Annotated in this window: 59 protein-coding genes, 1 tRNA gene and 1 pseudogene (2 of these 61 running past the window's edge); 21 read left to right on the top strand and 40 right to left on the bottom strand. The window is 63.1% G+C overall.

The window, feature by feature from the left end:
• Positions 1 to 495 carry the 5' portion of an outer membrane beta-barrel protein gene (locus ABDW57_RS12820; protein ID WP_343730581.1) on the bottom strand. 81 nt of this gene lie to the left of the window's left edge, so only the first 495 of its 576 coding nucleotides appear in the window; its start codon is at positions 493 to 495; its stop codon lies beyond the left edge, outside the window.
• Positions 496 to 661: 166 nt separating this feature from the next.
• Between ABDW57_RS12820 and ABDW57_RS12815 the strand changes: the two genes are divergently transcribed.
• The 3 genes from ABDW57_RS12815 to ABDW57_RS12805 are packed head-to-tail and all read left to right on the top strand — an operon-like array spanning position 662 to position 2,438.
• A complete protein-coding gene (locus tag ABDW57_RS12815; protein WP_343730580.1) occupies positions 662 to 1,417 on the top strand; it encodes a helix-turn-helix transcriptional regulator in 756 nt (251 codons plus the stop codon).
• Positions 1,414 to 1,644 (top strand): hypothetical protein, encoded by a 231-nt coding sequence (locus tag ABDW57_RS12810; protein WP_343730579.1) that lies wholly within the window; start codon positions 1,414 to 1,416, stop codon positions 1,642 to 1,644. The genes ABDW57_RS12815 and ABDW57_RS12810 overlap by 4 nt, the downstream gene beginning before the upstream one ends.
• A 2-nt stretch (positions 1,645 to 1,646) precedes the next feature.
• Positions 1,647 to 2,438 (top strand): hypothetical protein, encoded by a 792-nt coding sequence (locus ABDW57_RS12805; protein ID WP_343730578.1) that lies wholly within the window; start codon positions 1,647 to 1,649, stop codon positions 2,436 to 2,438.
• Here ABDW57_RS12805 and ABDW57_RS12800 read toward each other — a convergent pair.
• From ABDW57_RS12800 to gpmA, 18 genes are all read right to left on the bottom strand, one after another.
• Entirely contained in the window at positions 2,428 to 4,662 is a 2,235-nt protein-coding gene (locus ABDW57_RS12800; RefSeq protein ID WP_343730577.1) for a patatin-like phospholipase family protein, read from the bottom strand. The two genes, ABDW57_RS12805 and ABDW57_RS12800, sit on opposite strands and share 11 nt — an antisense overlap.
• A 7-nt stretch (positions 4,663 to 4,669) precedes the next feature.
• Positions 4,670 to 5,266, bottom strand: a complete 597-nt coding sequence (locus ABDW57_RS12795; RefSeq protein ID WP_343730576.1) for a type II secretion system protein N — start codon at positions 5,264 to 5,266, stop codon at positions 4,670 to 4,672.
• An 11-nt stretch (positions 5,267 to 5,277) separates the two neighbouring features.
• Entirely contained in the window at positions 5,278 to 6,498 is a 1,221-nt protein-coding gene (gene gspF / locus ABDW57_RS12790; RefSeq protein ID WP_343730575.1) for a type II secretion system inner membrane protein GspF, read from the bottom strand.
• Positions 6,499 to 6,501: 3 nt separating this feature from the next.
• Positions 6,502 to 7,923 carry a type II secretion system ATPase GspE gene (gene gspE / locus ABDW57_RS12785; protein ID WP_343730574.1) on the bottom strand — a complete coding sequence of 474 codons (1,422 nt, stop codon included), beginning with the start codon at positions 7,921 to 7,923 and terminating at the stop codon, positions 6,502 to 6,504.
• 1 nt (position 7,924) lies between these two features.
• Complete coding sequence (gene gspD, locus ABDW57_RS12780) at positions 7,925 to 10,141, bottom strand: type II secretion system secretin GspD (protein WP_343730573.1); 2,217 nt, start codon at positions 10,139 to 10,141, stop codon at positions 7,925 to 7,927.
• A 24-nt stretch (positions 10,142 to 10,165) separates the two neighbouring features.
• Positions 10,166 to 10,939, bottom strand: coding sequence for a type II secretion system protein N (gene gspN / locus ABDW57_RS12775; RefSeq protein WP_343730572.1), 774 nt, complete (start codon positions 10,937 to 10,939; stop codon positions 10,166 to 10,168).
• Positions 10,936 to 11,445 (bottom strand): type II secretion system protein M, encoded by a 510-nt coding sequence (locus ABDW57_RS12770; RefSeq protein ID WP_343730571.1) that lies wholly within the window; start codon positions 11,443 to 11,445, stop codon positions 10,936 to 10,938. Before ABDW57_RS12770 ends, gspN begins: the two co-directional genes overlap by 4 nt.
• Positions 11,442 to 12,674, bottom strand: coding sequence for a type II secretion system protein GspL (gene gspL / locus ABDW57_RS12765; RefSeq protein WP_343730570.1), 1,233 nt, complete (start codon positions 12,672 to 12,674; stop codon positions 11,442 to 11,444). The genes ABDW57_RS12770 and gspL overlap by 4 nt, the downstream gene beginning before the upstream one ends.
• 27 nt (positions 12,675 to 12,701) lie before the next feature.
• The gene (gene gspK, locus ABDW57_RS12760) at positions 12,702 to 13,631 is read right to left on the bottom strand and encodes a type II secretion system minor pseudopilin GspK (RefSeq protein WP_343730569.1); all 930 of its coding nucleotides are present in this window, start codon (positions 13,629 to 13,631) and stop codon (positions 12,702 to 12,704) included.
• Positions 13,628 to 14,263 carry a prepilin-type N-terminal cleavage/methylation domain-containing protein gene (locus ABDW57_RS12755; RefSeq protein WP_343730568.1) on the bottom strand — a complete coding sequence of 212 codons (636 nt, stop codon included), beginning with the start codon at positions 14,261 to 14,263 and terminating at the stop codon, positions 13,628 to 13,630. Before ABDW57_RS12755 ends, gspK begins: the two co-directional genes overlap by 4 nt.
• Positions 14,260 to 14,631: a type II secretion system minor pseudopilin GspI gene (gene gspI, locus ABDW57_RS12750; RefSeq protein WP_343730567.1), complete on the bottom strand. Its 372-nt coding sequence runs from the start codon at positions 14,629 to 14,631 to the stop codon at positions 14,260 to 14,262. The genes ABDW57_RS12755 and gspI overlap by 4 nt, the downstream gene beginning before the upstream one ends.
• A 1-nt stretch (position 14,632) precedes the next feature.
• Complete coding sequence (locus tag ABDW57_RS12745) at positions 14,633 to 15,100, bottom strand: GspH/FimT family pseudopilin (protein ID WP_343730566.1); 468 nt, start codon at positions 15,098 to 15,100, stop codon at positions 14,633 to 14,635.
• 9 nt (positions 15,101 to 15,109) lie between these two features.
• Positions 15,110 to 15,547, bottom strand: coding sequence for a type II secretion system major pseudopilin GspG (gene gspG, locus ABDW57_RS12740; protein ID WP_343730565.1), 438 nt, complete (start codon positions 15,545 to 15,547; stop codon positions 15,110 to 15,112).
• A 132-nt stretch (positions 15,548 to 15,679) separates the two neighbouring features.
• Positions 15,680 to 17,818: an amidohydrolase family protein gene (locus ABDW57_RS12735; RefSeq protein ID WP_343730564.1), complete on the bottom strand. Its 2,139-nt coding sequence runs from the start codon at positions 17,816 to 17,818 to the stop codon at positions 15,680 to 15,682.
• 13 nt (positions 17,819 to 17,831) lie between these two features.
• Complete coding sequence (locus tag ABDW57_RS12730) at positions 17,832 to 18,584, bottom strand: HesA/MoeB/ThiF family protein (RefSeq protein ID WP_343730563.1); 753 nt, start codon at positions 18,582 to 18,584, stop codon at positions 17,832 to 17,834.
• A gap of 30 nt (positions 18,585 to 18,614) precedes the next feature.
• Positions 18,615 to 20,069 carry a S41 family peptidase gene (locus ABDW57_RS12725; RefSeq protein WP_343730562.1) on the bottom strand — a complete coding sequence of 485 codons (1,455 nt, stop codon included), beginning with the start codon at positions 20,067 to 20,069 and terminating at the stop codon, positions 18,615 to 18,617.
• 14 nt (positions 20,070 to 20,083) lie between these two features.
• Positions 20,084 to 21,571 (bottom strand): peptidoglycan DD-metalloendopeptidase family protein, encoded by a 1,488-nt coding sequence (locus ABDW57_RS12720; protein ID WP_343730624.1) that lies wholly within the window; start codon positions 21,569 to 21,571, stop codon positions 20,084 to 20,086.
• Between the two features lie 40 nt (positions 21,572 to 21,611).
• Positions 21,612 to 22,358, bottom strand: a complete 747-nt coding sequence (gene gpmA / locus ABDW57_RS12715; RefSeq protein ID WP_343730561.1) for a 2,3-diphosphoglycerate-dependent phosphoglycerate mutase — start codon at positions 22,356 to 22,358, stop codon at positions 21,612 to 21,614.
• Positions 22,359 to 22,458: 100 nt separating this feature from the next.
• Here gpmA and ABDW57_RS12710 point away from each other — a divergent pair, with 100 nt between their 5' ends.
• The 5 genes from ABDW57_RS12710 (at position 22,459) to ABDW57_RS12690 (ending at position 25,351) form a co-directional block, all read left to right on the top strand.
• Entirely contained in the window at positions 22,459 to 22,860 is a 402-nt protein-coding gene (locus tag ABDW57_RS12710) for a rhodanese-like domain-containing protein (RefSeq protein WP_343730560.1), read from the top strand.
• Between the two features lie 16 nt (positions 22,861 to 22,876).
• Entirely contained in the window at positions 22,877 to 23,137 is a 261-nt protein-coding gene (gene grxC, locus ABDW57_RS12705; RefSeq protein ID WP_343730559.1) for a glutaredoxin 3, read from the top strand.
• Positions 23,138 to 23,299: 162 nt separating this feature from the next.
• Complete coding sequence (secB, locus tag ABDW57_RS12700) at positions 23,300 to 23,773, top strand: protein-export chaperone SecB (RefSeq protein WP_176646044.1); 474 nt, start codon at positions 23,300 to 23,302, stop codon at positions 23,771 to 23,773.
• Positions 23,774 to 23,841: 68 nt separating this feature from the next.
• Entirely contained in the window at positions 23,842 to 24,285 is a 444-nt protein-coding gene (locus ABDW57_RS12695) for an SH3 domain-containing protein (RefSeq protein ID WP_343730558.1), read from the top strand.
• 40 nt (positions 24,286 to 24,325) lie between these two features.
• On the top strand, positions 24,326 to 25,351 hold the full coding sequence (locus ABDW57_RS12690) for an NAD(P)H-dependent glycerol-3-phosphate dehydrogenase (RefSeq protein WP_343730557.1): 1,026 nt from the start codon (positions 24,326 to 24,328) through the stop codon (positions 25,349 to 25,351).
• A gap of 87 nt (positions 25,352 to 25,438) precedes the next feature.
• On the opposite strand, the gene ABDW57_RS12685 is transcribed toward ABDW57_RS12690, so the two are convergent.
• Genes ABDW57_RS12685 through mscL form a run of 3 tightly spaced genes read right to left on the bottom strand, consistent with a single transcriptional unit; the run spans position 25,439 to position 27,771 of the window.
• A complete protein-coding gene (locus tag ABDW57_RS12685) occupies positions 25,439 to 26,128 on the bottom strand; it encodes a DUF2461 domain-containing protein (RefSeq protein WP_343730556.1) in 690 nt (229 codons plus the stop codon).
• An 8-nt stretch (positions 26,129 to 26,136) separates the two neighbouring features.
• Positions 26,137 to 27,297 carry a Do family serine endopeptidase gene (locus ABDW57_RS12680; protein WP_343730555.1) on the bottom strand — a complete coding sequence of 387 codons (1,161 nt, stop codon included), beginning with the start codon at positions 27,295 to 27,297 and terminating at the stop codon, positions 26,137 to 26,139.
• A 36-nt stretch (positions 27,298 to 27,333) separates the two neighbouring features.
• The gene (gene mscL / locus ABDW57_RS12675; protein WP_343730554.1) at positions 27,334 to 27,771 is read right to left on the bottom strand and encodes a large conductance mechanosensitive channel protein MscL; all 438 of its coding nucleotides are present in this window, start codon (positions 27,769 to 27,771) and stop codon (positions 27,334 to 27,336) included.
• Between the two features lie 347 nt (positions 27,772 to 28,118).
• On the opposite strand from mscL, the gene petA reads away from it, so the two are divergent.
• The 6 genes from petA (at position 28,119) to ABDW57_RS12645 (ending at position 32,313) form a co-directional block, all read left to right on the top strand.
• On the top strand, positions 28,119 to 28,727 hold the full coding sequence (gene petA / locus ABDW57_RS12670; RefSeq protein ID WP_343730553.1) for a ubiquinol-cytochrome c reductase iron-sulfur subunit: 609 nt from the start codon (positions 28,119 to 28,121) through the stop codon (positions 28,725 to 28,727).
• A gap of 2 nt (positions 28,728 to 28,729) precedes the next feature.
• Entirely contained in the window at positions 28,730 to 30,142 is a 1,413-nt protein-coding gene (locus tag ABDW57_RS12665; protein ID WP_343730552.1) for a cytochrome bc complex cytochrome b subunit, read from the top strand.
• Positions 30,143 to 30,165: 23 nt separating this feature from the next.
• Positions 30,166 to 30,930, top strand: a complete 765-nt coding sequence (locus tag ABDW57_RS12660; RefSeq protein WP_343730551.1) for a cytochrome c1 — start codon at positions 30,166 to 30,168, stop codon at positions 30,928 to 30,930.
• A 115-nt stretch (positions 30,931 to 31,045) separates the two neighbouring features.
• Positions 31,046 to 31,657: a glutathione S-transferase N-terminal domain-containing protein gene (locus ABDW57_RS12655; protein ID WP_072788101.1), complete on the top strand. Its 612-nt coding sequence runs from the start codon at positions 31,046 to 31,048 to the stop codon at positions 31,655 to 31,657.
• Between the two features lie 71 nt (positions 31,658 to 31,728).
• Positions 31,729 to 32,211: a ClpXP protease specificity-enhancing factor gene (locus tag ABDW57_RS12650; RefSeq protein ID WP_343730550.1), complete on the top strand. Its 483-nt coding sequence runs from the start codon at positions 31,729 to 31,731 to the stop codon at positions 32,209 to 32,211.
• A 26-nt stretch (positions 32,212 to 32,237) separates the two neighbouring features.
• A tRNA-Thr gene (locus ABDW57_RS12645) sits at positions 32,238 to 32,313 on the top strand.
• 328 nt (positions 32,314 to 32,641) lie between these two features.
• Here ABDW57_RS12645 and ABDW57_RS12640 read toward each other — a convergent pair.
• Both ABDW57_RS12640 and ABDW57_RS12635 read right to left on the bottom strand, forming a co-directional pair.
• Entirely contained in the window at positions 32,642 to 33,811 is a 1,170-nt protein-coding gene (locus ABDW57_RS12640; RefSeq protein WP_343730549.1) for a Fic family protein, read from the bottom strand.
• 346 nt (positions 33,812 to 34,157) lie between these two features.
• Positions 34,158 to 34,322: pseudogene (locus ABDW57_RS12635) on the bottom strand (HipA N-terminal domain-containing protein); the annotation flags it as partial.
• A 291-nt stretch (positions 34,323 to 34,613) separates the two neighbouring features.
• On the opposite strand from ABDW57_RS12635, the gene ABDW57_RS12630 reads away from it, so the two are divergent.
• Entirely contained in the window at positions 34,614 to 34,892 is a 279-nt protein-coding gene (locus ABDW57_RS12630; RefSeq protein WP_343730548.1) for a MarR family transcriptional regulator, read from the top strand.
• 101 nt (positions 34,893 to 34,993) lie between these two features.
• Entirely contained in the window at positions 34,994 to 35,878 is an 885-nt protein-coding gene (locus ABDW57_RS12625; protein ID WP_343730547.1) for a dienelactone hydrolase family protein, read from the top strand.
• Between the two features lie 9 nt (positions 35,879 to 35,887).
• Here the strand turns inward: ABDW57_RS12625 and ABDW57_RS12620 are convergent, their stop codons facing one another.
• From ABDW57_RS12620 to ABDW57_RS12605, 4 genes are all read right to left on the bottom strand, one after another.
• Positions 35,888 to 36,676 carry a hypothetical protein gene (locus tag ABDW57_RS12620; protein WP_343730546.1) on the bottom strand — a complete coding sequence of 263 codons (789 nt, stop codon included), beginning with the start codon at positions 36,674 to 36,676 and terminating at the stop codon, positions 35,888 to 35,890.
• Between the two features lie 34 nt (positions 36,677 to 36,710).
• Complete coding sequence (locus ABDW57_RS12615; RefSeq protein WP_343730545.1) at positions 36,711 to 37,391, bottom strand: transporter substrate-binding domain-containing protein; 681 nt, start codon at positions 37,389 to 37,391, stop codon at positions 36,711 to 36,713.
• Positions 37,392 to 37,508: 117 nt separating this feature from the next.
• Positions 37,509 to 38,507 carry an alpha/beta hydrolase gene (locus ABDW57_RS12610; protein ID WP_343730544.1) on the bottom strand — a complete coding sequence of 333 codons (999 nt, stop codon included), beginning with the start codon at positions 38,505 to 38,507 and terminating at the stop codon, positions 37,509 to 37,511.
• Positions 38,508 to 38,637: 130 nt separating this feature from the next.
• Entirely contained in the window at positions 38,638 to 39,618 is a 981-nt protein-coding gene (locus tag ABDW57_RS12605) for an alpha/beta hydrolase (protein ID WP_343730543.1), read from the bottom strand.
• Between the two features lie 152 nt (positions 39,619 to 39,770).
• Here ABDW57_RS12605 and ABDW57_RS12600 point away from each other — a divergent pair, with 152 nt between their 5' ends.
• From ABDW57_RS12600 to ABDW57_RS12590, 3 genes are all read left to right on the top strand, one after another.
• Entirely contained in the window at positions 39,771 to 40,673 is a 903-nt protein-coding gene (locus ABDW57_RS12600) for a LysR family transcriptional regulator (RefSeq protein ID WP_343730542.1), read from the top strand.
• Between the two features lie 113 nt (positions 40,674 to 40,786).
• Positions 40,787 to 40,990 carry a hypothetical protein gene (locus ABDW57_RS12595; protein WP_343730541.1) on the top strand — a complete coding sequence of 68 codons (204 nt, stop codon included), beginning with the start codon at positions 40,787 to 40,789 and terminating at the stop codon, positions 40,988 to 40,990.
• A gap of 23 nt (positions 40,991 to 41,013) precedes the next feature.
• Complete coding sequence (locus ABDW57_RS12590) at positions 41,014 to 41,784, top strand: head GIN domain-containing protein (RefSeq protein WP_343730540.1); 771 nt, start codon at positions 41,014 to 41,016, stop codon at positions 41,782 to 41,784.
• A gap of 87 nt (positions 41,785 to 41,871) precedes the next feature.
• Here the strand turns inward: ABDW57_RS12590 and ABDW57_RS12585 are convergent, their stop codons facing one another.
• The 11 genes from ABDW57_RS12585 to ABDW57_RS12535 all read right to left on the bottom strand — a co-directional run bounded on the left by ABDW57_RS12585 (position 41,872) and on the right by ABDW57_RS12535 (position 51,749).
• Positions 41,872 to 42,492, bottom strand: a complete 621-nt coding sequence (locus ABDW57_RS12585) for a LytR C-terminal domain-containing protein (protein ID WP_343730539.1) — start codon at positions 42,490 to 42,492, stop codon at positions 41,872 to 41,874.
• 6 nt (positions 42,493 to 42,498) lie between these two features.
• Positions 42,499 to 43,428, bottom strand: a complete 930-nt coding sequence (locus tag ABDW57_RS12580) for a type II secretion system F family protein (RefSeq protein WP_343730538.1) — start codon at positions 43,426 to 43,428, stop codon at positions 42,499 to 42,501.
• 10 nt (positions 43,429 to 43,438) lie between these two features.
• Positions 43,439 to 44,416, bottom strand: a complete 978-nt coding sequence (locus ABDW57_RS12575) for a type II secretion system F family protein (RefSeq protein WP_343730537.1) — start codon at positions 44,414 to 44,416, stop codon at positions 43,439 to 43,441.
• 5 nt (positions 44,417 to 44,421) lie between these two features.
• A complete protein-coding gene (locus tag ABDW57_RS12570; RefSeq protein ID WP_343730536.1) occupies positions 44,422 to 45,765 on the bottom strand; it encodes a CpaF family protein in 1,344 nt (447 codons plus the stop codon).
• A gap of 1 nt (position 45,766) precedes the next feature.
• Positions 45,767 to 46,939 carry an AAA family ATPase gene (locus ABDW57_RS12565; RefSeq protein WP_343730535.1) on the bottom strand — a complete coding sequence of 391 codons (1,173 nt, stop codon included), beginning with the start codon at positions 46,937 to 46,939 and terminating at the stop codon, positions 45,767 to 45,769.
• Positions 46,936 to 47,199 (bottom strand): hypothetical protein, encoded by a 264-nt coding sequence (locus tag ABDW57_RS12560; RefSeq protein ID WP_343730534.1) that lies wholly within the window; start codon positions 47,197 to 47,199, stop codon positions 46,936 to 46,938. Before ABDW57_RS12560 ends, ABDW57_RS12565 begins: the two co-directional genes overlap by 4 nt.
• 13 nt (positions 47,200 to 47,212) lie before the next feature.
• Positions 47,213 to 48,688 (bottom strand): type II and III secretion system protein family protein, encoded by a 1,476-nt coding sequence (locus ABDW57_RS12555; RefSeq protein ID WP_343730533.1) that lies wholly within the window; start codon positions 48,686 to 48,688, stop codon positions 47,213 to 47,215.
• A gap of 7 nt (positions 48,689 to 48,695) precedes the next feature.
• Positions 48,696 to 49,532, bottom strand: a complete 837-nt coding sequence (gene cpaB / locus ABDW57_RS12550) for a Flp pilus assembly protein CpaB (RefSeq protein ID WP_343730532.1) — start codon at positions 49,530 to 49,532, stop codon at positions 48,696 to 48,698.
• Positions 49,529 to 50,896, bottom strand: a complete 1,368-nt coding sequence (locus tag ABDW57_RS12545) for an ATP-binding protein (protein ID WP_343730531.1) — start codon at positions 50,894 to 50,896, stop codon at positions 49,529 to 49,531. Before ABDW57_RS12545 ends, cpaB begins: the two co-directional genes overlap by 4 nt.
• A gap of 87 nt (positions 50,897 to 50,983) precedes the next feature.
• Positions 50,984 to 51,514: a prepilin peptidase gene (locus ABDW57_RS12540; RefSeq protein WP_343730530.1), complete on the bottom strand. Its 531-nt coding sequence runs from the start codon at positions 51,512 to 51,514 to the stop codon at positions 50,984 to 50,986.
• A gap of 55 nt (positions 51,515 to 51,569) precedes the next feature.
• Positions 51,570 to 51,749, bottom strand: a complete 180-nt coding sequence (locus ABDW57_RS12535) for a Flp family type IVb pilin (protein WP_343730529.1) — start codon at positions 51,747 to 51,749, stop codon at positions 51,570 to 51,572.
• A 259-nt stretch (positions 51,750 to 52,008) separates the two neighbouring features.
• Here ABDW57_RS12535 and ABDW57_RS12530 point away from each other — a divergent pair, with 259 nt between their 5' ends.
• Positions 52,009 to 53,052 carry a GGDEF domain-containing protein gene (locus tag ABDW57_RS12530; RefSeq protein WP_343730528.1) on the top strand — a complete coding sequence of 348 codons (1,044 nt, stop codon included), beginning with the start codon at positions 52,009 to 52,011 and terminating at the stop codon, positions 53,050 to 53,052.
• Here the strand turns inward: ABDW57_RS12530 and ABDW57_RS12525 are convergent.
• Positions 53,049 to 54,272, bottom strand: coding sequence for an HD-GYP domain-containing protein (locus tag ABDW57_RS12525; protein WP_343730527.1), 1,224 nt, complete (start codon positions 54,270 to 54,272; stop codon positions 53,049 to 53,051). The two genes, ABDW57_RS12530 and ABDW57_RS12525, sit on opposite strands and share 4 nt — an antisense overlap.
• A gap of 108 nt (positions 54,273 to 54,380) precedes the next feature.
• Between ABDW57_RS12525 and ABDW57_RS12520 the strand changes: the two genes are divergently transcribed.
• Positions 54,381 to 54,624 carry the 5' portion of a LysR substrate-binding domain-containing protein gene (locus ABDW57_RS12520; RefSeq protein ID WP_343730526.1) on the top strand. It continues 686 nt past the right edge of the window, so only the first 244 of its 930 coding nucleotides appear in the window; the start codon lies at positions 54,381 to 54,383; its stop codon lies off the right edge, out of view.

Raw genomic sequence — 54,624 nt, 5'->3', positions numbered from 1 at the left:
GACATCCACCGTCAGCGACACATGCGGATTGAGCTTGTACGCCACGCCCACGTCTGCCGTCACGCCACTGCGGTCATAGGTATCCTTATCGCTGGCGTAGCGGTAGCTGGTGGCGGCCCAGGTATAGTTGCCGCCCAGCCGGCCGGTCAGCGACCATTTATCATCCAGCCTGAGCGCCGTGCTCCAGTTGATGCCGATGCCGTTGGCCCGCACCGGGTTGCCGCCGGCATAGCCGTAATCAAAGTAACGCCACGTTTTCGTCTCGGTCCCCAGCGTGAACACCATCAATTCCACGGCATGCGTCTGCTGCAGGCCAAACAGGGTACTGCCGCCCAGGTTGTAGCCGCCGTAAGCGCGCACCAGGCTGGAATTGTGACTGAACTGGGTGCCGACATCCGCGCCCACGTAGGCCGGCGACCGGTCGGCGCCGACGGCGCTGCCGCCAGCGGCGGCCAGCAGCATGACGGCCAGTGCTTTCAACATCGTGTTGGACATCTTTACTCCGATAGTGGTGGTTCAGGGCGCCGTCTCTTCTGCGAGAGACAGCCCCGGCAGTGTCACCCACTTCGCGCCGATGTACTAATAAATTATTCCGCAGACCAGTTTCTACGCCGGCCGGTATCGTGTTACGATACCTTTTGTTTTTTTAGTAAGGCGACATATGAGCTCACCGGAATTGCTGCTGCAAGTGCTGCGGACCCAGATGCGGGCCGCCGGCGTCACCTACAAAATGCTGGCCGAACGGATTTCGATGAGCGAATCCAGCGTCAAGCGCATGTTCGGGCAGCAGGACATGTCGCTGTCGCGGCTGGCGCAAATCTGCAAGGCGGCCGGGGTGCCGATGGAAGACGTGCTGCGCGCCGCCGCCGATGCCACGCCGCAGGCGGACCGCCTGACGCTGACGCAGGAAAAATCGCTGCTGGCCAATCCCAAGCTGCTGCTGATGGCGATCAGCTGCCTGGGTCACTGGACCCTGGAACAAGTGCTGGAAACCTACGAGCTGACCGAGCCGGAGTGCATCATGCTGCTGGCCGAGCTGGACCGGCTGGGCCTGATTGAACTGAAGCCGCTGAACCGCTACCGCCTGCGCGTCTCCAACGCTTTCCGCTGGCTGCCGGACGGCCCGGTGCAGCAATTCTTCCGCGAGCACGCGGTGCACGATTATTTCAGCGGCAGCTTCGCCGGCGATGGCGAAACCCTGCTGTGCCTGCCGGCGCGGCTATCGCTGCCCAGCGCCCAGGAACTGGCCGGGCGCATCCAGCAGCTGGCCGGCGAACTGGCGCGCCTGCACCAGAGCGACCGCCGCCTGGCGCCAAACGAACGCGATGGATTCACATTACTGGTAGGATTCCGTTCCTGGGAATTCGCAGCCTTCACCGCGCTGCGCCGTACAGCACCATCGAAAACCACCGCATGAAAATCGCAACCCTCATCAGCTTGGCCGGCACCGTCACTTGCTCCGGCATCTTCACCGCACAAAAACAATGGATGATGGCCGCCGCCTTCATTCTCCTGACCGCTTACACACTGCTGGAGCGCGTGTTCCACATCGGCGTCCTGCCGCCGATGGCGGTGGACGCCCTGCCGCTGGTGGCGCTGCTGCTGATCCTGTACGAAGTGCTGCGCAAAGTGGTGGCCAAATAAGCGTGAATAAACTGCTGCTCGCCGCTCTGCTGGCAGCCGCGCCAGTGCATGCCACGGAGTGGATCGGGTTCGGCTGGGCGAGCTTTGGCGATTTTCCGCATGCCGCCGTGATACTGCCGGCGACCGTGAATGGCAAAGCCTGTTTCGTGCAGCTGGATACCGGCGCCAATGGCGGCTTTATCCCCGCCGGCCAAGCCGCCGGCGCACCTGTCGATATCGTCATCGGCCAGCACGCCATCAGGGCCAGCGTGCCGCCAGCGCTGCCAGCCGGCGATCAGTGCCACGCCGGCACGGTCGGCAACAGCTTTTTCGACAACGGCACGCTGACCCTCGACCTGCGGCACGCGCGCTTTGCCTACCGCGATGCCGCCATGCTGCGCGACGACAGTGAGGCCGCGCCGTTCAGGTATGTGCAGCATGAGGGTTGCGGAGGCGGCCACATCGTGGTGCCGGTCACGCTGCCCGGACAGCCGCCGCAAGAAGCCATGTTCGATACCGGCGCGGCGCTGTTCAGCTTTGCGCCGCTGCAGCTATCCATGTACGACGCGTTGCGCGGTGCGGACAGCAAGCCGCTGAAAGCACCGAGCTGGGGCAGCGAGGTGGATTGCCAGACCAGCCGCTTGACGGCACCGCTGCGCGTCAGCCGGTACACGCTCGATGGCGGCGTGCTGGGTCACTGCAAGCTGGGCGTCGACATCGGCGTGCCCCTGGCCGGGATTGTAGGCCTGGCCGGCTTTGCCGGTCAGACCATCATCATCGACTATCCCTCGCGTAAATGGAAAATCACCAGATAGGGCCGAGGAACAGGTAGGCGCTGCTGTTGCCGCCCTTGGTGGTGCCGGTGCCGAAGTACAGCGGGCCGAAGCGCGTGTCGACCGCGATGAAGCCGCTGGCCGCCTGCTTCAGCTTGCCCCAGTGCAGCGGATCGCCCGGGCTGTAAGCGGCGCCGGCTTCCAGCGAGAAGCCCAGCCGCACGTCGCCGCCCAGCGCGGCCGGCATGGCGCCGATGCTGCGCGCCATCACCACCCGCCCCAGCACCGTGCGGCTGCCCACCACCGACTCCGGCGTGGTGCCCGACAGGCGCAGGAAGCCGCCCAGGTTGTTGTCGTTCGCACCGCCCTGGCTGCGCGCCCACTCCGCATACACGTGGCCGGCCCAGCGGCCGGTGTGGAAGGCTTCCAGTCCCTGCAGTTTTTGCTGGGTTGGCACCGGGCCGCCGCTTTTGGACTTTTCCAGCGCGCGCTGCCATTCCAGACTGAACAAGGTGCCGCGCGTCGGGAAGGCGATGGTGTCCAGGGTGTCGACGTTGAAGCTCAGCGCCTGCACGGTCTGGAACGTGCGCTGGTTGGTCAGGTCTTCCGGAATGGACAGATGGACATTGCCGACTTGGCGAGCGACGGTGTAGCGCAGATCGCCCCAGCGTCCCATCTGGCGCCCCACCGACATTGCTGCCGCAGTGAAGTCGTAGGCATAGCGGGCCTGGCGGAAGCCGCTGGAATTGAAGACATCCGCCGCGCCCGAGCCATATTGCAGCGCCGGCGCCACATACCATTGCGACCCCACGCCCAGCGGCTGCCAGAACTGCATGCCCAGCACACGCTCGGTGCCGACGCTGGCGATGGTGCGCAGCTCCGCGCCCCAGTCGTTGAGCGACGAGGCCACGTGCATGGCCTTGAACTGGAAGGCGCTGTTGTCGCTGAAATTACTGTTCAGCTCCAGCCCCACGCGCAGACGGCTGTGCGCCCAGTCGGCCTCGGTGGGCTTGATCAGCACACTGCGGCCATTCTCGTCATCGCGCACCTCGGTTTCCACGCGCGCCAGGTCGCCGCGGCCAAACAGCTGGTTGCCGGCCTGCGTGGCCTGCTCGTTGGTGACTTGCTGGCCGAGTTTGAGGCCGGTCTGCGCCTCCAGCTCCTTGGGATTGATGCGGCCACTGGCCGCCACTTCCAGCTTGGTCAGCTTGACCGGCTGGTCGATCGCCACTGGCGCCGACGAGCGGTTCAATTCATACGACGCATACTGCGCTTCCGGCAGCGCCAGCGCCACCAGCCGGGCGCTCATGGCGCGCACCGCCGCCTCGCCTTCTTTCATGGCGCGGTCATGACGGCCGAAATCCAGGAAGCCGATGCCGCCCAGGTCCGGTTGCAGCAGGATGTCATTCGGGCGCAGCTCTTTCAGCGAGCGCTGGACGTTTTGCTCGGTCAGGATCTGCAGCATCTGCTGCGCCACGCTGACCGCGCTCACCAGCTCCTTTTCCTGCGCCAGCGGCGTACCGACGTTGACCGCGATGATGACGTCGGCACCCATCTCGCGCGCCACGTCCACCGGCAGGTTGCGCACCAGGCCACCATCCACCAGCAGGCGTTGATTGACCCGCACCGGCGCAAACACGCCCGGTACCGCCAGCGAAGCGCGCATCGCCAGGAACAGCGGCGTGTCGGTCAGTTCCACCAGTTCGCCGGTGACCAGATCCGAAGCCACGGAACGGAACGGCAGCTGCAGCAGATTGGCCGGCTTGTCGCGCGCGCCGGGCGGCAGCACGCGCGTCAGCGCCAGTTCCAGCGCCTCGTTGCCGGCGGCGGCGGGCGGCAGCGAGACGCCGTCCAGGTGCGCACCGAATTCAATCCGCGACGGCAGCAGCAAATCTTCCTCACGGCGGCGATAGAACAGTTCATCGCGCGGCGGACGATCCGCCACCACCGCATTCCAGTCGGTGCGGCGCACCAGCTGCTCCAGCTGATCGACCGAGCTGCCGGCGGCATAGGCGCCGCCCACCACGCTGCCCATGCTGGTGCCAACCACGATATCGACCGGGATGCGCAATTCCTGCAACGCGCGCAGCACGCCGATGTGGGCGAAGCCGCGTGCGCCGCCGCCGGACAACACCAGCGCGACCTTGGGGCGCGGCTTGATGGCGGCATCGGGCGCGATCGAGGTGGCGTTGGCTTGCTGCGCCTGCGCCGTGGACAAGAAAAAGCCGCAGCATAAAGCTGCGGCCAGGAGACGAATGTAAGCCATAAGCTACCTACTGGCGATCGTTGGTGGGAATGGGCGGCACGCCCGATCTCTGCGGCATGACGGGCGGCTGGCCGGGCGTTTGCTGATTTGGCGCCGGTTGCGCAGCCGGCTGCGGCGCCGACTGCGTCGCCAGCGGCGGCGGCGGCGGCAATGGCGGCGCCGCCTGTTGCGCGGGCTGCCCCGGCAGGGTGGCAGGGCCGCTGGAAACGCCGGCATCGCTCGGCAAATCCACCCGCTTGATCACGCCGCCCTCGGACAACAGCACGTGCTTGGGGTGGACTTCCTTGACCGTCACGCCCGGCACCACTTCCTTGCCGACCGCCAGCGCCACGGCCGGCTTGTTATCGACCGAGATGATCGCCGCACTGTCTTCACCGCGCGCCGCCACCACGCCTTTGAGCTGGTAGTTGCTGACCGCGGCCACGCTGACCTGCCCGCCGAACAGGCCCTTGGCCGCATCGAGATTAAGGCCCATTGGCGGCGGTGGCGGCGGCGCCGCAATCGCACGCTGCTGCGGCTTGAACAACTGCAGTCCCCAGTAAGCCAGCGATGCCGACAGCAGCACCACCGCGAGAACAGTAAGGATTAAGGGCAAACGCTTCATGGTGTCCTTTATCAGCGTACCAGCTGATTGATTTCGATAATAGGCATCAGCACCGCCAGCACGATCAGCAGCACCACCACGCCCATGGCCAGGATCAGCGCCGGTTCCAGCAGGCCGGCGATGGTCAGCGTGCGGCGTTCCAGATCGGCTTCCTGGGCGGCGGCCGCGCGGTCCAGCATGGCCGGCAGCTCGCCGGTGATTTCGCCGGCGCGTATCATGTGGATCAGCATCGGCGGGAAGTGCTTCTGCGCCGACAGCGCGCGCGCCAGGCTGACGCCTTCGCGCACCGCATCGCTGGCCTCTTCCACCAGCTCCTGCATGGCGACGTTGTTGAGCGTATCGCGGCTGGTGTCCAGCGCGCGCAGGATCGGCACGCCGGAGCCGGTGGTAATCGCCAGCGTGCTGGCAAAGCGTGCGGTATTCAGGCTGCGCTCGAATTTGCCGTACAGCGGCGCGGTCAGCAGCCAGGTGTGCCAGCGGCGCTTGAGCGCGGGATTCTGCAAGGCGCGCCGCCACGCGAACCAGGCGCCGATCAAGGCGATGCCGACCACGATGCCGTAGTGGCGCACAAAGTCCGACACCGCCAGCATCACCACCGTCAGGAACGGCAGCTTTTGCTTGGTGTTGGCGAATACGGAAACGATCTGCGGCACCACATAGGTCAGCAGGAAGATCACGATGGAGAACGCCACCACCGTCACGATGGCCGGATAGGTGAACGCCAGCCGCACTTTCTGGATCAGCGCATTGCGCCGTTCGATGTAGTCGGCCAGGCGCGACAGCACGCGCGACAACTGGCCGATCTGCTCACCGGAGGCCACCAGCGCGCGGTAGATTTCAGCAAAGTCGCGCGGATGGCGTCCCAGCACGGTGGACAGCGCATCGCCGCCGATCACTTCCGAACGCACCGAGGCAATCAGGTCGCGCAGATAGGGACGTTCGGCCTGCTCCAGCAAGGCGGTGAACGCCTGTTCCAGCGGCAGGCCGGCTTCCAGCAGGCTGGCCAGCTGGCGCGTGAACAGCGCCAGCTCGGTGGAACTCAGGCGCTCGCCCAGGCCGCGGCTTTTCGCCACGCCGGCAGCATCCACCTGCGCGGCGATCAGATCGACCTTGAGCGGCACCAGTCCCTGCGCGCGCAACTCGGCGCGCGCCGAGCGGGCGCTGTCCGAATTCAGGACGCCTTTCTTGGTGGCGCCGCCGGCATCGGCGGCTTCGTAGCGGAATGCGGGCATGCCTTACTCCTTGGTCACACGCATCAACTCGGCCTGCGTGGTGGTGCCGCTGGCCAGCCAGCGCTCGCCGTCTTCACGCATGGTCTGCATGCCGTCGCCGATGGCGGCGGCCTTGATCTCGGCTTCCGATGCGCGGTTGTGGATTTGCGCACGGATCTGTTCCGTGGTCTCCAAGAATTCGTAGACGCCGACGCGGCCCTGGTAGCCGGTGTGACCGCAATGCTCGCAGCCGACCGCATGCCACAACGTGCCGTCGTAGGTTTTGCAGCTCGGGCACAGCTTGCGCACCAGACGCTGCGCCAGCACGCCCAGCAGCGTCGACGACAACAGGAACGGTTCGATGCCCATGTCCAGCAGACGCGTGACGGCGGCAGCAGCATCGTTGGTGTGCAGCGTGGCCAGCACCAGGTGGCCGGTCAGCGAGGCCTGCACCGCGATCTGCGCGGTTTCCAGGTCGCGGATCTCACCGATCATGATCACGTCCGGGTCCTGGCGCAGGATGGCGCGCAGGGCCTTGGCAAAGGTCATGTCAATACGCGGATTGACTTGCGTCTGGCCCACGCCCGGCAGGTCGTACTCGATCGGGTCTTCCACCGTCATGATGTTGGTGGTGGAGGCGTTCAACAGCGACAGCGCGGCATACAGGGTGGTGGTTTTACCGGAGCCGGTGGGACCGGTGACCAGCACGATGCCGTGCGGCTGGTTGATCAGCGCATCGAACTTCGGCAGCATGGTGTCGCTCATGCCGAGGTGGTTCAGATCGAGGCGGCCGGCTTCCTTGTCCAGCAGACGCAGCACCGCGCGTTCGCCGTGGCCGGTCGGCAGCGTCGACACACGCACGTCGACCGGCTTGCCGCCGATGCGCAGCGTGATGCGGCCGTCCTGCGGCAGACGCTTTTCCGCGATGTCCAGCTGCGCCATGATCTTGATACGCGAGATCAGCGAACCGTGTATGGCCTTGCGCGGACGGACGATGTCGCGCAGCGTGCCGTCCACGCGGAAGCGCACCACCGAGGTCTGCTCGAACGGCTCGATGTGGATGTCGGACGCGCCGTCGCGCAGGGCCTGCGTCAGCAGCGCGTTGATCATGCGGATCACTGGCGCATCGTCGGACGATTCCAGCAGGTCTTCGATGGCCGGCACGTCCTGCAGCAGCTTGGTCAGATCGAGGTCGGCGTCGAATTCTTCCGCCACCATGGAGGCGTTGCCGCCCGAGCTGGCGTAGGCCGCGGCAATGGCGGTTTCCAGGTCGGCACGGGTCATGTGCTTGAGCTGGATGCGGCCGAAGCGGCGCGACACTTCAGCAATCGCAGCCGGCGGCGTGGCGCCGCACATCAACACGTCGACGGTGTTTTCGGCATCGTCGCTGTGCTGGGCCAGCACCACGAAGTCGCGCGCGTAGGCGTAGGGGAGCAGGTTACTCATATCACTTCTGCGGCTGGACGTTCTCCGCGGCGCCAGGCACGCGGACAGGGATCGGCGCAGGCGGCACCGGCGCGGCTACCGCGCCACCGCTGACCGGCGCGCCGTTCTGCAGCTTGGGCAGCACTGGCTGGCCCAGGTCCTGCACCAGGATGCTGTCCGGCGGTTTGATGGCTTCCTGCTGGCTGCGCATGTAGTCGTAACGGTCGGTGGCCAGGCTGGTGCTCTGCTCCTTGTTGCGGATCACCACCGGGCGCAGGAACACCATCAGGTTGGTTTTCTTGCGGGTGCGCGACTGCGACTTGAACAGATTGCCCAGCACCGGAATGTCGCCCAGGCCGCGCACCTTGTCGGTGCCGTCGCCTTCGGTGTCTTCAATCAGGCCGCCCAGCACGATGATCTGGCCATCGTCGGCAATCACATTGTTCTCGATCACGCGGTTGTTCAGGGTGATGCCCGATGCCGCGGTCAGGGTCGACTTATCCACGCTGGAGGTCTCGTGGTAGATCGCCAGCTTGATGGTGCCGCCTTCGGAAATCTGCGGACGCACTTTCAGCGTCAGGCCGACGTCCTTGCGGTCGATGGTCTGGAACGGATTGCTGTTGGTGCCTGAGGTGGTGGTGTACTGGCCAGTGAGGATGGGCACGTTCTGGCCGACGCGGATGGTGGCCAGTTCGTTATCCAGCGTGATCATGTTGGGCGTCGACAGGATGTTGGCGTTGCCGTCCGATTCCAGCGAGTGCGCCAGCGCGCCCAGGCCCAGTGCGCCGCCGATCTGCTTGAAGAGGCCAATCGACAGGCCGTTGTTCGGAATGGTGGCGCCCTTGTTGGCGTAAATCGACACCAGCGAGCTATCGGCGCCGCTGGTGGTGAACGATTGCAGGCCGCCCAGGCGATAGGTGCTGTTGGAATTGCCGGTGGCGCCAACCCACTGCACGCCGAACTCCGAGGCCTTGTCGGAAGTGACTTCCACGATCAGCGATTCGATGTAGACCTGCGCGCGGCGCACGTCCAGCTGGTCGATGACGGCGCGCAGGTTGCGGTACACCGACTCCGGCGCCGTGATGATCAGGGTGTTGGTGCTGGCATCGGCCTGGATGAAGCCTGCCGAGCTGCCGCCGCCGCTGCCCTGCTGCTGGCTGCCGGAGCCGCTCAGCAGCGGGTTGCTTGGACCGGAGTTGTTGGTGCTGGAGGAACTGCCGCCCATGCTGCTGTTGTTATTGCTGCCAAAGCCGCCGCTGTTGCTGTTGTTCTGGCTACCAAGCCCGGTGCCGGTGCCGCTGCCGGTACCGCTCTGCTGCGACACCTCGCCCGACACCACCGAGCGCAAGGTTTGCGCCAGCTTGGTGGCTTCCGCATTTTTCAGATACACCACGTGGACGTTGCCCAGTTCCTGGGTCGGCTGATCGAGCTTGGCGATCAGCGACTTGGCCAGGTTGGAACGTGCCACCGACGGTGCGCGCAACACCAGCGAATTGGTACGCGGGTCGGCCAGTACGCTGGTCTTGCCGGCATCGGCGCCGGTGCCGGCGTCCAGCAGCTTGTTGATCATGGTGGCCAGGTCGCTGGCGATGGCGTAGCGCACCGGGATCACATCCAGGTCGCTCACCGCCGGCGCATCCAGCGCGGCGACGATCTTGGCCAGGCGCTTGACGTTGTCGGCGTAGTCGGTCACCACCACGCTGTTGTTGCCGGGATTGGCGTTGATGGTGTTGTTGGGCGAGATCAAAGGACGCAGCACAGTCACCACATTGGCCGCCGACTCATAATTCAGGCGGAAGATCTGGCTGACGATCTGGTCGCCCTTGGCCTGGGTGCCGTCGATCTGCGTCGGGCCGGCCTGCAGCTTGGCGTCCGCTTCCGGCACCACCTTGGCAAAGCCGTCGCCGCTCACCACCGCGTAGCCCTGCAAGCGCAGCGCGGAAGTCAGCAGGCTGAATGCCTGCGACTTGGTGACCGGTTTTTCCGACACCACGGTGAGCGTGCCTTTCACGCGCGGATCGATCACGAAGGTGATGTTGGTGTAGTGGCCGACCGCCTTGATCACCGATTCGATATCGGCGCCGACGAAGTTCAGCGCGGCGTCGTCCGCGGCGGCATGCGCCAGCGCAGGCAGCAACAGCGCGGCGGTCGGTGCGGCGCTGATCGCACAGCACAGCATCGCACCCGCGCTCAGGCGGCGCAGCGCAGGAAGGGATTGGCTAACGGACTGTTTTTTCATGGTCGGGCTTTATCTCAGTGGAACTCAGTGGAACTCTAATGCGATGACGTTGCGGTCACTACCTGGCTTGCGCTGGCCCAGCAAATTCAATAAATTGGCCAACGTCTGTTCGTATCCTTGTGCTGCCTCGGCCTGCCCGGAAAACTGCAGGCGGCCGTTGTTCAAGCTTCCCTGGCCGCTCAGCAGCAGCGGCCCCTTGACGGAACTGAGCGTCAATTGCGCCTGCTGGCCATGCCAGTCCAGCGCCATGTTGTAGCTGCCCAGCGGCCGGATCGATGACAGGCGTGAGGCCATGTCCGTCATCTCCAGCGTGGTGCGGCCTTCCACGCTGATCTGCTTATTGGCCAGCACCAGCTGCAAACCGGTCCACGACAGGCGCATGCTGCCGCTGGGCGCCAGCGTGTTCAGCGGCGCGCCCAGACCGGCCAGCCCTTCGGCCGGCAGCAGCAGCGCCGACGGACTCAGTTGCCATTGCGACCAGCTGCCGCGGAAGGTCACCGGCTGCGCCAGCGCCTGCGGGTTCTCCAGCTGCAGGTCGACCATGCCGACCAGCGCCAGCGGCGAAATCTTCCAGCTGAAGCGCCCCGGCAGCAGCGGCGTGACCGGGCTGTTATTGCCCGCCGCGCCGCCGACAAAGGCCGAACCGCGCCACAGCGTACCCTGCGCATCCCCCAGCGTCAAACGGCCGCCGGTGCGCGCCTCGACGATGGAGCCCAGCCACGCCGCCGGAAAGAATACCAGCAGCGTGAGGGCCATCGTCAGCGCGATGGTCAGCAGCCATAGCAAGGCGCGTTTCATCGGACTCCCTGGCGCAGCGTCAGCGAACCGTTCACCACGCCCGGCGTGTCCTGCGCGGTAAAGCTGGCGTCCACCACGGTGATGCGGCTTTCCACGCGGATGGCGTCCAGCCAGGCCACGATGCCGGGATACTGGGCGCCGGTGAACTGCAGCTTGGCGTATTCGCCGGTGACGTTGAGCGACTGCGGATTCAGGCCGCGCGCGGCCAGGCCCGCATTCAGGTTATCCCGCGTCATCGGCGTCGGCGCGATATCGTTCTGACCTTGCAGCGCCTGCGCCTCGCGCGCCATGTTCTGCATCTCGGCGGCCTGCTGGTGCAGTTCCGGCAGCGATTGATGCAGGGCTGCGCGGCCCGACAGTGCCGGGTCGATCAGCAGGCTATAGAACAGCCCCAGACCGACCACGATGCCGCCAATGCGCAGCAGCTTGCGTTCCTGCTCGGTGCGCACCTGCCAGAAGGCGTCGGCGCGGGCGCGCAGTTCCTGGATGGGATTCGGTTTGCTCATGATTTTCCTCCGGCCGCCGGCACGATCTTCCAGCTGCCTGGCGTCGGCTCCTGCAGGTCCAGCTTGCGGCCGGCCAGCGCGGAGCGCAGTTGCGCCACCGCCGCCGCGTCCACGGTATTCGGTTTGACCTTGACCACCAGCGCGCGGTCCTTGTACTCCAGCGTGGCGATGATGTCGCGGTTCGGCAGCATGCCCAGCGCCTCGCCAAAGCCGGCGCTCAGGGTGACAAATTCATCGGGGCCGGTCTGGCCACTATTGGCTTTGGCCAGGCGGATGTTGCGGCTCATCTGGTCGATCGGCGCCGCCACCAGCGGTTCTTTCGGATACACCGACTTGAAGGTTTGCGTCATCGATTGCGTCACCAGTTTGGCTTCGTTCTTGAGGCGCATCCATTCGATATTCAGACCCACTACGTTGACCGCCACCGCCAGCGCGGCGATGCGCAGCGGCCAGCGCCAGCGCTGCCAGGCGCGCGCCGAGGCGCCGCTGGCGCCCAAGGCTGGGGCCAGGTCCAGCCCCGCGCTGCGCGACGATGCCACCCAGTGCGCCCAGTGGTCTTCTTCCAGCGTCAGGTGCGGCACTTCCGCCGCCAGCGGCGCGAATTGCGCCATCTGCGCGGCGGGCAGATACAGCGTCACCGGCTGCTCGCCGGCCAGCGCGCGCAGGGTGTGCAACGCGGCTTGCGGCTGCGCCGGCAGCGTCAGGCCCAGGCCCTCGAACTGCGACTGGCGCAGCACCAGATCATAGCCGGCATCGCCCGGCAGCAGCGTGGCCGACACGGCGCCCGGCTGGAACGGCAGGCACAGTTGCGACGGCACCACCGACACCGCGTGCGCGCCCTGTGCCAGCAGCGCCTTGACCAGCACCTCCAGCCACGCGCGCTGCACCACGGCCACGGTGCGCAGGCCTTCGCTGTCTTCAGCGGTGGCGGCCAGCACGCAGTCGGCCGGATCGCCCAGCACTTGTTCTTCCACCAGCGCCGGCAAGGCGGCTTTCAGCTTGGCCGCTGACAGGGGCGGCGTTTTCACGCGCAGCAGCGTGGTGTCCGGGGCGGCCAGAAGCAACACCACGCGCCGCGCGGCAGTCACCATGTCCGCCAGGTTCCCCAGCGGCGACGCGCCTTGCTGCAACAGGTTGCCGCCATCTCCCACCAGCGCGAACGGGCAGCTCTGGGCCGCGCCGCTGTCGACGCTGGCCTTGGCCGGATAGCGGATAAATAATGTCGTCAAAGGATCTCGCTTTCGTTCATCGCTGTTTTAATATTCCCGTATCCATTCAACCCTGGTGATCGGCTGATTCTTCTGCCGCGACAACAAGGATTGCGTCTCCAGCGTGGCGCGGTCCAGCTTTACCCGGCTGTAGGCCAGGAAGTAATCGCTGCGCACTTCAAATTTCGACGTTATCTGCTTGCCGGTTATCTGCGGCAGCGAGCTAAAGCCGGCGGTGTCGTTGTAATACACCCGTGTTTTCACCACCGCCGCCGCATCCGACAAGGACAGCCCTGGCACCAGCGCTGCCATCACCTCGGCCGGCGCGGTATTGACATTGATCGCCGTACCGCCCACCGGCAGTATGATGACATAGTCGCGCAGCTGTTCAATGGCTTGCGGCGTAAAGCCGCTCACCGCCAGCAAATCTTCCACCCGCACCAGACCGATCGGCTGGGTGGTCGTGCTGGTGTTTTGCGCGCTGCTGGCGGTTTGCGCATCCGCCACCAGCTGCGCTACCCTGCGTGCCAGGCTGGAATCCAGCCGCAGATTGGTCAACAGGCGTTCGAAGACCTCCACCTCGGCCGGCACCGGCAGCTTGTTAGCGGCCAGATTGGCCAGATTGTAGCGTGCCTGCGCATCCGTCATGCGGCCGGACAGCGTGGCGTTGAAGTTCTCGCCCTGCAGGCGCTCGCGCTCCACATAATCGTCCAGCCGCGTCTCTTCCAGTGGCGTGGCCCACACACCATTGGCTATGGTTCGCTGCGACGAGTCTATCCAGTCCTGGTTCAGGATCAGCCGGCTCAGGTCCAGCGCCCCGCGCAGGATCCAGCGCGTTTGCAGTTGCAGGCGCTGGTTCTCCATCGAACGCACCTGCACCTGCTGCAGCCAGAACAAGCTGGTGACGATGGTCACCGCCAGGGTGGTCAGCAGCAGCGCCGTCACCACGGCCACGCCTTGTTGCCGCTTCAGCTTCACAGTGCCCCCAGCAGGAAGGCCTTCACCAGCGGGATCTCTCTCCCCTGCAGCGTCATCGACACTTCCAGCCCGGTCGGCAAGGTAGCGCCGCCGGTGGCGGCCGCGGTGGACACGCCCACCGCCGTGCGCCAGCCGCCGGAATTGGCGATCAGGGCGCCCGGCATCCAGAAGCGCATCACCATGTTTTGCACGCCCGACTGCAGCGCCACCGTTGCGCCAGGATCGGTATCGCTGAGCGCCGCCTGCCACAGGTTGTCGAGCTGCGTGAGTTCGCGCGTGGAAGCCGATTCACGCCGCGTCAGTACGCCGTCCACCACGCGGTAAGACACCACCTGCAGGCGGGTCGGCTGGTTCTCGCCCAGCACCGTGCGCACCAGCGTGATGCGATTGTCCTCCGCCTGCAGGAAGGCGCGGTTGCGCAGCAGCGCGCTGCCGGCCAGGTTTTCGCAGTCGCTCTGCATCTGCGCGAAGGCCAGTTGCAGGCCGCGCGTCTGCTCCATGCCGGTGGTCAGCGTTTCGCGCGAACGGACGATGCTATCGAGCCCGCGCCAGCCCAGCACCGCGATGATGGCCAGGATGGAAATCGCCAGCAGCAGCTCGATCAGCGTGAAACCACGAGTGCGCGAAGTCATGAGTTCAGCACCAATTGAACCAGCTTGATGATGCGGCGCTCGGGATGCGCAGCCTCATACACGCTGACTTCCACCCGGCGGAAGCGCGGATTCGGGCTGGCGATCACCTCTTCCTCGCACATCAGCTGCAGGTCGCCCTGCGGGCACTCGAAGGTTTGCTTGCCGATCGGCGGGAATACCTTGGACAGGCGCAGCTGCACCATCCGGTTCTCGGCCGACCAGGTGGCCATCATGTTGGCGCGCAGGCCGTTGCTGTTGGAGGTCAGACTGCCGACCGCACGCAGCGAGGCAATCAGCGCGGTGGCGACGATCATCAGCGCGACCAGCACTTCCAGCATGGTGAAACCGCGTTGGAATGATGGCCGCATCTCAGTCCACCGTGAAGTGACCGATGCCGTCGGCGCGGATGGCAACGCTGCCGCCATCGCTGGCGGTCATGGTCAGCACAAAGGGTTTATCAACCGGCTCGCGGCCGAAGATGATGCGCAAGGTGGGTTCCGGCAGCGGCGGCGCCGGGTCCAGCATCAGCGTCAGCGGCGCGTTCTTGAACTCGCGCTCGCGCAGCAGGTCGTCCTGCACCACCGGTTCCCATTGCTTGTTGTCGTTGCGGATCATGAAGCGGTAGTTGTCCGTGCCGGCTTCAAAAGCGATCTGCCGGTTGCGCACAATGGCTTCATCGCGCGCCAGTTGCAGCAGCAGCGCGATGCGTTTGGCGTCCTGCTGCATGGACTGCTTCTGGCCCGGCATGGCGTTAAGCGACACCAGTCCGAGGGTGATGCCCAAAATGACCATCACCACCAGCAGTTCAATCAGCGTGAAGCCACGCTCGCCGCGCATGATGAGCGATCAATTATCCCAGGAGCCGATGTCGGCATCATCGCCGGTGCCGCCTGGTTGTCCGTCCGCGCCATAGGAGAACACGTCGATCTCGCCCTTGATGCCCGGCGACAGATACTGGTACGGATTACCCCACGGGTCTTTCGGCATTTTTTCGACATAGCCGCCGGCCTTCCAGCCGTTGGCTGCCGGGCCGGCGGTCGGCTTCTCGATCAGCGCCTGCAGGCCCTGCTCGGTGGTCGGATAGCGCTGATTATCCAGCTTGTACAGCTTCAGCGCCTGCATGATGGTCGCGATATCGACCTTGGCGGCGGCCACCTTGGATTCGCCGGTACGGTTCAGCAGCTTGGGCACCACCAGCGCCGCCAGCACGCCCATGATGACCACGACCACCATGATTTCGATCAGCGTAAAGCCGCGTTGGGCACGAGTAGTAAACTTTTTCATAATGGGTAGCAAATTAAAATGAGTGCAGAGTATAAGGCGGAATCACGGCCCTTGCGACATTTGGCCGTGATTTATCCGCTTTCGCCCTTAAACAGCTCTTAATATGACGGTTTCTTTACAAGACCTTACGGTTTAGCGGTGTTTATGTGCGCTCGACTCAATGCGGGCGCGGGCGCCCTCGTTGCTGCCGCCATAAGCTGCCGCCACTGCGTTGGCGCTGCGGGTCACTTTCGGCACCTCGGCCACGAAGGGCGCGATGCCCAGCGCCGCATCGATTTCCTGCGGGTAGATCAGGAAGCCGCGCGTGATCACCGCCGATACCTTGCGCACATCCTCGATGTTCTGGGTCGGGTCGCCGTCCACCAGCACGATGTCGGCCAGCTTGCCCGGCGTGATGCTGCCGCGGTCATTGGTGGTGCGGGTGTAGCGCGCGCCGTTGCGGGTGGCCACCTGCAACGCCTGCGCCGGCGTCAGGCCAGCCTTGACCAGCAGCGCCAGCTCGGAATGCAGGGTGAAGCCCGGAATATCGTCGGTGCCGGCCACGATCGGCACGCCGGCCTTGTACATGATGCCGACGAACTGCACCATCTTGGCGTAGGACTTCTCGTAGCGCTTGAGCTGCGCGTCGCCGTCGATCTTCATGGTGCCGACCTTGAAGCCGCGCGCCACGTCCGGCGGCATGTGCGACGCCACCGAGGCATAGGGCTCGTTCATGTCGCCGTCGCGCTGCTTGAGGAAGGCGAAGGTGGCCAGCGTCGGGTCGATCGAAATCTGCTTTTTGGCCAGATACGACACAAAGTCCTTCACCGGCCTGGAATTGAAGTCCAGATCCGCCACTTTCTCGGCCGGCAGCACGAAACGGTTGAGGTTACGCGTCTCAGTATCCGGTTTGACCAGGAAATTCAGCAGCACCTGGTTGATGTGCTGGATCTCGTCGTAGCCGGCATCCAAGGCTTCCTGCGCGCGCAGGCCGGCCGGGATGTGGCCGGACACGCGCATGCCGCGGCTGTGCGCATAGGCCACCGTATCCTTCAGGATGGCTTTCGGGAAGGAGTTATAAATCTTCAGCTGCGGGTAGCCGCGCTCCGCGTACCAGTCGATGGCGTCCCTGGCTTCCTTCAGGTCCTTGATGACGAAACCGTTGTTGGCGCTGAACGGGCTTTCGCCTTCCAGGAAGCCGGCCGGCACCACCTGCGGCGCCAGCAGCTTGCCGGCGGCGGTTTCGTCCAGCATGGCCTGCAGCTGGGCGTTGTCGTTGCCCATGTCGCGCACGCTGGTGACGCCGGCCGACATGTTCAGCGCGCCGGACCAGCGGTCCACATGGCCGTGCAGGTCGAACAGACCAGGCAGCACGACGCGGTTGGCGGCGTCGATCACGTTGTCGGCATCGCGCACCGGCGAGCCGGCTGGCTGCACGGAGGTGATGCGGCCGCGCAGCACATAGATATCAGACGGCTTGCCGACGGTGGCTTTCTCGCTGTCGAAGATGCGCGCGTTGCGGATCACGGTCAGGCCGTTGAGGGGATGCTGCAGCCTGGCGGCGACGTCGGTCAGCATCTGCTGCTCGGCAGCCTTCTGCAGCTTGGTCAGGGTCGGCACGGCGGCCTGCCAGCCCTCTTCCATCATGCTGCCAAAGCCGGGAATGATCACCGCGAACAGGCGTGGCGACTCGCCCGAGGTGGCCCAGTAAAACGATGGCGACAGGCCGACGCCAGTCTGCGCCAGCAGCCGCACGGTCTGCTTCTGGCCGGTGGCGCTGGTGACTTCCACCCGATTCAGTTCGCGCTGCGACAGCGTGCCCGATGGCAGCAGCGGCAGTTTGCCGTCCGGATTCCTGGCCAGCGCCGCGATGGCGATCGACTCGACTTCAAAAGAGCTGTTCAGCGGCAGATAGGCGGCCGGGCCGCTGACGGTTTTCTCGCCCTGCTCCGAGGTCGATTTCCACTGCGCCTTATCGCCCTTGCGGCTGAACTGCTCATCCACCACCGCGCCAAAGGTGGAGTTACCTTTGACCGCGTATTCCGTCATGGTGCCGTCGGCGCCGAGGCGGAACTGCTCCGTCAGTTCAGGGCCGCGGCCATTGTCCTTGTACGTGAAGCTCACCTTGGTCAGGCCATCATCCAGACGCTCGACGATCTGCTGGCCGATCTGCTTGTTGGCGTTTTCGGAAATGATCAGGTATTTGGTGGTGGTGGCAGCGTGGGCGGCAAAGGCGGTGGCCAATGCCAGCGGCAGTACGGCAAGTCGTTTCTTCAGCAAGTGTTTCAGCAAGTTCGTTCTCCCTTTATTTTTTAGCGGCGCAGACCGGGCAGGCATCGTTGCGGCCGACGCCGATGCTGGTCCATTCCATGTGCAAGCCATCCAACATCAACAAACGCCCCGCCAGCGAACCGCCCACGCCCATCAGCAGCTTGAGCGCTTCGGCCGCCTGCATGGCGCCCACCACCCCCACCAGCGGCGCAAACACGCCCATGGTGGAACAGGCTACATCTTCAAACTTCTGATCCTGCGGGAACAGGCAGGAATAGCAGGGCTGCTGGCCGCCGCGCGGATCGAACACGCTGATCTGACCATCAAAGCGGATCACCGCGCCCGACACCAGCGGTGTATGCGCCGCCACGCACGCGCGGTTCACCGCGTGGCGGGTGGCGAAGTTGTCGGTGCAGTCGAGCACCACGTCGGCCGCCGCCACCAGATCGGCCAGGCGCGCATCGTCCACGCGTTCGATCAGCGCGGTGACGGCGATTTCCGGATTAATCTGCTGCAGCGTCAGGCGCGCCGATTCGGCCTTGGGCTGGCCCACGCGTTCGGTGGTGTGGGCGATCTGGCGCTGCAGGTTGGTCAGGTCGACCGCATCGTGATCGACCAGCGTGATGTGGCCGACGCCGGCCGAGGCCAGGTACATGGCGGCCGGCGAACCGAGGCCGCCGGCGCCGATCACCAGCGCGCGCGCATCGAGCAGCTTTTGCTGGCCCTCGATGCCGATTTCGTCGAGCAGGATGTGGCGCGAGTAGCGCAGCAATTGTGAGTCGTTCATCGTCTCTCTGCGGCGTTGGCGCGCATGGGTTTATTTGGGCTGGGTATTCGGCGGCGTATCCGGCTTGGTCTCGCCGACATCGTTGGCCGGCTTGGCATCGGCCTTGGACAGCTTGACCGGCAAACCCTTGAAGTGGTTCAGCGCCTGCGCCAGCTGGAAGTCGTCCTTGGAGCCGAATTCCACCGGCTTGGCTTTCTTGGCCAGCACCGCGATCGCCTGCTCCTCTTCCAGCGGATCGCGCTTGGTGATCTCGCCTTCCGGGTCCTTGTCGTTGCCGAGGTGTTTTTGCAGGTCCGCTTCGCGCACGCGCAGGCGGTTCAGACCATCGCCTTCCGCAGTTTCGTCGACCAGCAGGTCCGGCATGATGCCGCGCGCCTGGATGGCGCGGTTCTTCGGCGTGTAGTAGCGCGCGGTGGTCAGCTTGACGGCGGTATCGGCAGTCAGCTGGCGCAGAGTCTGCACCGAGCCTTTGCCAAAGGTCTGCTGACCCATGATGGTGGCGCGCTTGTAGTCCTGCAGCGCGCCGGCGACGATTTCCGAGGCCGAGGCGGAACCGGCATTCACCAGCACCACCATCGGCACATCCTTCAGCGCGGCCGGCAGCTTGGCCAGCGGGTCGGTCTTGGCGCGCGGCGCGTAGAATTCCTGGCGGCCGTAGAAGGTCTCCTTGGAGGCCAGCAGCTGGCCGTTGGTGGAGACGATCACGGAATCCTTGGGCAGGAAGGCGGCCGAGACGCCGATCGCGCCCGGCACCACGCCGCCCGGATCGTTGCGCAGGTCCAGCACCAGGCCCTTGATGTTGGGGTCCTGGTGGTACAGGGCGGTGATTTTTTTCGCCATGTCGTCGACGGTCGGTTCCTGGAACTGCGAGATGCGCACCCACGCATACCCCGGCTCGATGATCCTGGCCTTCACACTCTGCACGCGGATCTCTTCGCGCACGATGTTGAAGATCAGCGGCTTGTCCTCGTCCTTGCGGCTGATGGTGACGCTGACCTTGGAGCGCGGCTCGCCGCGCATCTTTTTCACCGATTCATCCAGCGACATGCCTTTGATCAGCGTGCCGTCGATGCGGGTAATGACGTCGCCGGCCTTGATGCCGGCCTTGAAGGCAGGCGTGTCCTCGATCGGCGACACCACCTTGATGTAGCCGTCTTCCAGCCCGACCTCCACGCCGATGCCGACAAATTTGCCGGCCACGGTCTCGCGCATTTCGCGGAAGGCTTTTTTATCGAGGTAGACCGAGTGCGGGTCGAGCGAGGACACCATGCCGGAAATGGCTTCGGTCAGCAGCTTCTTGTCGTCGACGCTTTCAACGTAGTCGGTCTTGATCAGGCCAAACACGTCGGACAGCTGGCGCAGTTCTTCCAGCGGCAGCGGTGAGCCGCTGACTTTTTGCGCGATGGCGGAAAACTGGAAGGAGGCGGCAACACCAGCCACCATACCGAGGCCGATCAGGCCGATGCTCTTGACTTTGTTGCCCATTTTTTCCGCGAACCTTAAAACTTGACCCAGCCAGCCGGATCGAATGCTGCGCCCTGATGGCGAAGTTCAAAGTATAGCCCCGATTCCTCGTTGCCGCCGCTGTTACCCGCGCTGGCAATGGGGTCGCCGGCCTTGACGATGTCGCCGGCCCGCTTGAGCAGGGATTGGTTGTTGCCGTAAATACTCATGTACTGGCCGCCGTGATCGACGATGATCAGGTTGCCGAAGCCGCGCAGCCAGTCGGCAAACACCACGCGGCCGCCGGCCACGGCGTGCACGTCGGCGCCCTCGGCGGTACGGATGAACACACCTTTCCAGCTGGGGCCGTCGCCGCGCTTGGCGCCGAACCTGGCGGCCACCTTGCCGGCCACCGGCGCCCGCAGCTGGCCTTTCAGGCTGGCAAACGCGCCGGCCGGCGCGGCGGGCGCCAGCGCGATGTCGGCGGCCTTGGCTGGCGGCGGCGTGTCTTCCTGCGCCGCATCCGTCCCGGCAGGTCGTCCGGCGCCAGCGGCTCCAGTGGCGGCGCCAGCGGCGCCCGGCCGCGCCGCAGCCACTTTCGGCTCGTCGGCATCGATCGCATCGGCCGGGTTCGGGGCCGGCTTGATGGTGCCGGACTTGCTGCTATTGTTGTTGGCTTTGGCCAGGCGCTGGCGTTCCGCTTCGGCGGCCTTGGCCTTGGCCAGCGCGCGCGCTTCGGCTTCCGCCCTGGCCTTGGCAGCCGCCTTGGCTGCCGCCACCTGTTCCTGGCGTTTCTTCTCGGCCGCGGCCGCAGCGGCCTGTTCGGCAATCAGCTTGTTCAGCTTGTCGACCAGGCCGGTCATGCGCTGCTCGTCGCGCTCCAGGTTGCCCGCTTCCTTGCGCTGCGCCACCAGTTTCTTCGACAAGGTGGACAACAGGGCGGCGCGGCGCGCCTTCTCCTGCTCCAGCTTGGCTTTTTGCTGCAACTGTTCCTGCGCGATTTCTTCCAGCTCGTCCTTGGCGTTCTGCGCCTGCTCCTGGTTGACCTCGACGGCCTTGAGGTTGGCGCGCAGCGCTTCCAGCAGCCGCGCCTGCGCCTGCGACACATAGGCCAGCATTTGCAGATCGCGGTTGATGCGGTTGGGATTGTCGCCGGACAACAGCAACTTGATGCGGTCTTCATTGCCCGCCACGTACTGCTCGCGCAGCAACTTGGCCAGCTGCTGCTTCTGCTGGGCGACGGTGGCCGCCAGCTTGTCGTGCTCGGCCGACAGCTGTTGCAGCTTGAGGTTGGTATCGCCCTGCTCCTGCTGCAGGTCGCGCAGCGCGCGGTTGGCGTCCGAGATCGCCTGTTCCGATTCGGCCAGGGTATCGGCCGCGTCATCCTTGGCGCTCTCGGTCTTGCTGATGTCCTTCTTCAGCGCGGACAGCTTTTGCTGCACGCCGGCGCGTTCAGCCTCGGCAGCAGCTTTCTGTTTGCTGCGCTCGGTCATCTTGCCGAACGGCGCCGCCGCCGTGGCATGCCACGGCCCAAGCGACAACATCAGCAGCCAGGCTGCTGCGTGGCGGTACGAAGAAGACAAATTACTTGGCCTTGCCCTGGTTGGCCACGGCAGCCTGGGCGGCGGCAATGGCGGCGGCGTCACCCAGGTAGTAGTGACGGATCGGTTTCAGGTTCTCGTCCAGCTCGTACACCAGCGGGGTGCCGTTCGGAATGTTCAAGCCGACGATGTCGCTGTCGCTGATGCCGTCCAGCATCTTGATCAGCGCGCGCAGGCTGTTGCCGTGGGCCGAGATGATGATTTTCTTGCCGGCCTTGATGGCGGGGGCGATTTCCTCGTCCCACACCGGCACCACGCGCGCCACGGTGTCTTTCAGGCATTCGGTCAGCGGGATCTGCGCTTTCGACAGGCCGGCGTAACGCGGATCGTTGAACGAGGCGCGGTCATCGGTCGGCTCCAGCGCCGGCGGCGGGGTGTCGTAGCTGCGGCGCCAAACGAGCACTTGCTCGTCGCCGTACTTGGCGGCGGTCTCGCCCTTGTCCAGCCCCTGCAGGGCGCCGTAGTGGCGCTCGTTCAGGCGCCAGTCGTTCTTGATTGGCAGATACATCATGTCCATTTCGTCCAGCGCCAGCCACAGCGTGCGCACCGCGCGCTTCAGCACCGAGGTGTAAGCCAGATCGAAGGTATAGCCGCCATCCTTCAGCAGCTTGCCGGCCTGTTTGGCTTCATTGATGCCTTTTTCGGTCAGGTCGACGTCGGTCCAGCCGGTGAAGCGGTTCGACAGGTTCCAGGTGGATTCGCCATGGCGCATGAAAACGATTTTGTACATGTGGACTATCTTTTCAGGAAAAGTTGGAAAACCGGTGCTTTGAATGCTGTTACAGCTTCTATTTTATAATGCGCGGATTAAGTTCAACCATTGGATTCCTGTGAAATTCTTCATTGACAATATTTTTCTGATTGCCATCGTGCTGGTTTCCGGCGGCGCCCTGCTGTGGCCATCCCTTACCGTGCGCGGCAAGCGCGGCAGCCCGCAAGACATTACTATGTTGATTAATCGCGGTAAAGCCACCATCTTGGACGTACGCGATGCCAAGGATTATGCCGAAGGCCACTTGCCTGACGCCAAGAATATCCCGCTGGCCGACCTCGACAAGCGTCTGGCGGAACTGGACAAGTTCAAGAACCGCAGCCTGATCGTGGTGGGCAAGAGCGATGCGCGCGGCTCGGCCGCCGCGGCCAAGCTGGGCAAAGCCGGCTTTGCCGACGTGGTCAACCTGGAAGGTGGCGTTGCCGCATGGCAAAAAGCCGGCCTGCCGCTGGCCAAATAACTGGGAGGAAAGCAAGATGACTGCCGAAGTGATCATGTACACCACCGCCGTCTGCCCCTACTGCATCCGCGCCGAGCGCCTGCTGGAAGCCAAGGGCGTCACCGGCCTGAAAAAGATCCGCGTGGATCTGGACCCGGAACAACGGATTACGATGATGCAAAAGACCGGCCGCCGCACCGTGCCGCAAATCTACATCGGTGACACCCACGTGGGTGGTTTCGACGATTTGTATGCGCTGGATCAAGCGGGCGGCTTGTCGCCCTTGTTAAATGGCTAATGCCCCCCAAATACAACGTGCGGCAGGTGGAAAGCCTTTAAAACCATAATGGTTTTGATACAATTGCCTTCGCGTTTGATTTGAGCTGTCTTCTAGCCATACCAAGCAAACATCATCCCGGGCGGCCGGTGCTGCCCGTTTTCACTATAACGAAAGCGTTCCATGTCTGAAGAAAATCTGCAACCAGTATTCCAAATCCAACGCGTCTACCTGAAAGATCTGTCGCTGGAACAACCTAACTCGCCGGCGATCTTCCTGGAACAGGAAGCCCCGACCATCGAAGTGGCCCTGGACGTTGGCGCTGAGCCGCTGGCCGATGGCATCTTCGAATCGACCGTCACCATCACCGTGACCGCCAAAGTCAAAGACAAGGTCGCTTTCCTGGTAGAAGGCAAGCAAGCTGGTATCTTTGAAGCGCGCAACATTCCAGCCGAACAGCTGGACCCGCTGCTGGGCATCGGCTGCCCGAACATCGTGTACCCATACCTGCGTTCGAACATTGCTGACGTGATCACCCGTGCCGGTTTCCCACCAGTGCACCTGGCGGAAATCAACTTCGAAGTGTTCTACCAGCAGCGTCAACAAGCGATCGCTGAAGCAGCCGCTGCTGCCCCAGCCGCTGACGCCACCCACTAAGCAGCATTAGCAACATCGCCGCCGCCGGACGCTCGTCCGGCGGCAGTTTCCCCGTTTCAAGGCACACCATGACATTTCCCCGTTTGATCGCTGCGCTGACCATGATGCTGGCCGCTGCCGGCAGCCAGGCCTACGACTTCAAAACGGTAGGCGCCAATCCCGTCATCCTGTACGACGCGCCATCGACCAAGGGCGGCAAGCTGTTTGTCGTGCCGCGCGGCGCCCCGCTGGAAGTGGTGCTGGCCTACGGCGAATGGCTGAAAGTGCGCGACGTCAATGGCGAACTGGCGTGGACCGAGGCCAAAGGCCTGAGCGCCAAGCGCAACGTCATCGTCAAAACCCCCAACCTGAAAATCCGCGCCACCCCGGATGACGCGGCCACCGCCGTGTTCACCGCCGACAAAGGCGTGCTGCTGGAGCTGAGCGAAGTGGCGGCCGGCGGCTGGCTCAAGGTGCGCCACCGCGACGGCCTGATCGGTTACGTCAAGACTTCGGAAGTCTGGGGCATATAATTGCCGTAGCGGCGCCTTCCCACGCGCCGGATGAGATCCCATGCAAGATAAGACTAGCAAACATGCGGGCGCTGCCCGCAAGGTGAGCGTGCTCGGCGCTGGTGCCTGGGGCACGGCCGTGGCCATGGCGCTGGCCCAGCGTCACGACGTGCTGCTGTGGGGTCGCAATGCCGGCGCCCTGCAGGCGATGGCGGCGGCGCGCGAAAACAGCTACCTGCCCGGCTATCCTTTCCCCGATCGCTTGCAGGTTGCCAGTGACTTTGAGGCGGCGCTGGCCCATGTGGCCGCGCCGGGCAGCCTGCTGATCGCGGCCTGCCCGGTGGCCGGCCTGCGGCCGCTGCTGCAATCGCTCCAGGGTCGCGCCATTCCCAATATCGTCTGGCTGTGCAAAGGCTTTGAATATGACACCGGCCTGCTGCCGCACCAGATCGTGCGCGCAGTACTGGGCGATACGGTGGCTGGCGGCGCGCTGTCCGGGCCATCGTTTGCGCAGGAAGTGGCCAAGGGCCTGCCGTGTGCGCTGACCATCGCCTCCGCCTCGGCCGAACTGCGCGCCTGCGTGGTTGAAACCGCGCACGGCGGCAATATGCGCGTGTACTCCAGCGAAGACCTGGTCGGGGTGGAAGTCGGCGGCGCGGTGAAAAACATCCTGGCCATTGCCACCGGCGCGGCCGACGGCCTGGGCCTGGGCCTGAATGCGCGCGCGGCCCTGATCACGCGCGGGCTGGCGGAAATCACCCGTCTGGGCGTGGCCCTGGGCGGCCAGACCGAAACCTTCATGGGCCTGACCGGCATGGGCGACCTGATTCTGACCTGCACCGGCGACCTTTCGCGCAACCGCCGCGTCGGCCTCGGGCTGGCGCAGGGCAAGGCGCTGGATGTGATCGTGCAGGAGCTGGGCCATGTGGCCGAAGGCGTACCGTGCGCCAAAGCCGTGCGCGAACTGGCGGCGAAACTGGGCGTGGAGATGCCGATCACCAACGCCGTGGCCGGCGTCCTGTTCGACGGCGACCAGCCGCAGGCCATGGTCGCGCGCCTGCTGTCGCGCGACCCGCGCGACGAGTAACTCCGGGGTCAGGTCCGCCATTTCTACACGGCCTCAACCGCTTAGCGGTTGAGGCCGTGTAGAAATGGCGGACCTGACCCCGGAGTTTTACTCTTCGGCCGGCTCATCCTTTGCCTCGCGCATCCACTGCACCAGCGGGTAAGCGTCCTTCAGGCCTGCCGCCAGCATCGGCACCAGCTTTTCCGGCAGGTTCAGCGGCAGGTCGATCTCGGTCCAGACAAAGAAGCTCTTCAGCTTGATGTACTCGATGTGCTCGTGCTCCGGGTCAAAGCCTTTCGGCGGACGCTGCAGCTTGCCTTCGTTCTGGATGTCGCCATAGGTGGCCACCAGCTTCTTGTTCTTCAGTACCTTGCGGAAGCCGGCCGCGTCCTCGACCATGTGCTGGCGCAGCGCTTTCAGGCGGTGCGGCGGCGGCATGTATTCGCCGGCGCCAAACAGCAGCTTGCCATTGCCATCGATTTGCATGTAGTAGGTCGGCCCGCCAGCCTTGCTCGGACGGCGCATGTCGTTCGGCGCCACCGCCGCCGAGAAACGCGTCTTGTACGGGCTCTTGTCATGCGCAAAGCGCACGTCACGGTTGATGCGGAACATGGCTTTCTTCGGATTGCTGAACTTGACCTGCGCATCGAACTTGCCCAGCTCCGCAATCATTTCCGTCACCACCTGCAGGAATTCCTCGCGCAGGATGTCGTAACGCGGTTTGTTCATGATGAACCAGGGACGGTTGTTGTTGTCCGCCAGTTCTCGCAGGTATTGGGTCAGGTCGCGCAGGTGCATGGGGTTCCTTATTTGGCGTTGGACGGGCGCTTGCCAACGGTGACGTCCAGCGTGGTCTCGCGGTTTTTCCGCAGGACCGACATTTTAGCTTTTTCGCCGGGAACCAGCTGAGCGATGAGGTTGAGCATGCTGTTGGTGTCGGCCACCGGCTTGCCATCCACCGACAACAGGATGTCGCCCGGCTTGATGCCGCCCTTGTCGGCCGGGCCGTTGCGCACCACGCCGGCAATGATGGCGCCGCTCTGGCGCTGCAGGCCGAAGCTGGCCGCCAGCTCGGGCGTGATTTCCTGGCTTTCCACACCAATCCAGCCGCGCACCACGTGGCCGGACTTGATGATGGCTTCCATCACCGATTTGGCGGTCGAGACCGGAATCGCAAAACCGATGCCGACCGAGCCGCCGGTCTGCGAATAAATCGCCGAATTGATGCCCAGCAGGTTGCCGCTGGCATCCACCAGCGCCCCGCCCGAGTTGCCGAAGTTGATCGCCGCGTCGGTCTGGATGAAGTTCTCGAAATGGTTGATGTGCAGGTTGTTGCGGCCCAGCGCGGAGATGATGCCCATGGTCACGGTCTGACCGACGCCAAACGGGTTGCCGATGGCCAGCACCACATCGCCCACCTGCGCCTGCTCGGCCTGGCCCAGCACAATCACCGGCAGCTTGTCGAGGTTGATCTTGATGACGGCCAGGTCGGTCTCCGGATCGGTGCCGACCAGCTTGGCGGCAGCCTTGCGGCCATCGGTCAGCACCACCTCGATTTCATCGGCCGCCTCCACCACGTGGTTGTTGGTCAGGATGTAGCCCTGGGCCGAGACGATCACGCCCGAGCCGAGGCTGGACTCGTCGTCGCTGTCCTCGTCGCGGTCGCCAAAGAATTTCTTGAAGAAGGGATCGCGCAGCAGCGGATGCTTGCCGCGCTTGGGCTTCTTGCTGGTGATGATGTTGACCACCGCCGGCATGGCGCGCGCGGCCGCCGCGCGGTAGGAACCGCCGGCCGACGCCGGCGGCTTGGACGGTCCGGCCTCCAGCATGGCGGCCGGATGCTCGACGCTGCCCATTTGCTGCACGCGCACCGGCGGCGGGCGCTCGCGGCCCACCGCCACATAGACAAAATACAGTGCCAATACGACGGTCACCGTTTGCGCAAACAATAACCACAGTCGTCGCATCGCAGTCCAGCCTGCCGCCTGGGCGGCGGCCTTGAATTATTTTTTGAGGGAGTCGCGGATTTCGCGCAGCAGCACGATATCTTCCGGGGTCGGTGGCGGCGGTTCCGCGGCGGCGGCGGCCGCTTCCTGCTTGTGGCCCAGGTTGCGCGCCTTGTTCATCAGACGCACCATCTGGAAGATCACAAACGCCAGGATGATAAAGTTCAGCAGGATGGTAGCAAAATTCCCGTAGGCGAACACCGCGCCCAGTTTCTTGGCTTCCGCCAGGCTCAGGTTGGCCGCCTGGCCATTGAGCGGGATGTAATAGTTGGCGAAGTCCAGGCCGCCAAACAGCTTGCCGATCGGCGGCATGATGATGTCGGCCACCAGCGAATCGACAATCTTGCCGAAGGCGCCGCCGATGATCACGCCGACCGCCAGGTCGACCACATTGCCCTTCATCGCGAATTCTTTGAATTCCTGCATCATTGCCATATTTTTATCCTCGCTGTGTGGTCAATTGTGAACAAAACTGCGCTTGGATCATACTATTTTTTCAATTGGATTCCAAACACGCTTGCCGTTTACGCATTTGCAAGCCGAATTACGCTATAAATTGACCTACATCAATTTCTGCTCCCAGTCCTCCCCCCTATCATCGCTCGGGGGCGGTGCACAGACTGCTGAATCTTGGGGATCGAGCAACGTTGGTGTTTTTAATTGCATCATGCATACCTTATAATGTAAGGTTGCTGGATTTCGTGCTTTATCCAAGTTGTCAGCTTTCAGGTTTGTACACAGTTCTCAAGATTTTGTTCGCACTTTGACTGATTGGGGTTTGTATGAGTAACGAAAAGCAGGTCGATTCAGGCCGTCGCGGATTGCTGGTCGCGACTGGCGCTGCTGGCGGGGTCGTAGGTCTGTCCACCGCGGGCGCATTAGTAAGCACCTTCCAGCCGTCCGAGCGCGCCAAGGCGGCCGGCGCGCCGGTCGAAGTGGATATCTCCACGCTCAACCCCGGTGAGATGAAAACCGTGGAATGGCGCGGCAAGCCGGTCTGGATCCTCAAGCGCACGCCCGAAATGGTGGCGTCGCTGAAAAAAACCGACGGCAAAGTGGCCGACGCCGAATCCAAGCGCAACCCCGACGAATTCACCCCCGAATACGCCCGTAACGAATGGCGCTCGCGCAAGCCGGAACTGCTGGTCGCGGTCGGCATCTGTACCCATTTGGGCTGTTCGCCTTCCTCGAAATTTACCCCCGGCCCGCAGCCCTCGCTGCCGGACGACTGGGAGGGCGGTTTCCTCTGCCCTTGCCACGGCTCGACCTTCGACATGGCCGGCCGCGTGTTCAAGAACAAGCCGGCGCCGGACAACCTGCAGGTTCCGCGCTATATGTACCTGAGCGACACCAAGCTGGTCATTGGTAAAGACGAGAAAGGCGAGGCATAACCATGGGGGCATTCAAGGAGACCAAATTCCCGGCCGACGCACCGGCCGCACAAAAAGCACTGGGCTGGGTCGACGACCGCTTCCCGCTCTCCAAGCTGTGGAATGATCAATGGGGCAAATACTACGCCCCGAAAAACTTCAATTTCTGGTACATCTTCGGCTCGCTGGCCATGCTGGTGCTGGTGCTGCAGATCGTCACCGGCATTTTCCTGACCATGCACTACAAGCCGGACGCCAACCTGGCCTTCGGTTCGGTGGAATACATCATGCGCGAAGTGCCGTGGGGCTGGCTGGTGCGCTATATGCACTCGACCGGCGCCTCGGCGTTCTTCATCATCGTCTACCTGCACATGACGCGCGGCCTGCTGTACGGCTCCTACCGCAAACCGCGCGAGCTGATCTGGCTGTTCGGCTTTGCCATCTTCCTGTGCCTGATGGCGGAAGCCTTCTTCGGCTACCTGCTGCCATGGGGCCAGATGTCGTACTGGGGCGCCCAGGTGATCGTCAACCTGTTTGGCGCCATCCCGCTGATCGGCCCCGACCTGTCGCTGTGGATCCGCGGCGACTACGTGGTGTCGGACGCCACCCTGAACCGCTTCTTCGCGTTCCACGTGATCGCCATTCCGCTGGTGCTGCTGGGCCTGGTGGCGGCGCACCTGATCGCGCTGCACGAAGTCGGCTCCAGCAACCCGGACGGCATCGAAGTGAAGGAAAACCTCGGTCCGGACGGCCACCCGGTCGACTCCATCCCGTCGCACCCGTACTACACGGTGCACGACCTGTTTGGCGTGTCGGTGTTCCTGACCATCTTCAGCGCGGTGGTGTTCTTCGCGCCGGAAATGGGCGGCTACTTCCTGGAGTACAACAACTTCCTGCCGGGCGATTCGCTGAAAACCCCGTTGCACATCGCCCCGACCTGGTACTTCACCGCCTTCTACTCGGTGCTGCGCGCCACCACCGCCGACTTCATGTGGGTGCTGATGTTCTTCGTGGCCGCCTACGTGGTGTTCATCTGGCTCAAGTCGCGCCTGTCGACCGCGGTCAAGACCACCATTGCCGTGGTGGCGCTGCTGGCCATCATCGGCATGCTGCCGCAGATCCTGGATGCGAAATTCTGGGGCGTGGTGTTCTTCGGTTCCTCGGTGGTGATCCTGGCCTTCCTGCCGTGGCTGGACAAATCGCCGGTGAAATCGATCCGCTACCGCCCGACCTGGCACAAATACGTGTACGCCGTGTTCTTCATCTCGTTCCTGACGCTGGGCTACCTCGGTACCCTGGCGCCGACCGAGGGCCGTACCATCGTCTCGCAAGTGTGCACCCTGCTGTACTTTAGCTTCTTCCTGTTCATGCCATGGTGGAGCGCCATGGGCACGTTCAAGAAGGTTCCGGACCGCGTGGTTTACCACGGCCATTGATAAAGTACTCAAAAGGACAACAGATGAACTTCCCGAAACGATTGCTTGCTATTTTGGCATTGTTACCCGGTCTGGCGCTGGCCAGCGAGGGTGGAATCGCGCTTGACAAAGCGCCGGACCGCTCAAATAACATGGCAGCGCTGCAGCATGGCGCCAAACTGTTCGTAAATTACTGCCTGAACTGTCATAATGCGTCCTCCATGCGCTACAACCGCCTGAAAGACCTGGGCTTGAGCGAGGAGCAGATCAAGGCCAATCTGCTGTTTACCGGTGACAAGGTGGGCGAAATGATGACCACCACCATGAATCCAAAGGATGCGAAAGCATGGTTTGGCGTGGTGCCGCCGGATTTATCGGTGATTCAGCGCGCGAAAGCGTCTGGCGCCGGCACCGGCAGTGATTATTTGTACACCTACCTGCGCAGCTTCTACAAGGACGATACCCGGCCGACCGGCTGGAACAACCGCCTGGTGGAAAACGTGGCGATGCCGCATGTGCTGTGGGAATTGCAAGGGGTCCAAAAAATCACCACCAAGGAAGTGGAAGACCCGCACGAGCACGGCAAAATGCTGCATCAGTTTGCTGGCTATGAGCAGGTCGCACCAGGTAAACTGGACAAATTGGAATATGACACTGCCGTGGCCGACCTGGTGGGCTACATGGAGTGGATGGCGGAGCCTGCTGCGCAGACCCGCAAAAAACTGGGCGTCGTGGTCGTGTTGTTCATGACCTTGTTCGCCTTCCTGGCATGGCGCTTGAATGCGTCGTTCTGGAAAGAAGTGAAATAGTCGAGAGCGCCGGCTGGCCGGCGCTTGTTTTGCGATGCCCGCGTTTGGCGGGCGATCGATCCGGGTGAGCCGTTCGCGGTCTCGCCCTGTTTGTTCTTCTAAGGAACTAGAAAAAATGATGGTTCTCTACTCGGGTACGACCTGCCCATTCTCGCAACGCTGCCGCCTGGTCCTGTTTGAAAAAGGCATGGACTTTGAAGTGCGCGATGTCGACTTGTTCAACAAGCCGGAAGATATCTCGACCATGAATCCGTATGGTCAGGTGCCGATCCTGGTGGAACGCGAATTGATCTTGTACGAATCGAACATCATCAATGAATACATCGACGAACGCTTCCCGCATCCGCAGCTGATGCCGGCCGATCCGCTGATGCGCGCGCGTGCGCGCCTGATGCTGTTCAACTTTGAAAAAGAACTGTTTGTGCACGTGCATACGCTGGAAAGCGAGCGCGCCAAGGGCAACGACAAGAGCCACGACAAGGCGCGCGCGGAAATCCGCGACCGCCTGACCACGCTGGCGCCGCTGTTCCTGAAAAACAAATACATGTTGGGCGACGAGTTCTCCATGCTGGACGTGGCGGTGGCCCCGCTGCTGTGGCGCCTGGACCACTACGGCATCGAACTGTCGAAGACCGCCGCGCCGCTGATGAAGTACGCCGAGCGCATCTTCTCGCGTCCGGCCTACATCGAAGCGCTGACGCCGTCGGAAAAGGTGATGCGCCGTTAATGGTTCATTGAAGCACTACGGCGCGCCGGCTGCGGCTGGCGCGCCATGTTCTACCGCAGTCTGGAAGACCCATGTCTGAAATCTCAACCAAGCCCTACCTGCTGCGCGCCATCTACGAATGGTGCACGGACAGCGGCTACACCCCTTATCTCGCCGTCAAAGTCGACGCCGCCACCACGGTGCCGATGGAATACGTGAAAAAAGGCGAAATCGTGCTCAACATCAGCTTCGGCGCCACCTCGGGCCTGAAGATGGACAACGACAGCATCCGCTTCCACGCCCGCTTTGGCGGTGTCTCGCGTGAAATCTTCATCCCGGTCAACAACGTTATGGCCATCTACGCCAACGAAAATGGCCAGGGCATGGCGTTTGAACCGCAACTGGGCCAACCGCCGGCACCCGCGCCGGAACCGGACGAAGCGCCGGCCGCCCCGGTCTTGTCGGCCGTGCCACCGGCCGCCAGCGACGCCAAAACTGAAGCGCCACCACCGCCCGGCGACGATACCGACCCACCCAAAAAGGGCGGACGCCCCACCCTTACGCGTATTAAATAGCGTATAATTCGCCCCGTAAAAGTTACGCCGGCTTAGCTCATTTGGTAGAGCAGTTGATTTGTAATCATCAGGTGGCCAGTTCGAAACCGGCAGCCGGCACCAGAAATAGATAGAAAAATCAAAGGGTTACAGGCTTTCGCTTGTAACCCTTTTTTCTTTCCTGCCTCGTTCGGCAGAATTTGTACCCCACTTGTACCCCACTTTCATCAACACATCACAAATATTGACCAGTGTTGATTGCAGCGTAGGCTGACCTGACTACAAACCGCCTCAGCAAACAAGGCCGCCACAGTCGTTCCCAGCGCTGTTGCTATCTTCACCAACGTCAGTGCGGCCGGGTTGCAGAGGAAAGCAACGCAATTCACCAATTTTATCGCTACCTAAAGTATGGCGACAATGGACAAACCAGCGAATGTGAAAACGTATATAGCTAAACAGGCAATCCAGCCTCCGGATAGAGACACGGAAACAACATGCCAAGTGCATCAAGAGGAAGTCCGATACGAACAGGGCCGTATGGCGTATCGCTCACCAGCAGCCCAGTCGCTAGCAGTTTCGATAGTAGCGACCGGGCATTGCGCTCGCGCAACCCGGTTAACTGTGCAAACTCGCTGCGGGTCACTGGACCGAGCCCGAAAATGTGTACCAAAGGCAGAATGGCCTCTCGTCTCATCCCCTTGTCCTGTGTAGACCGGAAGATGACCAGCGCCTCGATCCGCTGCTTGATGCCGTCCAGCGCCAGCATCCTCGACATATACGTCACTTGGTCCTCACACACACCAAGGAAATACTGCACCCACTCTAACAAACCTTGAGCGCTGAGGTTGCCCCGTCCATCCAGATCGCCGCGCCTCGGCGAATCGGCGTTATGCAAGGCGGCATAGTAAGCCTCAGTGGAGCGTGCCAGCCCCCGGCTCGGCGACCACAGGCCTTCCGATAGTTTCCACAGCGCACAGTGGCTTTGCAGCCGAGTGGCCCGGCCATTCCCGTCCAGGAACGGATGAACCCAGGCCACGCGATGATAAGTACAAGCAGCGTGGATCAACACCCGCTCCCAACCGCGAGCACCACCAAACACCTGATCCAGCCGCTGGAGGAACGCCGGCAAGGATGCGGACGTGGGTGGAACATGCCGGCCCACCTGCACGTCGCGCGTACGGATCTGGCCAGGCACAATCACTTCGCCATCGTCCGAAACACGATCGTCTGGTGCCAGGCGCTCATACAGCGCCCGGTGCGCATCAATTAGAAAGGCTGAGCGAAGCGCTCCGTCATCGTTTGCCAATCCCTCCAGTTCCTTTTCCGCCTCGATATGCGCCAGCGCGATGCGCTGCAGGCGCGCTTCGTCAGGCCTGTCGGAAAAATCATTGTGCAACGCACGCTCGATATTGCGCGGATGGGTGCTCTGCCCTTCTATCCTGTTGCTGTAGAAGGAATTCATCTGCCGCACTAGCTCGCGCAGGGTCGCCCTAGTGGTTGCGTGGGTAGCTGCCGACAGCTTCACAGAAGTCGTGACAATGCGCTCGCTCAGCGGAATCACTGTTTCCAGTTGCCGCTCACTCAGCAAGATTGGTTCGAATTGATGGGGCGAGCTGTACATTTTTTGCCGCTTTATTTGCCGGTTTCCTTAGTCAACAAGCTTTTGCTTATAATAGTTTTTTTATAAAAAGATGAAAATTCTGCAGATACTTTCTGCCGCTTTCATTGCCGCTTGCGCATAACGCCGCACCCGCAGACTTGCCGCTATTTCGCCGTATGCCGCTCAACCCACGCAATCGCCTCGCGCGCCTTATAAAGTGCTTGGGCCCGGTTCACGCCCCTCGCAGGGATTCCGTTGAGTATTGCAAAAAAATCTCGCCGGTACTTCACCGTTTGCAGGAAGACGCCACCTCCGGACTAATGCGCACAGGGATGTGCGGAACTGTTGCGAGTCATGTTGGCTTAATCATCGCCCCAACGCAGTCGCGCCCGACAGCAGCGAGCAGCTGATGGGGCGCGATGCCGTCAGTTCTGAAATGCTGCGCAAGCCGTCGCCGGATACCATCACTGTCGGGTAGCAGGTTGTCGAAATAGTTCTGCACCACCGCCCCGCGATACGGCGCATTCCCCGGCTGGCTCATGGCTGACAAAAAAATCATCGATGAGTCTTCTCCAATTTCCAAAAACCGCCGCAACGGTCTGATTCGTTGCCAGGTGTGGACCGACGGGAACGGGAAAGTCACTCGTTACAATCTGGCGTATATTAATCATAGCTTGCAGCACCAGGACAATGGCCGCGTAGTTGGTTACGACAATCACCATGTTCATCACGGCACCATATGGGCAAAGTCGAGGTCGTTACTTACACGAGTTGATGACATCCAAAAGCACTTCGAGCGCGATTGGACGATGTTTTTGGAGCAATGCCAATCCCTGAGTCAAGCAGCATCAGTTTCGAAGATCCGGAGGACTTGCTAGACCTGCTGCGCAATGACAATTTAGCCCTGTTCCGCGCCATCAAGGAGCGGCCCGATACCGTCACCGCACTTGCAGCGCGCCTACAGCGTGAGCGGGACGCTGTTCAACGGGACATTCTTCATTTCGAGAGACTGGGAATCGTGAAAATCAAGCGCCATCGGACAGGTGCTGAACACGTCCAGCTCACCGCATCAAAATTCAGGCTGGAAGCCGATATCGTCTAGTCTGCCCGCCAAAACCACGCTCGACAATGTAGAAATATCCATCGTGCCGAAGCGAGGCTGGGCTACACTGGCCGCTTCATCCCCGTCCACGGAGCCACAACATGAGCCGCAAGACCGCTGCCGATTTTGATCCGGAAGTTCTCAAACTGTTCGACCAGTACGTGCACGGCCGCATCAGTCGGCGCGATTTCCTGTCGTCGGCCACGCGTTATGCAGTCGGTGGCGTTACAGCGGCGGGTCTGCTCAGTGCGCTGAGCCCGAGCTTTGCGGCGCCGCTGGTCACGCCGGACGACAAACGCCTGAATACCCGCTTCGTGGAGATCCCTTCGCCGGAAGGCAACGGCACCGTGCGCGGCTATCTGGCCTCGCCCAAGGACGCCAAGGGCAAGCTGCCGGTGGTGCTGGTGGTGCATGAAAACCGCGGTCTGAATCCGCACATCGAAGACATCGCCCGCCGCCTCGCGCTGGACGGCTTCATTGCCTTCGCGCCGGATGCGCTCCACTCCCTCGGCGGCTACCCCGGCGATGAAGACAAGGCACGCGCCCTGTTCGGCAAGCTGGACCAGACCAAGACCCGTACCGATTTCGTCACCGCCGCGCGCTGGCTGCAGCAGCAACCGGAGGGCAACGGCAAGCTGGGCGTGGTTGGCTTCTGCTATGGTGGCGGCATTGCCAATTACCTGGCGACGCAATTGCCGGACCTGCTGGCCGCCGTGCCATTCTACGGCTCGCAGCCAAAAGCGGAGGAGGTGGCCCGCATCAAGGCCCACCTGCTGATTCACGATGCCGAAAAGGACGAACGCATCCGCGCCGGCTGGCCGGCTTATGAAAAGGCCCTGAAGGAAGCAAACGTGAATTACCAGTACCACGTCTACGCCGGCGTCGAGCACGGCTTCAACAACGACACCACCCCGCGCTACGATGCCGCCGCCGCCAAGCTGGCGTGGCAGCGCACCACCGACTTCTTCCGCGCCCGCCTGGCTTAGGAAGAAGCGCTACGGCGCCGCCGCGTATTTGCGCGTCAGCGTATCCAGCTGCGGGGCGCCGTGCGCGCCCAGCCAGTTCCAGATGGCTTCAACCTGTTCGCGGTTGCGCTGGTAGTAATCGCGATTGGCGCCCAGCCACACATACGACACGCTGAGCGGCTTGTCCAGCCGCGTCAGTTGCTTGCCGTGGTGCTCGTTCAGGTATGGATCCAGCGCAGACGGCGTCATCAATGCCACGGTAAACCCGTCCACGCGCTTCAGGCGCAGCTTGTCGAAATTGCTTTCGGAGCTGACGCTGCCGTCATCCACCTGCAGCCCCGCCGTCTTCAGCTGAGAGGCCAGCATGGTGCCCTGGTTGGCGGCCAGCACATGGGTCTTGAAGTAGCGCTGCGGATCGGTGCCCGGCGCCAGCTTGTCATCGCTGCGCACGAATACGATGGCCATGCTGCGCAGCGCCCGCCGCGTATCGACCGCGCCGGCGGCGGTGGTCGCCACCACGTAATCGGCACGGCTGTCGCCCGGGGTGTAGGTGGGCGCGATGTCGATCTGGCCGCTGGCCAGCGCCATGCGCACGCGCGCCACCGGCAGACGCACGAACACCACCGGGCAGCCACCGCTGCGGACGGCATCCCGGAACAGCTCGACCAGCGCCCCCGGCCGCGTCGGCACCGCCGGCCCATTGCCGACGTAATACGGCAGGCGTTCACGATCGGAATAGCCTACGCGCACCGGCTGGCAGGCCTCGGCGGCATGCGCTCCCGCGCTCAGAAGCAATAACAGGCTGGCCCAGAATTTCATTTATTTCCCATGAATAAGACAAGTATAACGCGGCTTATTCATAACGCAACATTAAGCGCTGCCATTCCGGGTCGTCGCGGGCTTTGCGCAGGACGGGTGCCAGCTGGTCGTAGATGGCGGCCATGTTGCGCGGCACCAGGAAGCGCCGCTCGGTCTGCCGCGTGGGCAGGACGTACACGTGGAAATTGTCGGACGGATGCTTTTTCCTGTAATAGCGATAGACGGACTCGGCCAATGCCACGCTGTCCACCCGCCCCAGGCGCAGCTTTTCAAGGTTGTGCTCGTCGCTGAGGGCGTCGGTGCGGATCGCGCCTTGCCGATGCAGCCAGTCGGCAAGATCCGGATAACTGTATCCGAGCACCATGCCCAGCGTGCGGCCAGACAGCGCCTGCTTTGTGCCGGGCATGTAAGCGCTGTTGGCCGGCAATGCCACCACGTAGCGATCCAGCGCGAAAGGCGCGGTCCACAGGTATTTTTTCTGGGCGGCGTCGTTGAACCAGTGCGGCATCATGCCGATGACGATGCCATCCAGCTGGCCGCTTTCCACCCGCAGCTGCAGGCGCTTGCGCGGCAGGTAGACCAGCTTGAAGCTGAGGTTGCCCAGTTTCTGGCGGTTCAGGTAAGCCACCATGTCCGGGTAGACGCCTTTCCCCTCCGGTAACACCAGCGGCGCGACTTGGGCGCTGGTGTAAACCGGGATGACTTCGGCCCGCACTGCTCCGCAAAGCAGACCGGTATACAACATGACTAGAACAACCAGGGATTTTCTCATAATGAAACAGCGCAGAACGGTGAAACCATTCTGCGCTGTCAGGGAACCCTGGTCAACCAATCACGATTTGGCAAAGGCCAGGAAGTCGTTGTTGAACTTGTCCTTGTGGGTGTCGGTCAGGCCATGCGGCGCGCCTGGGTAGACGATCAGCTTGGAACCCTTGACGATCTTGGCCGAGGCAATGCCCGAGGCTTTGATCGGCACGATCTGGTCATCATCGCCGTGGATGATCAGGGTTGGCTTGTCGAACTTTTTCAAGTCTTCGCGGAAGTCCGTTTCCGAGAAGGCTTTGATCGAGTCGTAAGTATTTTTGAAGCCACCCTGCATGCCCTGCGAGTACCAGGCCTGGATGATGCCTTGCGATGGTTTCGCACCCGGGCGATTGTAGTTGTAGAACGGACCCGAGGCGATGTCCAGGTACAACTGACCGCGATCCTTGATCTGGCCGGCGCGGATACCGTCAAACACTTCCAGCGGCAGACCGTCTGGATTGTCGGCGGTTTTCAGCATCAGCGGTGGCACTGCCGAGATCAGGCCCAGCTTGGCGATGCGTTTGGTGCCGTAGCGGCCGACATAACGCGCCACTTCGCCGCCGCCGGTCGAGAAGCCGGCCAGGATGATGTTTTTCAGGTCCAGCGCTTCGATCAGCTGCGCCAGGTCGTCGGCGTAGTGATCCATGTCGTTGCCGTCCCAAGGCTGGCTCGAACGGCCATGGCCGCGGCGGTCGTGGGTGATGACGCGGAAGCCGTTATTGGCCAGGAAGAACGCTGCCGATTCCCAGCTGTCCGAGCTCAGCGGCCAGCCGTGGCTCAGGATGACTGGCTGGCCGTTACGCGGACCCCAATCCTTGTAATAGATCTCAACGCCGTCGCGGGTGGTGATGGTGCTGGCGGTTTTGGTTACCGGACCTTTGCCGGCTGCAACTGGCGCGGCTTCGGCGGCGGCGCCGCTCAATGCGGCCAGCGGCACGGCAACAGCGGCCGCCGCAGCGCCCGCACTGCTGAAGATGGCGGAACGACGGGACAGGCTGACAACTTGGCCTTGGGTATTTTTGCTCATGATTGGGGCTCCATTTATATAGTTTGCGATTCAATTGTGCGCTACATGTGATCAATATATATCGCGCACTATCTAATGGCAAGCAATTTTTAAATATTTTTATAGGCCGCCCGCAGGCGGCCCGGTGTGATCACGATTTGGCGAAGGCCAGGAAGTCGTTGTTGAACTTGTCCTTGTGGGTGTCGGTCAGGCCATGCGGCGCGCCTGGGTAGACGATCAGCTTGGAACCCTTGACGATCTTGGCCGAGGCGATGCCCGAAGCTTTGATCGGCACGATCTGGTCATCATCGCCGTGGATGATCAGGGTTGGCTTGTCGAACTTTTTCAGGTCTTCGCGGAAGTCCGTTTCCGAGAAGGCTTTGATCGAGTCGTAGGTATTTTTGAAGCCGCCCTGCATGCCCTGCGAATACCAGGCCTGGATGATGCCTTGCGATGGTTTCGCACCAGGACGGTTGTAGTTGTAGAACGGACCCGAAGCGATATCCAGGTACAGCTGGCCGCGGTCCTTGATCTGGCCGGCGCGGATGCCGTCAAACACTTCCAGCGGCAGACCGTCTGGATTGTCGGCGGTTTTCAGCATCAGCGGTGGCACTGCCGAGATCAGGCCTAGCTTGGCGATGCGTTTGGTGCCGTAGCGGCCGACATAACGCGCCACTTCGCCGCCACCGGTCGAGAAGCCGGCCAGGATGATGTTTTTCAGATCCAGCGCTTCGATCAGCTGCGCCAGGTCGTCGGCGTAGTGATCCATGTCGTTGCCGTCCCAAGGCTGGCTCGAACGGCCATGGCCGCGGCGGTCGTGGGTGATGACGCGGAAGCCGTTATTGGCCAGGAAGAACGCTGCCGATTCCCAGCTGTCCGAGCTCAGCGGCCAGCCGTGGCTCAGGATCACTGGTTGGCCGTTACGCGGGCCCCAATCCTTGTAATAGATCTCAACGCCGTCGCGGGTGGTGATGGTGCTGGCGGTTTTGCTGACCGGGCCGCCTTTGGCGGTGGCGGCTTGCGCTTCAGCGCTGCCCAGCGCAGCCAGCGGCAGGGCCACGGCGGCGGCAGCGGCGCCGGCGGAGTTGAACAGCGCGTTGCGGCGGGACAGGTTCACATTGGTAGCGTTCATGATTTTCTTCCTTTTAGTCTATGTATGGATATTCAGTGCTGTGCTACAGTCGTTTTGTTCTGCAGCTGCGATGGAGTGCATCTTAGACCTCGCAAAACATTTGCGGAACAGACAACTCTGCAAGGCCACTTTGCAAAAACGCAGACCCCACCATGGCAACAAGCAACGACTTTGACTGGAACGACATCCCGCTGATCCTCGCGCTGGCCCGCAGCGGCAGCATGAGCGCCACCGGCCGCCAGTTGGGTGTCGACGCCTCCACCATCAGCCGCCGCATTGCCGCCGCCGAGAAGGCGCTCAAGCTGCGCCTGTTCATCCGCGATAACACCGGCTACCAGCTGACCGACGCCGGCCAGGTCTTTGTCGAGCATGGCGAAGCGGTCTACGGCAATGTGCAAAGCATGCTGCAAGCCTCCTCGCAGGAAGCCGATGCCACTGCCGGCCCGGTCAACATCACCTCGATCGATTTCCTGTTCGATTACTGGCTGCTGGACCACGTGCCGGCCCTGCACGCCCAGCACCCGCACCTGCAACTGACGCTGCAGGCGGAAAACCAGAACCTCTCCTTCACCCGCCGCGAGGCGGACTTCGCTCTGCGCCTGGGCAAACCAAGCGAAGATGCCGCGCTGGTGATGCGCAAGCTGGGCGACCTCGGCTTCGCCGTCTATGGCCACGCCAGGTTTGCCGACACGCCACGTGGCTGCTGGGGCACCCAGCCGTGGATCGCCTACGACGACAGCCTGTCCGGCACTGGCGAGATGCAATGGCTGGCCGCGATGGAGCCGCAGCCGCGCAAGGTGCTCAAGGTGAACAGCCTGAGCACGATGGTGCGCGCCTGCCGCGCCGGCGTCGGCATGGCGCTCCTGCCTTGCATCATGGGCCAGCAGGAAGGCCTGCTGCGCATTGGGGAAAACGTCGAAGTGCAACGCGACATCTGGCTGCTCAGCCATCGCGACGCCGGCTCAATCGCCCGCTTTAAAACCGTCTCGGCCTGGCTGTCGCACGTCTACGCCAGCAACGAGCAGCAGCTGTGCGGCGCAGTTTTAAACCCGTAAATCGCAGTCTATCCCCCGTTTTTTGCAGTTCGTCACATCCCGGTGGAGTGACGGATAGCCCTTGTCTATAGTTCACTCAACGCAACGAACTATTCACCCACAAGGAGCTCAAAATGAACATCGCAAAAAACATGGAAGCCATCTTCGTCGCCGCCATCGTCGTCGCCAGCGCCACCACCTTCGCCACCGCGGCAGTGAACGAACCAGCCGCACCGGTTGCACCAGTGGTCGCCGCTGTGAAAGCCGACGCCACCGCAATGCCGACCGTAACGGTCTCGGCAAAGCGCCTGACCGCTGCTGAAAAAGCAGCCCTGTAATTGACTCGATAAACACGGAGCGCATGATGAAAAAATTGATGAAGACTGCGATGCTGGCAGCGGTACTGAGCAGCGGCGCCCACGCCGCGCTGGCCGCCGATGTGATCAGCGAGAACCGCACCGTCGACGCGCGCGCCGTGAAGATCGAACTGGACGGCGTGATCAGCCTGAAGGTAAAGCAAGGCGCGACTGCCTCGCTGACCATCTACGGCGAACCGGACGCGATCAGGAAAGTGGTGGTCGAGCAGAGCGGCGAGACGCTGCACATCGGCACCGAGAAAGTGAACACCGTCTTCTTCGGCAACAAGCGCGAACTGCGTGCCGAGCTGACGCTGCCGAACCTGCGCCAGCTGACCTCGGGCGGTGTGGGCGCGACGGAAGTCAGCGGATTTAACGGCGACAATCTGCGCCTGGCTTTGGACGGCGCCGGTTCCGTCAAGGTCGACGCGCAATACCGGAATATCGACGTGCGCCTGGGCGGCGTGGGCGGCATGACCGTCAACGGCGGCAACAGCGACAACGTCGACCTGCATCTGAATGGTGCTGGCCGCATCGAGATGATAGGCCAGACCAAACAGTTACACGCCAGCCTTGGTGGCGTTGGCAGCCTGGATGCGCAGCAGCTGCGCGCGGATGCCATCGACGTCAACATGAGCGGCTTGGGCAGCGCTGCGGTCTACGCCAAGATCAGCGCCAATCTCAAACTCACGGGCATGGGTTCGGCCAAGGTGTACGGCAACCCGGCCACTCGTAACGCCAGCGCACGCGGCATGGGCAGCATCGCCTGGCAGTAAGGAACGCTCCGGCCTGCGTGGCCGGGCACTGTAAACACATGGGTGTGTTTTTACCGTCCAAAAGGTGATCCCTTTCGGACGGTTTTTTTATTTGAGGTAGCGCGCATCGTGCCCCAGCACGATGCGCAGGTCGGCATAGGCGGTGCTGCCGCGCGCCGCCTGCAGCGGCAGGCCAAGGCGGCGGCCCAGCACCTGCGCCATCTGCTGCTGTTGGCGCTGATATTCGATGCGGCTTTGCGGCACCACGAAAGGCCGCAGGTTGGACAGGCGTACCGTCTTCACGCCCTCCACCCCCAGCGTGCGTGCCAACCGCGCCGCGGCGCCGGTGATGCCGTTACCGTTGCTGATCTCCAGCCGCACCACCTCTTCACCTGCAGGAATGCGCCGCACTTCCACCAAAGCCGCGTTGACCCGCCGTACCTCGGTGCGCGGCACGGTATCGGCCACTGCCTGCTTGAGCGTGACGTAATCCTGCTGCACATCGTGCGTGCGCAGTGACGCGGCCTGCAGGTACATGGTCGCGGCCCGTTCGCGTTCTCCTTCGATCGCCAGCGCCGCCGCCAGCCGTTCCCACTTTTCCGGATTGAGCGGATCGCGCAGACAGGCTTGTTCCAGCGGCGTGATGGCGTCCGTCATCGGCGCCTCGACTGGCACACTGCCGCACGCCGCCAGCAGCATGCAGCCGGCGAAAATGGATTTTTTCATCATGGCCTCCTAGTGAGCAGCCTGCATCATGCGGTAGACCTGTATGCCTGCGGGACCGATCAGCACCAACATCAAGGTCGGAAAAATGCAGAAGATCAGCGGGAACAGCAGCTTGAGCGCGATCTTTGCCGCGGCCTCCTCGGCCAGCACGCTGCGCTTGCCGCGCAGGTTCTCGGAATGCACGCGCAATGAATCGCCCATGCTGGTGCCGAAACGTTCGGATTGAATCAGCATCGCCACCAGCGTGTCGACGTCCTCCACGCCGCTGCGCAGGGCGAGGTTGCGCAGCGCGCGCTCCTTGGTGAATCCGGCGCGCATTTCCATCAGCGCCAGTTGCAGCTCCTGCGCCAGCGCCATGCTCTTGATGTGGATCTCGCCGGCCACCTTGGCCAGCGCGCGCTCCAGGCTCAGGCCCGCCTCCACGCACACCGTCAGCAGGTCCAGCGCATCGGGGAAGTTTTCAAAGATGTCGCGGCAGCGGGCAGCCGCCTTGTGTGCCAGCACGGCGTTGGGCAGGTAGTAGCCGATCGCCGCCACCAGCAACAGCAAATACATGAAACCTTTTTGCGGGCCGTTCAGCGTCAGCGCGCCGCACAGCGCAACGATGGCCGGCAGGCCAAGCGCCAGCAGCGTCTTGGCGGCGAAGTACAGTGACGGCGCCGAAGCGCTGCGCCAGCCCGCATTCATGAAGCGGGTACGCAGCGGCGATCGCTCCCAGCCCTCCTCCGGCAGCGACAGGCGCGAAAATGGCTGCGCCGCCTGCGCCACCTTTTCCACCCAGCCGGTGCCAACCGGGTCCGGCGTCGCCTCGGTCGGCTCCACTACCTCGTTCAAGCGCTCACGCAAGGCCACCGGCGAAAACACCAGCAAGGCCGCCACCGCCATGCCCGCCGCCACCAGGAACACCACGGCCAGGAATATGATCTGCGATCCGTTCATGCGTCCTCCATCAGATACGGATGCGTATCAGCTTGCGCATCCACAGCACACCACCCATCGCCATCGCCACCGCGTACCACATCAGCCGCACGCCGACCGGGTCGGTCCACAGCACGCGCACATACGTGGGATTAGTCACCATCATCAGCGCGATCACGCCCAATGGCAGCAAGCCCAATACCCAGGCCGACATGCGGCCCTCTGCCGACATTACCCGCACCTGGGCCAGCAGCTTGAGACGCGCACGGATCAAACGGCTGATATTGCTGAACACCTCGGCCAGATTGCCGCCGGATTCGCGCTGTATCAGCACGGCGATGACCAGGTAGCGCAGATCCGTCAGCGGAACGCGCAGCGCCAGGTTGTGCAAGGCTTCGTTCATCGGCACGCCGTAGTTGATTTCTTCGTAGGCGAACTTGAACTCGCCGGCGATAGGATCAGGCATCTCCTCGCCCACCATCTGCATCACGTTGGCGAAGGAATGACCGGCACGCAGCGCGCGGCCCAGGAAGTCGGCCGCTTCCGGCAGTTGTTCCTCCAGCTTGCGCAAGCGCGCAGCGCGCGTGCGCATCAGGACCAGCCACGGCGCCGCCACGGACAGCACCAACATGCCCGCTGCCGGCGCCATGGGCATGTGCAGCATCTGAGGCAAAAACACACCAAAACCCGCAGCCGCCACGGAACAGCCGATAAATTGCGCAACCGACCAGCGTACGCCGGCCTGCAACAGCAAGCGATCCAGCAAATTCAGCTGGCTTATGCGACGCAGCAGCTTTTCCAATGCTGGGTTGCTGCTGTAGGTACGGCGCTTGAGAATATCGACCCGCTCGCTGCCGCCGCCGCCACTGACCGCCATCAGACGGAGGCGCTTGGCGATACGCCGCGCGGCGCCGCCATGCGCGCCGGACCACCACAGCCAGGCGCCTTCGATCATCAGGATCACGGCGGCGAACAACAGCACAGCAAAGGCGGAGAAAATCGCATCCATGGCGCTTACTCGTAGATCTTGTCCGGATCGAACACTGCATCCGGCACCGCCACGCCAAACATGCGCAGGCGGTCGGCAAAGCGCGGCCGTACGCCGGTGGCGTAGAAGCGGCCCTGCACCTTGCCCTGCGCATCCACGCCTTTCTGTTCGAAGCGGAAAATCTCGTGCATGGCGATCACCTCCCCTTCCATCCCGGTGACTTCCTGCAGGCTGACCAGTTTGCGCGTGCCATCGGTCAGGCGCGAAACCTGCATCACCACCGTGACCGCGGAGCAGATCTGCTGCCGCGTGGCGCGCGGCGTCAGGTTCACACCAGCCATGCCAACCATGTTCTCCAGCCGCGCCAGTGCGTCACGCGGCGTGTTGGAGTGGATGGTGGCCAGCGAGCCTTCGTGGCCGGTGTTCATCGCTTGCAGCATGTCCAGCGCCTCCGGGCCGCGCACCTCGCCCAGAATGATGCGATCCGGCCGCATGCGCAGCGCGTTGCGCACCAGCGAGCGTTGATTCACCTCGCCCTTGCCCTCGATATTGGGCGGCCGCGTTTCCAGCCGCACCACATGCGGCTGGCGCAGCGCCAGCTCGGCCGCATCCTCAATCGTGACGATGCGTTCATGCGCCGGAATAAAGCCGGACAAGACGTTGAGCATGGTGGTTTTTCCCGAGCCGGTGCCGCCGGAGATCAGGATGTTGATCTTGGCCTGGCCCAGCGCCTTCAGCACCTCCACCATTGGCGGCGTCAGGCTGCGGTAGTCCAACAGGTTCTCGATGCTGAGCGGATTGACCGCAAAGCGCCGTATTGACAGAATCGGGCCGTCAATCGCCAGCGGCGGAATGATGGCATTCACGCGCGAGCCATCCGGCAGGCGCGCATCCACCATCGGGCTGGATTCATCCACCCGCCGGCCCACGCGCGAGACGATCTTCTCGATGATCTTCATCAGATGGGCGTTGTCGTTGAAGGTGGTCTCGGTCAGTTCCAGCTTGCCGGCGCGTTCCACGTAGACCTTGGCGGCGGTGTTGACCAGAATGTCCGACACGCCCGGATCGGCCAGCAGCGGCTCCAGCGGCCCGAAACCGAGCATCTCGTGCTGGATGTCCAGCACCAGGTTGTGCCGCTCATGCTGATTCAGCACGATGCGCTCTTCCTCGATGATGCGTTGGACCAGCAGCGCCAGCTCGTGCTTGAACTGCTCCGGGGTCAGGCGCTTCAGGCGTTCAAGGTCAATGCGGTCCAGTATGGTCTGGTGCATGGACTTCTTCAGTTCCTGATAGGCCGCAGCGGCAAGGCCGGGCAGGCCATTGCTGCTGCGGACATCATCTGCGCTGGACAGGCGTTCGCGTAAGCTCATCTCATCCTCCATCGTTGCGGCCGAAGATGCGGTCGAATAGTCCCTTGCTCTCGGAGACGCGGCGTGCCGCCACCAGCTCCACCAGTTCCGCCAGACTGCGCGCCACCGCGCTGCTGCGCGACAGCTGCAGCACCGGTATGCCTTGGTTGACCGAATCGGTCGCGGACAGGTAATCGTTGGGCACCGTGTGCACCACGTCCGCGCCCAGCGCCTGTTCCAGATCCATCAGGCGCAGCTTGCCGCCCTTCTCGTAGCGGTTGACGATCAGGCGCGTGCGCTCGTTGGGGTAGCCCAGCGAGCGGAAGATGTCCAGCAGGCGGCGACCGTCGCGGATATCCGGCAGCGCCAGTTGCAGCACCGGGTAGATGGAGTCCGCCTGGTCCAAGGCGCGCAGTGAGATGGCATCGATCTGGCGGCCTACGTCCAGCACCACGAAGTCGTAGTGCTGGCGCGCCACGCGCAGGATGGTGTCCATGTGCTCCGGCTTCATGTCCACCGTACGGTTGGGGTCATCCGCCGCCGCCAGCACGCCGAAATTGGAGGCCACGTGCACCAGGCAGGAGTCCAGAAAGGCGCCATCCATGCGGCTGATCTGCGCGCAGATGTCGGACAGCGTCATGGCCGGCTTCTGATCGGAGACGTACAGCGTGGCGTCGCCGAACTGGCCGTGCAGGTCGATCAGCAGCACCTTGCGGTCGGCCAGCGCCGCCAGCGCGTAGCCGAAGTTGGTCGATAAAAAAGTCGCGCCGCTGCCGCCCTTGCAGGAGATGAAGGCCAGCACCTTGCCCTCGCGGACCGGCGTCAGGCCGGCTGCCACCTCGATGCGGTCCATGGCTTCATGGAAGGCGCGGTGCACCAGCGGCAGCTGCAACACCTCGCGCATGCCGGCGCGCATGGCGCGGATCAGCAGATCCTGTTGCGGGTCGCGCGTCAGCAGCATGAAGGATGCGGACGGATACTGCTTGCCCAGCCGGTCCACCAGTTCACCTTCGTCGGTGGCGATATCGCTGGCGTCCAGCACCACCAGCTCAGGCGTTTCGGGTAGCTGGCGTTCGACCGCGTCACGCAGGCCGTTGCGCGACGCCACCAGCTGCAGCGCCGGCATGCGCGCCGATCCCTGCGCCGCGACTTCCGCGTGCAGCAGGCTGTCCTTGCTGATCATGAGCGCTTTCATTTGACACCATTGTTCAGCAAGGGCGTTTGCTGCTCGCCGCCGTTTTTCTGATAGCGCTCGTAAGCGGCACGCGCGCTGCGGCCATCCATGCCAGCCACCGGATTGGCGTTGTGGGCGGCGTCCGGATGCAGGATCTGCTGCGCCAGCACCATGCGCGTATCAAGGCCAAAGCGGGCATCCCACTGCGGCGTGGTCTGAACCAGAGGGCTGGCGCAGGCGGACAACGTGCCTGCCGCCAGCAGGGGCAAGAGATATCGCATAAGAGTTCCCAGGTTATTTGGCCGGTTCCGGCGTGCCTTCCAGGCCGCCGCCCAGGAACAGCCTGGCGCGGCTCGGCGCGCTAACGCCATCGGTCGGCAGCTTGTAGTTGGCCGGTAACGGCCGCACCAGATGAGGTGTCACGACAAACAGCAGCTCGGTGCGATCCTGCTGAAAGTCGGTGCTGCGGAATAGCGCGCCAAGTACAGGCACCTCGCCCAGGATGGGCAAGCCGTTGATGTTGGCGCTGTGGCTGTTTTTAATCAGGCCGCCGATGGCGAAACTCTGGCCGTCGTACAGTTCCACGGTGGTGGCGGCGCGGCGTGTGGTAATCAACGGTAGCACCGACGAGCCGGAATAGCCGGACGCCGAGATGCCGATGCCCTCGCGCGATATCTCCGACACTTCCGGCGCCACCCGCAGGTTGATGCGGCCACCGGCCAGCACCGTAGGCGTAAAGCGCAAACCGACGCCGAATTCCTTTTCTTCCAGCGTGACCTTGTTATTATCCTGCGCCACCGGCACGAAGATGCGGCCGCCGGCCAGAAAGCTGCCTTCCTGCCCGCTGATCGCCATCACGGTCGGTTCGGCCAGCATGCGCACCAGCCCATCCTGCTTATCCGCCGCAATGCGTGCGCGGTTGCCGATGCTGAGCAGGCTTTTCAGCGTGCCGCTGACAAAGTTGGACGATAAGGTGCTGGCCCAGCTGCCGCCGCCGAAGTTGACGGTGACGCCGGCTTCCAGCTTGTCCAGCAGGGACTTGGAGACTTCCGCGATTTTCACTTCCAGCATCACCTGCTGCGGCGCGCCGATGTTGAGGAAGTTGACGATGCGTGCGCTGGCCTGCGTTGCCTGCGCGGCCAGTCCGGACTGCGGCGCGGCGGCGGCTTTGCCGGCCCCCTCCAGCGGCTGTGCGGGACGGCGCACAAAGGCAGTAGCCAGTTCCAGCACACGTGCGGCGGTGGGCGCGTCATCCACGGTGCCGCTGATGACCAGCGTGTCGCCGGCGGCGCTGACCTGGATGTTTTTCTGCTCGGGCATGAGCGAGGCCAGCGCCTGCTGCAGACCGGCGGGATCGATGCCGACCACCACTTCCACCACGTTGCACAAGCCGCTGCGGCCTTGCACGATCATATTGCTGCTGCCGATGTCGACACCCACCACATACAACGTATCCGGCGCCACCAGCATCGCCTGCAGCACACCGGGATTGCCGACACTGCGCGCCTGCACCGCTTCCGGCATGCGCATCAGCGTCGACTTACCGAGTTGCAGCTGCAGGCTGCCCGGCTGCGCCGCCTGCCCAGTGCAGCGCAAGCTGCCCCCTTCTGCTGCCGCGCGGGATGGCGGGGCTGATTGCGCGGCTACTGTCGTTGCAGGCGGCGTAGCGGCTTGCGCCAGCGTGGCCAGCAACGCCCACGCGGCCACGAGGCACGGCGCGCGGCGAGACGTCGCAAAGCGCAGCAGCGCGGTTTGATGGTAGGGATCCATGGCGCGCTCACAGGCATTCTTGCGTGCGCTGCACGCCGGCGATCACGCCGACACAGGAACGCGCGCGCGGCGCCGCATTGGCCACCTGCACGCGCGGGCGCGCCGGCGGCGATGCCGGCGGTTCTGCTGCCGGCGGTGGCACAGCAACCGGTACCTCCTGTGCGCCAAGCAGCGTGCCCTTGGTGGCGCCCTCGGTGGTGCCGGGCCGTGGATCGACCTGATTCCGCAGCACCAGCGACAGCGTGCCGACGCTGCGCGCCAGGTCCAGGTTCTCGGCCTGTGCCGGCGTCACCTCCAGCGTCACCGCATTCACCACGCGCGGTTTGGTTTCATCGCGGCCCACCTCCTGGGCCACTGCCAGCACCAGAATCCGTTCCAGCACGATCTTGGAAATGGCACGTTCATTGGACTGCGTATTGACGATGATATCGACAAAATTCCCCGGCAGCGCAAAACCGGCCACGCCCACCACATCGTTGACGCGCACCGTGATGGCGCGCTTGCCTTCCGCGATCAGCGCCGACAGGCCGCCCAGCGTGCCGGCCGGCGCCAGCTTGGCCTCACTCAGCGGCTCGTCGCGCAGCACGCTGGCTTTCAGCACGCGTCCTGCCAGCTTGCTGCCGTCGCGCAGGGCGCCGCGCGGCAGAGTCTCGGCCGGCCAGTCGATCAGCTTGAGCATTTCCGGGGTCAGGCGCTGGCCAAGGTTGACGTCCAGCGCCGCCACCACGATCTTGTTCGACGCGCCCGGCGTCTGCCGCAGCAGCCAGCGCGACGCCAGCGCCACTGCCGCCAGCCCGAACACGATGGCCAGCGCCATCATCAACAGTGCGCGCCGGTTCTTCATGCTATCCGCGGCTCCACGTCAACGTCTGCGGCGTGCGGCTGGCCGCCGGCAAACATGCTGATCCAGGCCTGGTCCAGCGCTGCGATCGACAGGCGTGCGGGTTCGCCCATGAAGCCGGCGAAGTCCGCCACCCGGCCGACGATCTCGCGCGGATAGCAGGCCAGCAGCGGCAGGCCGCTGCCCGCGTGCAGTTCATCCAGCAGATAACGCAACGCCGCTTCGTCATACGCCACCCCCATACTCAGACACTGCTGGCGCAACAGCGTGCGGTAATTGGCGGCGCTGAGCGCAGCTACCGGTATCTTGTAGCCGACGCGGCGCAACGCCGCATCATCCAGCAGCGACGACGGCGGCAGGCTGGTGACATACACCAGCCGCATGCGGCATGGCACATGGAAGTGATAGCCGCCCGCCAGCGACATGGCGCTGCGCTCCAGTTCCTGTGCATGGGCGAAGCGGTTCAGCAGGTCGGCCGCCGGCAGGCGCTGGCGGCCCAGGTCATCAACGATCAACAGGCCATTGTTGGCCTTCAGTTGCGGCGGTGCGCGGTAGCAGCCGCTGGTGGCGTCAGGCTGCAGGTCCAGCATGTCCGCATCGAGCGAGGCGTCCAGCGCCACCACCGGACGTTGGCACAGCACCCAGCGCGGATCGCTGCTGCGGCGCTCCGGCGCCTGCTGCGCAAGGCGCGCCTGCCGCGGCAACGGCGCACGATGCAGGGCCGGATCGTACACCTGCACGATATCCTGTCCCACCACCAGCGCATGCGGCACCGCCACCAGCCCTTGCAGCAAGGCGCCAAGCCGACGCGCCAGCACCGACTTGCCGCTGCCCGAAGGACCGTATAACAACATGCTGCGGCCGGCGTACATGGCCGCGCCCAGCATGCGCTGCACCGGCGGCGCCAGGAAGTCATCGGTAAATTCAGCCGCCAGTTCATCGGCGCAAGGCTGCGGCACATGCACGGCCTGGCGCTCCACCATGGCGCGATACGCTTCCAGCGTGACCGGTGCCGGGCCGGCATACGGGCAGCGCTCCAGCCAAGCGCTGGCGCGCTGCTTGCCGGCACCGGTCAGCTGATACTGCACATCGATGTCGGACTCGCCGCGCCACGCAACCTCCACCACATGTTCGGCCACCATGAAGTCCAGCACCTCGCGCAGCACGTTGATCGACAGGTGCAGCTTGGTGGTCAGCACCGGCAGATGGCTCTTGCCGCCGAGGCACAGCGCCTTGGCGACCAGCTCCACCACCAGTTGCTGCGGCAGGCCGGTATCGCGCACCGATTTCGGTTGCGGCGGCAGCGTGGCGTCCGGCTCGGCATCGAGCAGCTGCGTGTAGGGGGACGGCGGTTCCAGGGCTAGCATCGTTATCTCCACAGGGAAACTAATTTCGGTGTGGAATCAAGTTTAGCCAGCCATGTTTTGCGGACATTGACGTGCAGCAAGCACAGCTCATTGATGCTGCCAGGCGACAACGCCGAGCGTGCCCAGCGCGATGGCCACGCCGTAGGGAATGCCGCCCACGCTGGCACTGGGCGGCAGCGGTACCGGCGCCAACGGCACGCCCAGCAGGCGCCACAGCAAAGGCTGGCAAATCAGGCGCAGATTGCGTGCACTCTCACGCCAGCGTCCGCTGAACAGCAGCATCAGCAGCGCCATCACGCCGCCCACCAGCGCCGACAGCGCGGCAATCTGCAGCGCCTGCCATGGGCCGACAAAGGCGCCGGTCATGGCCATTAGCTTGACGTCGCCGGCGGCCATGCCGCGCGCCAGGTACAGCGGCAGGAATAAAAAAAAGCCGGCGCATCCGCCGGCCAGCCACAGCGATACGGAAGCGCCCGGCTGCCCGCTCAGCAGGTGCAGGATCAGCGCCAGCATCAGGCCGCTCAGGATCAGCACGTTGGGGATCTTGCGCATCGCCAGATCTGTCAGGGCCGCTTGCGCGACCAGGCAGATCAGAATCACTTCAATCGCATTCAGCATGACGATCTCTCCCAAAAGAACTTCCCGGCCAGCCGCAGCCGGGAAGTTCTCACGCTTATGGCGAGGTGATGTTGGACGCAATCGTGGTGAAGGCGGTTTGCAGCGCTGGCCCCAGCAGGCCGAAGGCGGCGCCCACGGCAGCCACCATGGTCGCCGCGATCAGGCCGTATTCAATGGCCGTGATCCCTTCCTCGTCACGCGCAAACTCTTTTGCAATTGCAAGAATCGAGTGCATGTTGTTCTCCTTTGGTTAGTCCACAAGAAATTCTCTGGCGCGCCATGTTTGCCGCACCATTGGGTACACTATACGGACCCGAGTTTTGGAAGAGTTGACGTCACGCAAGTTTTCCGTGCGGAATCTTTTCTAGGGGCAGATCAAGCGGAATGTCGGAAAAAGGTCGCATTCTTCGGCAATGGAAGTTTTTTTTCGCACACAAGAATTGCCCTGATTGCAAAAAGCTATTATCCTGCTTAGCTGTTCTTTGGAAAGGCAAATGGACTCCCTACTGAAACACATGGTGGACATGACCGGTCACCGCGATCACACGATGCTCGACATCTCAGTGATTTCAGCGGTGCAGGAGCTTGCCCGCGCCGATCAGGTCCGTGTGTTGACCCTGGCCACTGTCCGGGGAAAAGTCTTCGTGCGTCCGCGCGCCATCATTGTTTCCGGGGAAGCGGCGCGCATGGTCGATACCTCCGACCAGCATCATCCGGGCGAGCCGGTCAACACCTACCCGGCACTGGCGCAATGCCTTGCGCGCCACGAATCCAGCGCCGACGTTGCCAACGAGGCAGACGAGCACACCCTGTGGCTGCCAATCTGGCTGGGCGACAAGGCCGATACCTGCCTGGAAATCGTCAACCCCACGCCGTACACCAAAGAAACCATCAACATCGTCGGCGCCATCGTCAGCGTCTACCGCAACTTCCAGAACCTGCTGGACTACAGCGAACGTGATTCGCTGACCGGCCTGCTCAACCGCAAGACCTTTGACGACCAGCTGTCCAAGATGCTGGCCGCCTGCACTGACCAGGACGCCATCACCCTGCCCGGCGAACCGGAGCGCCGCCACCACAGCGACGAGGAAAAGCAATGGCTGGCCGTGGTGGATGTGGACCATTTCAAGCACGTTAACGACCGTTTCGGCCATTTATACGGCGATGAGGTGCTGATCCTGATCGCCAACCTGCTCACCTCTTCATTCCGCGCGCAAGACCGCGTATTCCGTTTCGGCGGCGAAGAGTTCGTGGTGCTGTTGCGTTCCGCCACCCTGGACAACGCCAAGAAAATCATCGAGCGCTTCCGCATGAACGTGGCCGCGCATGATTTCCCGCAAGTGGGCAAGGTGACTGTGAGTGTGGGTTTTGTCAGCATCAGCGCGCTGGAAGCGCCGGTGATTATCCTGGGCCATGCCGATCAGGCCTTGTATTACGCCAAGAGCCACGGCCGCAACCTGGTCTGCCACTATGACGAGCTGGTCAGCGGCGGCCTGCTGCAGACCATCGAATCCAACGATACCGCTGAATTCTTTTAAGCCGCTACCGTCAGGAAGCGCATCGGATCCACATTCCATTTGGCCGGCGATTCGTGGCTGACAATCTTGTCGCCGCCGCCGAAGCCCAGGCCGCGCGACAAATCCACCGTTTCCGGTTTGATATAGACGTTCTTCTTGGTGTGGAAGAAGACGTTGACCTTGGGCGCCAGCAGATTGGTTTCATGCGGCTCGATCACCACGCCCAGGCGGCCGGACTCCAGCAGCACCATGGTGCCAACCGGGTAAATCCCGACGCAACGCATGAATTCCTGCGTGTACTGCGGGTTGAAGTGGAACTTGCTCCATTCGTGTATCTTGCGCAGCGCCGCCGCCGCCGACATGCCCTTGTGATAGCAGCGGTCGGCGGTAATGGCGTCGTACACGTCGACAATGGCCGCCATCTGCGCCAATTCACTGATGCCATCGTTGGCCTGCTTGCCGGGGTAGCCACTGCCGTCGCGCCGCTCGTGGTGATGCAGCGTGATATCGAGTGGAATCGGACCGATCTCCGGCGATTGTTTCAGTATCTTGTAGCCATCTTCAGGGTGCTTCTTGATGATGGCGAATTCCTCGTCGGTCAGCGGGCCGGGTTTGTTGAGGATCTGGTCCGGCACCAGCGCCTTGCCGGTGTCATGCAGCAGGCCGCCCAGCCCGGCTTGATGGGTGATGTCGGCCGGCAGATTGCGCGAGCGGCAGAATGCCACCAGCAGCGTGCACACGCTGACCGAGTGCAGGAAGGTGTAGTCGTCCTTGTTCTTGATGCGCAGCAGGCCGACCAGCGCGCCGGGATTGCGCAGGATGGACTCGGTAATGTTCTGCACCACCGGCTGCACCTGATCCAGTTCGATCGCCTTGCCGAGGCGGGCATCCTGCATCACGGTGCGCACCAGCGTCGAGGCCTGGTGGCGGATCTGCACCGCGCGCTGCATCTCCTCGCCCAGCGAGACGCGCGTCTGCACCGGCGCCTTGGCCACAATTTCAACCAGCTCGCGTTCGGTCGCCGCTTGCGCTTCAGCCAGGGTAGGCGCATCCTGCACATCCAGGCCCTTGGCGCTGTCGATCACCACGTCGTGGATGCCGGCGTTGATGATCTTGCGAATCTCGTCCTGGCTGGAAATCAGAAAGCGGTTGCGCACGAACGGATGGGTCATCCAGTCGCAACTCAGGTCATGAATATACATGCCCACCTTCAGCTGGGAAGAGTCGACTTTCTTTAACATGCGGATACCCGTCAAAATAGAGGCTGGCGCGGCAAATGCGCTAGCATAAGTATAACAAACTGTTTCCTACCGGGATTAAATTTACAAGTACAACTATTCCTTTCGGACATGGAACTACGTCAGTTACGCTATTTTGTTGCTATTGTGGATCACGGTTCGCTGTCGCGGGCCGCGCTGATCCTGCACGTCGCCCAGCCCGCGCTGACCCAGCAACTACGCCAGCTGGAAGAGGAACTGGGCGTCCAGCTGCTGCACCGCTCCGCCCAGGGCGTATTGAGCACGGATGCCGGCAAGGTGTTCTACGAGCACGCGCAAGCGATCCTCAAGCAGGTGGCCGACGCGCGCTCGGCCG

It is taken from the genome of Duganella sp., from assembly GCF_039595735.1.
In the GTDB taxonomy this organism is placed as follows: domain Bacteria; phylum Pseudomonadota; class Gammaproteobacteria; order Burkholderiales; family Burkholderiaceae_D; genus Rugamonas.
This window is presented reverse-complemented; position numbering and strand designations above follow the sequence as displayed.

Bases quoted from the DNA above. Each gene is read 5' to 3' on its own strand.
- ABDW57_RS12815 (WP_343730580.1), top strand. From the start codon at position 662: ATGAGCTCACCGGAATTGCTGCTGCAAGTGCTGCGGACCCAGATGCGG.
- ABDW57_RS12810 (WP_343730579.1), top strand. From the start codon at position 1,414: ATGAAAATCGCAACCCTCATCAGCTTGGCCGGCACCGTCACTTGCTCC.
- ABDW57_RS12800 (WP_343730577.1), bottom strand. From the start codon at position 4,662: ATGGCTTACATTCGTCTCCTGGCCGCAGCTTTATGCTGCGGCTTTTTC.
- ABDW57_RS12795 (WP_343730576.1), bottom strand. From the start codon at position 5,266: ATGAAGCGTTTGCCCTTAATCCTTACTGTTCTCGCGGTGGTGCTGCTG.
- gspF (WP_343730575.1), bottom strand. From the start codon at position 6,498: ATGCCCGCATTCCGCTACGAAGCCGCCGATGCCGGCGGCGCCACCAAG.
- gspE (WP_343730574.1), bottom strand. From the start codon at position 7,923: ATGAGTAACCTGCTCCCCTACGCCTACGCGCGCGACTTCGTGGTGCTG.
- gspD (WP_343730573.1), bottom strand. From the start codon at position 10,141: ATGAAAAAACAGTCCGTTAGCCAATCCCTTCCTGCGCTGCGCCGCCTG.
- gspN (WP_343730572.1), bottom strand. From the start codon at position 10,939: ATGAAACGCGCCTTGCTATGGCTGCTGACCATCGCGCTGACGATGGCC.
- ABDW57_RS12770 (WP_343730571.1), bottom strand. From the start codon at position 11,445: ATGAGCAAACCGAATCCCATCCAGGAACTGCGCGCCCGCGCCGACGCC.
- ABDW57_RS12755 (WP_343730568.1), bottom strand. From the start codon at position 14,263: ATGACTTCGCGCACTCGTGGTTTCACGCTGATCGAGCTGCTGCTGGCG.
- gspI (WP_343730567.1), bottom strand. From the start codon at position 14,631: ATGCGGCCATCATTCCAACGCGGTTTCACCATGCTGGAAGTGCTGGTC.
- ABDW57_RS12745 (WP_343730566.1), bottom strand. From the start codon at position 15,100: ATGCGCGGCGAGCGTGGCTTCACGCTGATTGAACTGCTGGTGGTGATG.
- gspG (WP_343730565.1), bottom strand. From the start codon at position 15,547: ATGAAAAAGTTTACTACTCGTGCCCAACGCGGCTTTACGCTGATCGAA.
- ABDW57_RS12730 (WP_343730563.1), bottom strand. From the start codon at position 18,584: ATGAACGACTCACAATTGCTGCGCTACTCGCGCCACATCCTGCTCGAC.
- ABDW57_RS12725 (WP_343730562.1), bottom strand. From the start codon at position 20,069: ATGGGCAACAAAGTCAAGAGCATCGGCCTGATCGGCCTCGGTATGGTG.
- ABDW57_RS12720 (WP_343730624.1), bottom strand. From the start codon at position 21,571: ATGTTGTCGCTTGGGCCGTGGCATGCCACGGCGGCGGCGCCGTTCGGC.
- gpmA (WP_343730561.1), bottom strand. From the start codon at position 22,358: ATGTACAAAATCGTTTTCATGCGCCATGGCGAATCCACCTGGAACCTG.
- grxC (WP_343730559.1), top strand. From the start codon at position 22,877: ATGACTGCCGAAGTGATCATGTACACCACCGCCGTCTGCCCCTACTGC.
- secB (WP_176646044.1), top strand. From the start codon at position 23,300: ATGTCTGAAGAAAATCTGCAACCAGTATTCCAAATCCAACGCGTCTAC.
- ABDW57_RS12695 (WP_343730558.1), top strand. From the start codon at position 23,842: ATGACATTTCCCCGTTTGATCGCTGCGCTGACCATGATGCTGGCCGCT.
- ABDW57_RS12690 (WP_343730557.1), top strand. From the start codon at position 24,326: ATGCAAGATAAGACTAGCAAACATGCGGGCGCTGCCCGCAAGGTGAGC.
- ABDW57_RS12685 (WP_343730556.1), bottom strand. From the start codon at position 26,128: ATGCACCTGCGCGACCTGACCCAATACCTGCGAGAACTGGCGGACAAC.
- ABDW57_RS12680 (WP_343730555.1), bottom strand. From the start codon at position 27,297: ATGCGACGACTGTGGTTATTGTTTGCGCAAACGGTGACCGTCGTATTG.
- mscL (WP_343730554.1), bottom strand. From the start codon at position 27,771: ATGGCAATGATGCAGGAATTCAAAGAATTCGCGATGAAGGGCAATGTG.
- petA (WP_343730553.1), top strand. From the start codon at position 28,119: ATGAGTAACGAAAAGCAGGTCGATTCAGGCCGTCGCGGATTGCTGGTC.
- ABDW57_RS12665 (WP_343730552.1), top strand. From the start codon at position 28,730: ATGGGGGCATTCAAGGAGACCAAATTCCCGGCCGACGCACCGGCCGCA.
- ABDW57_RS12660 (WP_343730551.1), top strand. From the start codon at position 30,166: ATGAACTTCCCGAAACGATTGCTTGCTATTTTGGCATTGTTACCCGGT.
- ABDW57_RS12655 (WP_072788101.1), top strand. From the start codon at position 31,046: ATGATGGTTCTCTACTCGGGTACGACCTGCCCATTCTCGCAACGCTGC.
- ABDW57_RS12650 (WP_343730550.1), top strand. From the start codon at position 31,729: ATGTCTGAAATCTCAACCAAGCCCTACCTGCTGCGCGCCATCTACGAA.
- ABDW57_RS12640 (WP_343730549.1), bottom strand. From the start codon at position 33,811: ATGTACAGCTCGCCCCATCAATTCGAACCAATCTTGCTGAGTGAGCGG.
- ABDW57_RS12630 (WP_343730548.1), top strand. From the start codon at position 34,614: ATGCCAATCCCTGAGTCAAGCAGCATCAGTTTCGAAGATCCGGAGGAC.
- ABDW57_RS12625 (WP_343730547.1), top strand. From the start codon at position 34,994: ATGAGCCGCAAGACCGCTGCCGATTTTGATCCGGAAGTTCTCAAACTG.
- ABDW57_RS12620 (WP_343730546.1), bottom strand. From the start codon at position 36,676: ATGAAATTCTGGGCCAGCCTGTTATTGCTTCTGAGCGCGGGAGCGCAT.
- ABDW57_RS12610 (WP_343730544.1), bottom strand. From the start codon at position 38,507: ATGAGCAAAAATACCCAAGGCCAAGTTGTCAGCCTGTCCCGTCGTTCC.
- ABDW57_RS12605 (WP_343730543.1), bottom strand. From the start codon at position 39,618: ATGAACGCTACCAATGTGAACCTGTCCCGCCGCAACGCGCTGTTCAAC.
- ABDW57_RS12600 (WP_343730542.1), top strand. From the start codon at position 39,771: ATGGCAACAAGCAACGACTTTGACTGGAACGACATCCCGCTGATCCTC.
- ABDW57_RS12595 (WP_343730541.1), top strand. From the start codon at position 40,787: ATGAACATCGCAAAAAACATGGAAGCCATCTTCGTCGCCGCCATCGTC.
- ABDW57_RS12590 (WP_343730540.1), top strand. From the start codon at position 41,014: ATGATGAAAAAATTGATGAAGACTGCGATGCTGGCAGCGGTACTGAGC.
- ABDW57_RS12585 (WP_343730539.1), bottom strand. From the start codon at position 42,492: ATGATGAAAAAATCCATTTTCGCCGGCTGCATGCTGCTGGCGGCGTGC.
- ABDW57_RS12580 (WP_343730538.1), bottom strand. From the start codon at position 43,428: ATGAACGGATCGCAGATCATATTCCTGGCCGTGGTGTTCCTGGTGGCG.
- ABDW57_RS12575 (WP_343730537.1), bottom strand. From the start codon at position 44,416: ATGGATGCGATTTTCTCCGCCTTTGCTGTGCTGTTGTTCGCCGCCGTG.
- ABDW57_RS12570 (WP_343730536.1), bottom strand. From the start codon at position 45,765: ATGAGCTTACGCGAACGCCTGTCCAGCGCAGATGATGTCCGCAGCAGC.
- ABDW57_RS12565 (WP_343730535.1), bottom strand. From the start codon at position 46,939: ATGAAAGCGCTCATGATCAGCAAGGACAGCCTGCTGCACGCGGAAGTC.
- ABDW57_RS12560 (WP_343730534.1), bottom strand. From the start codon at position 47,199: ATGCGATATCTCTTGCCCCTGCTGGCGGCAGGCACGTTGTCCGCCTGC.
- ABDW57_RS12555 (WP_343730533.1), bottom strand. From the start codon at position 48,688: ATGGATCCCTACCATCAAACCGCGCTGCTGCGCTTTGCGACGTCTCGC.
- cpaB (WP_343730532.1), bottom strand. From the start codon at position 49,532: ATGAAGAACCGGCGCGCACTGTTGATGATGGCGCTGGCCATCGTGTTC.
- ABDW57_RS12545 (WP_343730531.1), bottom strand. From the start codon at position 50,896: ATGCTAGCCCTGGAACCGCCGTCCCCCTACACGCAGCTGCTCGATGCC.
- ABDW57_RS12540 (WP_343730530.1), bottom strand. From the start codon at position 51,514: ATGCTGAATGCGATTGAAGTGATTCTGATCTGCCTGGTCGCGCAAGCG.
- ABDW57_RS12535 (WP_343730529.1), bottom strand. From the start codon at position 51,749: ATGCACTCGATTCTTGCAATTGCAAAAGAGTTTGCGCGTGACGAGGAA.
- ABDW57_RS12530 (WP_343730528.1), top strand. From the start codon at position 52,009: ATGGACTCCCTACTGAAACACATGGTGGACATGACCGGTCACCGCGAT.
- ABDW57_RS12525 (WP_343730527.1), bottom strand. From the start codon at position 54,272: ATGTTAAAGAAAGTCGACTCTTCCCAGCTGAAGGTGGGCATGTATATT.